This window comes from Vibrio breoganii (assembly GCF_001677275.1).
Classification (GTDB): Bacteria; Pseudomonadota; Gammaproteobacteria; order Enterobacterales; family Vibrionaceae; genus Vibrio; species Vibrio breoganii.
Genome location: NZ_CP016177.1, coordinates 1728052 through 1785722 on the forward strand (window position 1 = coordinate 1728052; position 57671 = coordinate 1785722).

55 protein-coding genes, 1 tRNA gene and 3 pseudogenes (2 of these 59 only partly in view) are annotated in these 57671 nt (G+C 45.4%); 17 read left to right on the forward strand and 42 right to left on the reverse strand.

The genetic code is table 11. The features are described from left to right. The 5 genes and pseudogenes from A6E01_RS07940 to A6E01_RS07960 form a co-directional block, all read right to left on the reverse strand. On the reverse strand, positions 1-828 hold the beginning of the coding sequence (locus A6E01_RS07940) for a hypothetical protein (RefSeq protein ID WP_065210019.1). The gene continues 1674 nt to the left of window position 1, outside the view; only the first 828 of its 2502 coding nucleotides appear in the window; the start codon lies at positions 826-828; the stop codon falls past the left edge of the window. Next, a complete protein-coding gene (locus tag A6E01_RS07945; RefSeq protein ID WP_237334463.1) occupies positions 819-1178 on the reverse strand; it encodes a hypothetical protein in 360 nt (119 codons plus the stop codon). Before A6E01_RS07945 ends, A6E01_RS07940 begins: the two co-directional genes overlap by 10 nt. Positions 1179-1264: 86 nt before the next feature. Further along, a complete protein-coding gene (locus tag A6E01_RS07950; protein WP_065209512.1) occupies positions 1265-2386 on the reverse strand; it encodes an ISAs1 family transposase in 1122 nt (373 codons plus the stop codon). A gap of 468 nt (positions 2387-2854) precedes the next feature. Then, on the reverse strand, positions 2855-3190 hold the full coding sequence (locus tag A6E01_RS07955; RefSeq protein WP_065210021.1) for a hypothetical protein: 336 nt from the start codon (positions 3188-3190) through the stop codon (positions 2855-2857). Positions 3191-3829: 639 nt separating this feature from the next. Then, a pseudogene (locus A6E01_RS07960) lies at positions 3830-4237 on the reverse strand (IS4 family transposase); the annotation flags it as partial. Between the two features lie 101 nt (positions 4238-4338). Here A6E01_RS07960 and A6E01_RS07965 point away from each other — a divergent pair. The 4 genes and pseudogenes from A6E01_RS07965 to A6E01_RS07980 form a co-directional block, all read left to right on the forward strand. Further along, positions 4339-4586, forward strand: a pseudogene (locus A6E01_RS07965) (DUF6444 domain-containing protein); the annotation flags it as partial. A gap of 163 nt (positions 4587-4749) precedes the next feature. Continuing rightward, positions 4750-5270, forward strand: a pseudogene (locus A6E01_RS21235) (hypothetical protein); the annotation flags it as partial. A gap of 807 nt (positions 5271-6077) precedes the next feature. Next, positions 6078-6314, forward strand: a complete 237-nt coding sequence (locus A6E01_RS07975; RefSeq protein WP_065210025.1) for a hypothetical protein — start codon at positions 6078-6080, stop codon at positions 6312-6314. After that, a complete protein-coding gene (locus tag A6E01_RS07980; protein ID WP_065210026.1) occupies positions 6301-7185 on the forward strand; it encodes a site-specific integrase in 885 nt (294 codons plus the stop codon). The genes A6E01_RS07975 and A6E01_RS07980 overlap by 14 nt, the downstream gene beginning before the upstream one ends. 360 nt (positions 7186-7545) lie before the next feature. Here the strand turns inward: A6E01_RS07980 and A6E01_RS07985 are convergent, their stop codons facing one another. Next, positions 7546-7977 (reverse strand): hypothetical protein, encoded by a 432-nt coding sequence (locus A6E01_RS07985; protein WP_065210027.1) that lies wholly within the window; start codon positions 7975-7977, stop codon positions 7546-7548. 555 nt (positions 7978-8532) lie between these two features. On the opposite strand from A6E01_RS07985, the gene A6E01_RS07990 reads away from it, so the two are divergent. After that, positions 8533-9285: a hypothetical protein gene (locus tag A6E01_RS07990; RefSeq protein ID WP_065210028.1), complete on the forward strand. Its 753-nt coding sequence runs from the start codon at positions 8533-8535 to the stop codon at positions 9283-9285. A gap of 95 nt (positions 9286-9380) precedes the next feature. On the opposite strand, the gene A6E01_RS07995 is transcribed toward A6E01_RS07990, so the two are convergent. From A6E01_RS07995 to A6E01_RS08005, 3 genes are all read right to left on the reverse strand, one after another. Further along, the gene (locus A6E01_RS07995; RefSeq protein ID WP_065210029.1) at positions 9381-10655 is read right to left on the reverse strand and encodes a tyrosine-type recombinase/integrase; all 1275 of its coding nucleotides are present in this window, start codon (positions 10653-10655) and stop codon (positions 9381-9383) included. Positions 10656-10777: 122 nt separating this feature from the next. Further along, positions 10778-11998 (reverse strand): tyrosine-type recombinase/integrase, encoded by a 1221-nt coding sequence (locus tag A6E01_RS08000; RefSeq protein WP_065210030.1) that lies wholly within the window; start codon positions 11996-11998, stop codon positions 10778-10780. Between the two features lie 311 nt (positions 11999-12309). Then, a tRNA-Ser gene (locus A6E01_RS08005) sits at positions 12310-12397 on the reverse strand. A 217-nt stretch (positions 12398-12614) separates the two neighbouring features. On the opposite strand from A6E01_RS08005, the gene A6E01_RS08010 reads away from it, so the two are divergent. Next, positions 12615-13184 (forward strand): UPF0149 family protein, encoded by a 570-nt coding sequence (locus tag A6E01_RS08010; RefSeq protein WP_017027632.1) that lies wholly within the window; start codon positions 12615-12617, stop codon positions 13182-13184. A gap of 93 nt (positions 13185-13277) precedes the next feature. Here the strand turns inward: A6E01_RS08010 and nadA are convergent, their stop codons facing one another. The 8 genes from nadA to ybgC form a co-directional block, all read right to left on the reverse strand. Next, positions 13278-14339 (reverse strand): quinolinate synthase NadA, encoded by a 1062-nt coding sequence (gene nadA / locus A6E01_RS08015; protein ID WP_017027633.1) that lies wholly within the window; start codon positions 14337-14339, stop codon positions 13278-13280. 116 nt (positions 14340-14455) lie between these two features. Next, a complete protein-coding gene (ybgF, locus tag A6E01_RS08020) occupies positions 14456-15235 on the reverse strand; it encodes a tol-pal system protein YbgF (protein WP_065210031.1) in 780 nt (259 codons plus the stop codon). 15 nt (positions 15236-15250) lie between these two features. Further along, positions 15251-15799: a peptidoglycan-associated lipoprotein Pal gene (gene pal, locus A6E01_RS08025; RefSeq protein ID WP_017027635.1), complete on the reverse strand. Its 549-nt coding sequence runs from the start codon at positions 15797-15799 to the stop codon at positions 15251-15253. Between the two features lie 35 nt (positions 15800-15834). After that, positions 15835-17184, reverse strand: a complete 1350-nt coding sequence (gene tolB, locus A6E01_RS08030) for a Tol-Pal system beta propeller repeat protein TolB (RefSeq protein WP_017027636.1) — start codon at positions 17182-17184, stop codon at positions 15835-15837. Between the two features lie 13 nt (positions 17185-17197). After that, positions 17198-18229, reverse strand: a complete 1032-nt coding sequence (tolA, locus tag A6E01_RS08035) for a cell envelope integrity protein TolA (RefSeq protein WP_017027637.1) — start codon at positions 18227-18229, stop codon at positions 17198-17200. A 13-nt stretch (positions 18230-18242) separates the two neighbouring features. Beyond that, complete coding sequence (locus tag A6E01_RS08040) at positions 18243-18686, reverse strand: ExbD/TolR family protein (protein WP_017243395.1); 444 nt, start codon at positions 18684-18686, stop codon at positions 18243-18245. Positions 18687-18689: 3 nt separating this feature from the next. Then, positions 18690-19373, reverse strand: a complete 684-nt coding sequence (tolQ, locus tag A6E01_RS08045; RefSeq protein ID WP_017027639.1) for a protein TolQ — start codon at positions 19371-19373, stop codon at positions 18690-18692. A 1-nt stretch (position 19374) separates the two neighbouring features. After that, positions 19375-19785, reverse strand: coding sequence for a tol-pal system-associated acyl-CoA thioesterase (gene ybgC / locus A6E01_RS08050; protein ID WP_065210032.1), 411 nt, complete (start codon positions 19783-19785; stop codon positions 19375-19377). A gap of 231 nt (positions 19786-20016) precedes the next feature. Between ybgC and A6E01_RS08055 the strand changes: the two genes are divergently transcribed. Then, positions 20017-20526 carry a hypothetical protein gene (locus A6E01_RS08055; RefSeq protein WP_156744616.1) on the forward strand — a complete coding sequence of 170 codons (510 nt, stop codon included), beginning with the start codon at positions 20017-20019 and terminating at the stop codon, positions 20524-20526. A 35-nt stretch (positions 20527-20561) separates the two neighbouring features. Here A6E01_RS08055 and cydX read toward each other — a convergent pair whose 3' ends face one another. The 7 genes from cydX to aspS all read right to left on the reverse strand — a co-directional run bounded on the left by cydX (position 20562) and on the right by aspS (position 28390). Further along, positions 20562-20672 (reverse strand): cytochrome bd-I oxidase subunit CydX, encoded by a 111-nt coding sequence (cydX, locus tag A6E01_RS08060; RefSeq protein ID WP_017032438.1) that lies wholly within the window; start codon positions 20670-20672, stop codon positions 20562-20564. Positions 20673-20685: 13 nt separating this feature from the next. Beyond that, on the reverse strand, positions 20686-21822 hold the full coding sequence (gene cydB / locus A6E01_RS08065; protein ID WP_065210034.1) for a cytochrome d ubiquinol oxidase subunit II: 1137 nt from the start codon (positions 21820-21822) through the stop codon (positions 20686-20688). 15 nt (positions 21823-21837) lie between these two features. Continuing rightward, positions 21838-23427 carry a cytochrome ubiquinol oxidase subunit I gene (gene cydA, locus A6E01_RS08070; RefSeq protein ID WP_017027643.1) on the reverse strand — a complete coding sequence of 530 codons (1590 nt, stop codon included), beginning with the start codon at positions 23425-23427 and terminating at the stop codon, positions 21838-21840. Between the two features lie 342 nt (positions 23428-23769). Continuing rightward, a complete protein-coding gene (gene ruvB, locus A6E01_RS08075; protein ID WP_017027644.1) occupies positions 23770-24780 on the reverse strand; it encodes a Holliday junction branch migration DNA helicase RuvB in 1011 nt (336 codons plus the stop codon). Between the two features lie 3 nt (positions 24781-24783). Further along, positions 24784-25398 (reverse strand): Holliday junction branch migration protein RuvA, encoded by a 615-nt coding sequence (ruvA, locus tag A6E01_RS08080; RefSeq protein ID WP_017027645.1) that lies wholly within the window; start codon positions 25396-25398, stop codon positions 24784-24786. 623 nt (positions 25399-26021) lie between these two features. After that, positions 26022-26543, reverse strand: a complete 522-nt coding sequence (gene ruvC, locus A6E01_RS08085) for a crossover junction endodeoxyribonuclease RuvC (RefSeq protein WP_017027646.1) — start codon at positions 26541-26543, stop codon at positions 26022-26024. A 71-nt stretch (positions 26544-26614) separates the two neighbouring features. Beyond that, positions 26615-28390 carry an aspartate--tRNA ligase gene (gene aspS, locus A6E01_RS08090; RefSeq protein WP_017027647.1) on the reverse strand — a complete coding sequence of 592 codons (1776 nt, stop codon included), beginning with the start codon at positions 28388-28390 and terminating at the stop codon, positions 26615-26617. A gap of 267 nt (positions 28391-28657) precedes the next feature. Between aspS and cmoA the strand changes: the two genes are divergently transcribed. Both cmoA and A6E01_RS08100 read left to right on the forward strand, forming a co-directional pair. Next, the gene (gene cmoA, locus A6E01_RS08095) at positions 28658-29383 is read left to right on the forward strand and encodes a carboxy-S-adenosyl-L-methionine synthase CmoA (RefSeq protein WP_017027648.1); all 726 of its coding nucleotides are present in this window, start codon (positions 28658-28660) and stop codon (positions 29381-29383) included. Between the two features lie 61 nt (positions 29384-29444). Beyond that, positions 29445-30440: a ligand-gated ion channel gene (locus tag A6E01_RS08100; protein WP_017027649.1), complete on the forward strand. Its 996-nt coding sequence runs from the start codon at positions 29445-29447 to the stop codon at positions 30438-30440. A gap of 432 nt (positions 30441-30872) precedes the next feature. On the opposite strand, the gene torA is transcribed toward A6E01_RS08100, so the two are convergent. Genes torA through torE form a run of 3 tightly spaced genes read right to left on the reverse strand, consistent with a single transcriptional unit; the run spans position 30873 to position 34761 of the window. Continuing rightward, positions 30873-33338, reverse strand: coding sequence for a trimethylamine-N-oxide reductase TorA (gene torA, locus A6E01_RS08105; protein WP_065210035.1), 2466 nt, complete (start codon positions 33336-33338; stop codon positions 30873-30875). A 19-nt stretch (positions 33339-33357) separates the two neighbouring features. Further along, positions 33358-34542, reverse strand: coding sequence for a pentaheme c-type cytochrome TorC (gene torC, locus A6E01_RS08110; RefSeq protein WP_026026095.1), 1185 nt, complete (start codon positions 34540-34542; stop codon positions 33358-33360). 42 nt (positions 34543-34584) lie between these two features. After that, positions 34585-34761: a trimethylamine N-oxide reductase system protein TorE gene (torE, locus tag A6E01_RS08115; protein WP_017027652.1), complete on the reverse strand. Its 177-nt coding sequence runs from the start codon at positions 34759-34761 to the stop codon at positions 34585-34587. A gap of 529 nt (positions 34762-35290) precedes the next feature. Here torE and A6E01_RS08120 point away from each other — a divergent pair. Both A6E01_RS08120 and A6E01_RS08125 read left to right on the forward strand, forming a co-directional pair. Then, positions 35291-35524, forward strand: a complete 234-nt coding sequence (locus tag A6E01_RS08120) for a TIGR02647 family protein (RefSeq protein ID WP_017027653.1) — start codon at positions 35291-35293, stop codon at positions 35522-35524. A gap of 2 nt (positions 35525-35526) precedes the next feature. Then, entirely contained in the window at positions 35527-36360 is an 834-nt protein-coding gene (locus A6E01_RS08125) for an NAD-dependent epimerase/dehydratase family protein (protein ID WP_065210036.1), read from the forward strand. A gap of 311 nt (positions 36361-36671) precedes the next feature. Here the strand turns inward: A6E01_RS08125 and mukB are convergent, their stop codons facing one another. From mukB to cmoM, 4 genes are read right to left on the reverse strand one after another with little or no spacing between them, the layout of a single operon-like run. Beyond that, the gene (mukB, locus tag A6E01_RS08130; RefSeq protein WP_065210037.1) at positions 36672-41126 is read right to left on the reverse strand and encodes a chromosome partition protein MukB; all 4455 of its coding nucleotides are present in this window, start codon (positions 41124-41126) and stop codon (positions 36672-36674) included. Then, positions 41123-41815 (reverse strand): chromosome partition protein MukE, encoded by a 693-nt coding sequence (gene mukE, locus A6E01_RS08135; RefSeq protein WP_017027656.1) that lies wholly within the window; start codon positions 41813-41815, stop codon positions 41123-41125. The genes mukB and mukE overlap by 4 nt, the downstream gene beginning before the upstream one ends. Beyond that, positions 41796-43148, reverse strand: a complete 1353-nt coding sequence (gene mukF, locus A6E01_RS08140; protein ID WP_026012632.1) for a chromosome partition protein MukF — start codon at positions 43146-43148, stop codon at positions 41796-41798. Before mukF ends, mukE begins: the two co-directional genes overlap by 20 nt. A gap of 8 nt (positions 43149-43156) precedes the next feature. Beyond that, positions 43157-43942 (reverse strand): tRNA uridine 5-oxyacetic acid(34) methyltransferase CmoM, encoded by a 786-nt coding sequence (cmoM, locus tag A6E01_RS08145; RefSeq protein ID WP_026026097.1) that lies wholly within the window; start codon positions 43940-43942, stop codon positions 43157-43159. 179 nt (positions 43943-44121) lie between these two features. On the opposite strand from cmoM, the gene elyC reads away from it, so the two are divergent. From elyC to A6E01_RS08170, 5 genes are all read left to right on the forward strand, one after another. Next, positions 44122-44889, forward strand: coding sequence for an envelope biogenesis factor ElyC (gene elyC, locus A6E01_RS08150; protein WP_017027659.1), 768 nt, complete (start codon positions 44122-44124; stop codon positions 44887-44889). An 88-nt stretch (positions 44890-44977) separates the two neighbouring features. After that, the gene (gene torD, locus A6E01_RS08155; protein WP_017027660.1) at positions 44978-45625 is read left to right on the forward strand and encodes a molecular chaperone TorD; all 648 of its coding nucleotides are present in this window, start codon (positions 44978-44980) and stop codon (positions 45623-45625) included. Between the two features lie 151 nt (positions 45626-45776). Beyond that, positions 45777-46793 (forward strand): HTH-type transcriptional repressor PurR, encoded by a 1017-nt coding sequence (gene purR, locus A6E01_RS08160; protein WP_017027661.1) that lies wholly within the window; start codon positions 45777-45779, stop codon positions 46791-46793. A 649-nt stretch (positions 46794-47442) separates the two neighbouring features. Then, positions 47443-48129 (forward strand): TVP38/TMEM64 family protein, encoded by a 687-nt coding sequence (locus tag A6E01_RS08165; protein ID WP_017027662.1) that lies wholly within the window; start codon positions 47443-47445, stop codon positions 48127-48129. 12 nt (positions 48130-48141) lie between these two features. After that, positions 48142-48456: a DUF7577 domain-containing protein gene (locus A6E01_RS08170; protein ID WP_065210038.1), complete on the forward strand. Its 315-nt coding sequence runs from the start codon at positions 48142-48144 to the stop codon at positions 48454-48456. 30 nt (positions 48457-48486) lie between these two features. Here A6E01_RS08170 and A6E01_RS08175 read toward each other — a convergent pair whose 3' ends face one another. From A6E01_RS08175 to htpX, 10 genes are all read right to left on the reverse strand, one after another. After that, positions 48487-49311 (reverse strand): alpha/beta fold hydrolase, encoded by an 825-nt coding sequence (locus A6E01_RS08175; RefSeq protein ID WP_017030400.1) that lies wholly within the window; start codon positions 49309-49311, stop codon positions 48487-48489. A gap of 115 nt (positions 49312-49426) precedes the next feature. Further along, positions 49427-49963 (reverse strand): DUF3833 domain-containing protein, encoded by a 537-nt coding sequence (locus A6E01_RS08180; protein ID WP_017027665.1) that lies wholly within the window; start codon positions 49961-49963, stop codon positions 49427-49429. Beyond that, positions 49960-50532, reverse strand: a complete 573-nt coding sequence (locus A6E01_RS08185; RefSeq protein WP_017027666.1) for a chalcone isomerase family protein — start codon at positions 50530-50532, stop codon at positions 49960-49962. The genes A6E01_RS08180 and A6E01_RS08185 overlap by 4 nt, the downstream gene beginning before the upstream one ends. Further along, entirely contained in the window at positions 50513-51046 is a 534-nt protein-coding gene (locus tag A6E01_RS08190) for a DUF2878 domain-containing protein (RefSeq protein WP_237334464.1), read from the reverse strand. The genes A6E01_RS08185 and A6E01_RS08190 overlap by 20 nt, the downstream gene beginning before the upstream one ends. Before the next feature lie 3 nt (positions 51047-51049). Next, positions 51050-52294 (reverse strand): SAM-dependent methyltransferase, encoded by a 1245-nt coding sequence (locus A6E01_RS08195; RefSeq protein ID WP_017027668.1) that lies wholly within the window; start codon positions 52292-52294, stop codon positions 51050-51052. Positions 52295-52318: 24 nt separating this feature from the next. Then, positions 52319-53053 carry a DUF1365 domain-containing protein gene (locus tag A6E01_RS08200; protein ID WP_017027669.1) on the reverse strand — a complete coding sequence of 245 codons (735 nt, stop codon included), beginning with the start codon at positions 53051-53053 and terminating at the stop codon, positions 52319-52321. Further along, positions 53050-54333: an NAD(P)/FAD-dependent oxidoreductase gene (locus tag A6E01_RS08205; protein ID WP_065210039.1), complete on the reverse strand. Its 1284-nt coding sequence runs from the start codon at positions 54331-54333 to the stop codon at positions 53050-53052. The genes A6E01_RS08200 and A6E01_RS08205 overlap by 4 nt, the downstream gene beginning before the upstream one ends. Continuing rightward, complete coding sequence (locus A6E01_RS08210; protein WP_065210040.1) at positions 54333-55064, reverse strand: SDR family NAD(P)-dependent oxidoreductase; 732 nt, start codon at positions 55062-55064, stop codon at positions 54333-54335. Before A6E01_RS08210 ends, A6E01_RS08205 begins: the two co-directional genes overlap by 1 nt. Continuing rightward, positions 55061-55483, reverse strand: a complete 423-nt coding sequence (locus A6E01_RS08215; RefSeq protein ID WP_017027672.1) for a nuclear transport factor 2 family protein — start codon at positions 55481-55483, stop codon at positions 55061-55063. The genes A6E01_RS08210 and A6E01_RS08215 overlap by 4 nt, the downstream gene beginning before the upstream one ends. 199 nt (positions 55484-55682) lie before the next feature. Further along, entirely contained in the window at positions 55683-56558 is an 876-nt protein-coding gene (htpX, locus tag A6E01_RS08220; protein WP_065210041.1) for a protease HtpX, read from the reverse strand. Between the two features lie 310 nt (positions 56559-56868). Between htpX and A6E01_RS21435 the strand changes: the two genes are divergently transcribed. Beyond that, the gene (locus A6E01_RS21435) at positions 56869-57030 is read left to right on the forward strand and encodes a hypothetical protein (RefSeq protein WP_017027674.1); all 162 of its coding nucleotides are present in this window, start codon (positions 56869-56871) and stop codon (positions 57028-57030) included. A gap of 69 nt (positions 57031-57099) precedes the next feature. Here A6E01_RS21435 and bioD read toward each other — a convergent pair whose 3' ends face one another. Continuing rightward, on the reverse strand, positions 57100-57671 hold the 3' portion of the coding sequence (gene bioD, locus A6E01_RS08225) for a dethiobiotin synthase (RefSeq protein WP_017027675.1). It continues 106 nt past the right edge of the window; only the last 572 of its 678 coding nucleotides appear in the window; its start codon lies beyond the right edge, outside the window; the stop codon is at positions 57100-57102.

Here is a 57671-nt window from a genome sequence, read left to right on the forward strand (position 1 = left end):
TACATCTTCGTCTTGTTTTAGGGATAAGAGTGTAGAGATCAGGTCTTTATGTAGCGCAGATATCCCCTGCTCTAGCGTTCTGGTATTTTGTTCTGAAAATCGCTCATATTGTTCACCTGTGAGCGCTGAAGGCTTATTGATTAGTGATTGCAATGCGTCAACAAGCTTAGAGAAGTCAGCCAGTTCATTTTTACTATCTTTTTGATGTTCAACTAGCTGGTGTAAGAGATCACTCCCCGATACTAGTTTAGAGTTCTGTTGGATTTTAAGAAGTTTCTCATTTCGACTTTTTGCTTGCGAAGCAATCAACCACGACAGTACTCCCATAAAAACAAAGCTTGCCCCCATACCTGCTATAGAAGTTTGAAAAGCAGTACCTAGGCCTTCAATTAGTCCCATAGCCTTTGATACTAATTGATCTGAACTAGCACCAATACCGTCAAGAGACCCTAAGCCAATAGTAATACCAAAGAAAGTACCCAAGATACCGATAGTCGTCAGGATAGCCGGTACTGATTTAAATGCCGCGCTACTAAAAGAAGGTACCATCATGTCTGCAGGACGCAACAATAGTACCGCAGAGCCCTCAAACGACACCTTTTTACCGTTCTTGCTAGTATGTGTGGCACATGATTGACTCGCCAATGCTTGAGCTTTTTCGCTCAATTGATTGATTGGCATGTTTCTACTGGTGCTTATTTCTTCAAAAGAATCTGAAATTTGGCCAATGGTTTCCTTATATTTAGCTTGAGCACTGTAGAGCCTAGATAAGCACCAGATCAGTAATACAACGGTAACGGCGATGAAAATAATATTAATTAAAGGCATAGTTCATTCTTTGGTTGTGTTGCGCTTCGAAACTCGGTTTCAGTCAAAAGGTTTTGTAGAAGGTATCTAGGTATGTGCTCAGCATTCCATTTAATGTCTCCATCGGAAGAGAGCACTGCTCGTTCGCCAAATCTAACGCTAAATACCTCTCCATCAGGATGGTTTTCTAAATCAGCTTTGAACCAGACTAACTTGGGGTAAGTCCGGTAAAACTCTACTTGCCAAGCTGACTTTTGTTCTTGTAACTGCTTGGCAATATGCTGATTTACATATGGATCACTATCATCCCCAGCGGTCTTCCAAGCTCGATTTATGGCTGTTATTCGTTGTACGAAATCATCTAAAGTCATCAAGATCTCTTAAAGGTTTAGGAGCTAAATTAGTTACTTCATATGCATTGAGATAGCTATTCACCCCAGGGTGACCGCATGAGTGCCTAGTTTTTCACCACTCGAGTAAAACCAGCACTTAATACTGCCTCTAGCATCGATGTATTCATCATGCAGCGCTTTTGCTTACCAACAATGCTTAGCTTGGTTGGCTCTTCTCGGAGCATGTTCAAGCTCATATGACGTAGGCATGATAGGTTCTCTGCACCGTGATCTTTGTATATCAGGCATGCATCTTCATTCATGGTGACATCAAGTACCCAGTGCATTGACTCTATGCCCCAATGTTCTCTGACAGCCATAGCAGCTTGCTCTGCACTAAGCTCTTTGGAGCTGATGTAATAACGGTACTCTAGGTCGACAGATTTATCTTTCTCAAGGCGAAAGTTTTCAACCATCACAATGCTCTTCAAGCCTTTCCAGCGAGAGAAATTACCTTCAAGTTTTGCACTGTCAAAAACATAGCATTGACGAGACTCTATACGGCCATGTCCTTGCTCAAGAGAGATGTTATCAGCCACATTGGCTCGCTGAGAAGAGAATGCCTTTTCTATTGCTTGTCGGAGTTTTCCTTGGTTGCTCTTTACGGCAAGCAGGTAGTCTCCACCTTGATCTACAATGGCTTTAGCAATCTTGGTTTGACAGGCCATAGCATCAATAGTTACTAGGGCCCCCTTGATATCGAGCATCTTTATCAATTCAGGGATCGCTGTAATTTCATTGCTTTTTTGTTCGGTTTTTAGCTGTCCCAGTACGAGCTTGTTGGACGACGCATAAGCACTAATCATATGAATGGTGCTCGTCCTGTCTTCACGATTATATGAGCCGCGAAGTGTTTTTCCATCAATCGCAATCACTTGACCTTCGGTGAGAGTATGAATTGATGACATCCAGTTAATGAAGCACTCATGGAACTGTTCGGGTTCAATGGTAGAGATGATACGAGCTATTGTGTCATCAGCAGGAATACCATTCAAAAACAAGTCATTACGCTTAAACCAATCATGATGACCGAGAATGTATTCACGAATATCGAACCAACCTTTCGCGCCTGCAATCACTGCACATAGCGAGCCAAAAAGGACTTCAAACAGGCAATATGTGACCTTTGCACCTTGGCGTTGGTCGATAATCGTTTGAAAATGTTCTTTGAAGTGGTCAATGTGCATGATGCTCTCCCTAAAAAGGGAGTATATGATCACAGCTAAATGTGATCGTCAAATCAATCGTGATTTTGATTGAAAAACGTTCACGATCTCACCCTGCTATTCACCCTGAGACAGACAACTCAAACTGCATATGATTCAACACAACACCATAAAACACCGAGTGAACAAGTAGCTTAATGACAATACCGACAAATACTGTCTCTAATATAAGTGTTTAGGCAGATGCACTTTATATACATTCACTAAAATTATGGGAATAACCAAAATTACAAATCGATATCGTCCTTAACCACCAGGGTTCAAGGCTAATGAGGTAGTTATCACTATTTGCAAAGCTTCGATATTGCCTTTAGCTAAAACCATTGGCGATTCTATATCAATGGCTATCAGTTATAATTACCAATTGGTGCCAGTGCCGTTTAAAAGTTTTAATGTTTGAATCTGGAGAAATCTTTCCAAACGCTCGAGTTAGAACTCGAATAAATAGCGGTTCAGCTCATCTAGCTCGTATTGGTTATTAATTTTCAAGCGCACGGCCGCCTCACCCTTTGCAAGACCCGGCGATGCGTATGTATTACTATGTCTGCCTTTTTCAGGGGGATAGACTGCCTTTTCAATGCTAGATATTGCATCTAAATCATCGTTATAAGGTAGCCATACAATAGCGTACTCATCATCTCTAGGCTGGTCTTGTTGAACAACAATTCCAAAGCCGGAAGTAATGTTCCAAGCAAACGCTTTCTTTGTTTCTCGCTCAGGAGCTCCTAATTTACTTGTGATAAGTTCGATCGTTCTAATTTTCATTGAAAACTCCTTTGCATCAATTCAGACAATCAGTCTAACTCTGCCTAGGAATTATGGAGTTTTGTAAGTTGGTAAACTAGTAATTAAACAGATATTTATCTAAAGATACGTGGTTTATCCATCACTAACTCTCACTAAAGTGGTGCACTGTAGTGCAAAAAAAACGTCCAAAATAATCAGACGGATATTACATTCAAATTTAATGTCGTTCTTACCAAGTCACGCCAACATTGAACGAAATTCAAGCTAATTGAATCATTATTTGCGCGCATTTTACACAAACGGTACGTAGCATGCAATGTTGATCAGGGACGAAGAATTTAAAATTTTATACTTGAGTAAGGCAAAGCTTGGAATATCTGAAATTCGCTGAAAACCCTTCTGAAAATTTTTCCAACTCAAGAACACTTTCTGGCAAAGAACAATACTCTAAAGTTCAATCATTCTGACATTTGTAAGCTTACAAAGGCTGAATTGGTACAACCGATGTGATTATTGAGTAACTGGCACAGCAGTTAATGTTTGTGTATGAAGGAATGACTCTACGCAACAGATCTGTCTTACTGACGTGGATTCGCAGTCTTGGATGTGAAAATCTAAGATGAAGTCGCTCTGACTCTGAGGGATCTCCACATCTTTTCACTGGAACTTTGCCGCACTTATCGCTTGCAGGCCTTCTACAGCTGAGGCGAGATCCTTCCCGCTAAATGAGTAAGCCTCTGTTCCTATCACCTCTTTACCAAGATAAAAGTAGGAAAGTACCGGGCGTGTTCGAATCGTATTTGCTTGAAAATCCTTGTAGTAACCTTTGATAAAAGCCAAATTACCTACTATCAACAAAGCAAATTGAGTCAACGTGCCTATCATCAATAAGATTTCAACACGCTTGGGACATTCACTACCACTGAAGTGAAGAGCCAACCCATATCGTTCATTTTTAGTATCTCGAAAGCCCTCTTCAATCGACATCCGTTGGGTATATAGGGCTACGACACGCTCTGCTAACCAAGTTTCTTCCGGTATATTAGAGACGAGGAACCATGGCTCTCTTTCACCTTTGGTATGGGATAAATGGTAATATAAAAGTAAGCGCCAATACGCTGAGTTATTGCTTACAGTAGAACTACACTATTATCTTGTAAGCGTTCATGCTTACGACATTACAAACAAAATCAAAATTCTCATCTACACCGCCTATAGCCTCAGATATCAACGAAGCGAATGCTTTGATCGTCGAGCTTTGGAAGCAATTGCGCCATTATGAAGACAAGCTAAAAACCAACAGCGCTAATTCTTCCAAATCTCCCCCATCCGATGGACCTAAAGAGCAAGCAGAACGAAAAAAGCTCAAAGCCCTAATGTTCGCAATCCGATAGGAGCTAAACAAGGTCACAAATGGCATTAACCTCACCCCCGATGAGACCTACTTCGGCAGGCAGAAATACGTAGTATGGGCTGCTGTAGCAACCACTTAAGGGATTAGCTTATGTGTCCACCCATTGGGGGCCACTTCTCCTTGTTATTCGAGCTCTGACCGCTTGCGATACTATTACTAGTGTCACAGACCATCTCTATTCAAAGCACACCTTCCAAAAAATGTTACAGGTCTAGAACTAAACTTAAGAACGGAGAGTATCGACGGTGGTTTCTACCACTATTCACATGGATTGAAAAACACGATGGGAATTGTCAGCGCATCGCACACGGGCACCGCTCACCGATTGAATTGATAGTGAATGGAGAACGCGACAGATATCGAGAAGCTGAGTTCGCATCTCGCTGGGAAGACATCTATCTGGGTTCGCAGGAAGATCAGGTGCCTGTTGCTGAATTATCGTTAAGTACTCGCTCTGATGAAATCAGTGATCAAAGCCACTATGCCTTTAAATACAATGCCCCGCAGGGTGAATTTGAGCTAGCTATTCCTAAAGTTGAGACTGAGGTACTTCAGTCAGACACCACCATAGAACTTTTGGTGAACTTTTTTGCTGATGAGGTAAATAAGGATTTGTCTACGGCGCAAACTCTTAAAGTTGTTGCCTATGAAGGTGTTGGTAAAGGAGCAGTTGCATTTCGCTGATTCTTAGTCTGTGTTAGCGCAGATATGTCCTCAACGCTGAACCGTTCATTAAGATTATCGCCTTACAATACGACGGCCGACTAGAGTAACTTCAATCACACCCCCTACCTGCTATTCCGGCATTTACGTTTTAATGCGATATGCATTTCGTCATCGCCGGAATTCGGTCTCTCTTAAAATCTCCTCGCCCATACACACTAGCGTGTGCATGGGCTCAAAAATTTTCTCGGCCTATCGGCCTCGCTGTGTCGAACAGTTCCGACACAGCGAGGCCTTAATTGAGCTTACGCATCACAGCGCCTGCGCGCACAAAACCTCAGTGACAATAGCGCGCACACTAAATACTCCACTTCTGAAACATAACCCTGCCTCACTCCCCGTCTACTGGGCATACCTAAAGTGACAGTGCAAAGCACTTGAAAGTCCGGATTCCCGAACCGGAGCCTGCATTGGTAGGTATTGGGGCTCTTAATCGAGCACGAAGAGATATTGCTCATCACAGTGTGAATTACATATCGCCAGTCGATGAGACCCACTGACCTCGAACAGATGAAATCGAGTCTAGCCACAGAGCAGTGCCGGAACCCTGCCGATATAGGGCGCTAAAAAGCATGTATTCCTGAGTTGAACAGATAAAACAAGGGCGCTTGACCCCATCAAGACGAGAAGAAACCGCTCGCATAAAGGTTAAAAGTGGTCAAACACGCTGAAGTCATTCGCAGACCGAAAGGCGGTAAGTCGAAGGCTCAGGCCGGTACCTAAAGAGGTATTACTGACGAGGCCCAGCAATCAATAAGTGAGTAAACAATGGAAGAATTTAATGCCGAGAAAGAGCTACAAAGTCTGCGAGAAAAACGAAAAATTCAACGCAAAGCCAAGCCATACCTGGCATCAAAACTTGATAGAGTGGGCTTTGAAATTTTGTCACTCTATTGCAATGGGGCCAACCCCACAGAGATTCATGCTTGGCTGTTGTCAAACACCAACATCAAAGTGGCTCGTACCACAGTCTATCGATGGATTCAAAAACATGGCCAAGAATAAAGATCCACTTAAAGTAGCGAAAAAACAAACCTCGAATGTCATGAAAAAACTGAATGTTCGCAGTCTTGGTACTCAGCGAAATTACGCCCGCTCGCTTACCCTATTCACTCAACACCTCAATCTGGAAAAGAGCACCAGTTTACGCAATGCCACCCAGTCTCAAGCGCTGCAGTTTCTGACTGACCGCGCAGCCAGTGTGGGACAAAAGCAACTCGACATGGACAGGCAAGCAATACAGGCGCTGCTTCAACACAATGGTGAGCTTGAGGCTAGCCAAACCTTAGAGGTAATAAAAACCGAGAAGGATGAGATATTGCAGTCCCGTGCCTATACTCGCAATCAGGTTGAACTGATCCAAGAAAGCCAAAGTGACAAGCACTCTCTCGCCACTCGCTTGGCCGAAACGGCAGGTTTGAGAGCACATGAAATGGGTACCTTGCTGCCCATTGAAGAGCGGGCTCCTGACTTTCGAGAAGAGCACTCTCCATTTCGATTCCGTGAACAGGAAAAGTGGATTGCTTATACAGTGGTAGGCAAAGGCGGATTGTGCCGAGAGGTCAGATTCCCTCAAGCACTGGCCGATGAACTAGAAGAGCGAAGACTCGAGACACCTCTGTGGCAAACCGACCGAGACATCCCCTATAAAACCCGTTACGACATCGGTTTTGGCAAGCAATGGTCTGACTCTTTTTCAAAAGCCTCAAATCGAGCTCTTGGTTGGAGCAATGGAGGGCACGGACTGCGGCATACTTACGCCCAACAACGTATCGACGTCCTCATGCATCATTGTCCCTATAAAGAAGCATTGAAAGCAGCCTCTCAAGAACTTGGCCATCTTAGGCCTGAGATCACCCTGGTCTATTTACGGTAGCGATGTTCTATATTTTTGCCTTGTTCATAACGTGTATGAGATTGATAAGCAAAAAAGAAACGCAACTCAAAAATTGATTGGTGACCCTTACTCCAATTTGGTGATGTAAAGGAATAATGAATTTTGCCACGCTAATTGGACAAAGAAGTAATATGCGTGCGCCCTCTCAGACGCACACTCCTGAGTGCCAACATTTCTCTACGCTCAGTTTCTTTCTAACACCTAGGTTTAAGCCATGTCGTTTCTAGCATAGTGTTATCCTAAGGTCTCGTTTGAGTCTCGTCGTATAGTGCTGTGCAATGACAGTCACAAATGTGTTTCACTTTTTTGTATCAACAACGCCTCTCATGGCTGCAACCCTTAAAATTCACGCGTTACCTTTATTTCTTTCTTTGCTTCGCCCAGCAGCGAATCTAATTGGGATTGCGTTGTCTCTAAACGAACTTTCAACGCTTTATAATCATTCTGATGCTTGATTCCAGTGTACAAAATATAAAGTAACCAGAGGAGCGACAATACTGTATACCACCGAAACTCCCAAAAACGATGACCATACGCTTTTCGCTCTAGTAACTCGGCCTTTATGTGTTTCTTAGAGTCAAAATCAACAAACCAATCTCCGACCGATGTGCCAATATACTCCTCTTGCGCCGTTTCAATAGAGCTTGGGCAGTGGATATTCGAACACTCAAATACCTCCAACTCATGATGTGAAATAGGTGTGTAAACGCCAAACATAAGCACTATATGCAATAGCACCACCAGAATAAATGCGCCATATAATCTTAACATGCTGCTCTCCTTTACTCATTAGTTTTAACACACCTCTAAGCTAGCATGGTGCTTATCCAGCGAAAGTCCCCTATCCATGGATGTAAAAAAGCCCCAGCGAACTCTCATTCAAAGGGGCTAAATCGGTATCCTTTACTGTGTTTCCACTCACTCCTAATCGATTTTTTAAATCTTGATATTTCTGACTTCTCTTTATTCGCTGCACGCTTTTGTGCTGTTCGCACGACAAATTACTCCTTATTCACTTTACTCACTCACGTTAAAAAGGGTGCCGACGAGAAGGGGGCTTGAATACACTTGCCTAGGGCAAGTTGTGAGTGACCCTCGTCTCCTCCTCATCGGCATTGATACTCAATACTCCAAACCTGTAACGAGTATTATCAAGTTGTGCTTCATTTTTGATGCTTCTCCCCTATTGTTTACCTAAGCCCCGCTATGCTTGCGTTCATAAGCAAAATTTATTTTAAAATCTTTTTATTTTGTCTCTCTCAGCACCACTTTTGCTGGATTTGACACTTGATATTCTGGGAAAAATTCCACAACAAGGACTACGCCATGCGTGTACTGATATCCATCCTTTTTTTTGTTTCAGGCTGTCAAACGGAGTCTACCACCACAGTGCCTTCTGATTTTATTTGCGACAACGCTGAGAATCGTTTAATTGATGGAAGTGAGGGTTTTCGGGAGGTGATATCTACCGAATATGGAGGCGCGATTTACATTGGATACAGCCACCAGGGCGAGTTGGTACCTCACTCGGAATGCGTGCCAGCAGTCACCATCATTAGTGGCACAGAGACTCACTTTCAATGGTTCGAATACGGGCAACCGGCGGCAAAAGATGGTGTTGTGAGCTTAGCGTTTTCAATCAAGAATGAACGCCAACGTATAGTCGCAACCCGTATTCATCAAAAAGGTGTCGCCAATGAAGAGTATGTAGAAAGCGATATCCACACACCAGACATCGCACGCATCACCAAACGGGTATGGACTGAAGAATTCAACAACCTTGTTATCACAGCAGAAGACCGATTTGATGGCAGTTCAAAACGCTCCTCTGAGGCAACATTAGGATTTACCAGTAAAACCAGGTATTGGAACGAAAATACACTTCAGTGGAATTGCTATTATGTCAGTAACATCGGCAATATTTTTTCATTGAATTGTGCGAGTGAAACCGAATTGGATATCGAGTATTTTGGTTTCACTATCCCTCTATCCATATATTTTGAATCGCTGACTGAGGAAGTACACTACGAGACTAATCCCGATGTGATAAATAGAGATTTAGAACGGCACACACAATAATTGCTTGTTTTAAATGTATGGGTAACCCACACCCACTTTGCTAGCTTAGAAAGGAGCACTTCTGAGGTACGAAGTGCCCTGTTATTACAAGTAAACTAAACAAATATTTCAATCTCTTGAGACAAAATCTCATTAACTATTTCAAGGAGAGGTAATTCACGCCCCGCTAGCTCTTTCACAGCAGCACGCAACTCATCATCGATGAAATCACTCCAAAGTTGCATAACAGCTACACGCTGACTAAGAAATCTTTCTCGATAATAAGCTGAACGGATTAGGTTCTTATCAATATGTGATAAGCAAGCTTCGACGACTTCAGATGAAATCAATTCATCGTATAGCTTTGTACTACCAACACTTCGGGTCCCGTGAGAAGTCATTACTCCTTTGTAACCCAAGGATCGAATGGCATTACCGACAGAGCCTGGGCTAGCGTGATCTGCACCTGTTTGACTAGGAAATATATACTGATCATTGAGCTTATATTGACTCAAATACGATAACAGTTTCATCACGCTAGTGCTTAATGGAATCGCAAAATTTTCATCTGTTTTTACTTTAGGAAAAACAATCACTCTCGCTTCGAGATCAATATATCTCCACTGACTGGTTGCCGCATTTTTCGGTCTTAGCAGTAGATGAAGTTGCCAGAGGAACAAACAGAATATAATTGGTGACGTATTTGATTCCACAAAGTGTTGAATGAGACTTCTCAACTCATCTGGATTTACTGCAGCAAAGTGTTTTGATTTCGGCTTCTTGAAATACTTTTGAAGCTGGTCAAATGAGATACTGCACAGTGGCAGGCCTAACACTTCTGCATAAGCCAGAATATTTCGGATAAGCACAAACGATTTATTTGCCATATGCTTTGACGTTATGTCTTTCAAGGAATCAAGCAATAAACCACTAGTGATCTCTTTCACTGTCACGCAACCAATGCGAGAAGATATGTGGTTTGTGATTATTTGAGACTTCTGTTTCAAAGTCTCTTCTTTCCACTCAAGTGGATTAGCCTCAATAAATACACGTGCAAATTCAGTGAATGTAATTTCAAGTGAGATTTTGTTGTTTAATGCGGCACCGTTTTTAGCCAATTGTGGATCTATACCTTTATTCAAATAGTCACGAAACCGAATTTTCTCTTCCCGAGCTTTCGATAGGCTAGTGGATGGATAGGCTCCTAAACGCATATACGTATCCCTGCCATCCGAAGGCTTTTTGTACCTAAACTCCCAATGACCTTTCCCGCTTGATTCCGCGCAAAAATACAAGCCTTCACCGTCATTTCTACGAAGGGTCCGTTTCTCTTGCACTGCTATCGATATCAATCGCTTTAATTCAGTTACAGTCAACTTGTTAGCTGCCATCTGTGCTCCAAAACTAGGTTGTTGAAAACCACTTCAACACAAAGTTTTGGAGCATTCTATAGCCCTACCCATTGCTATTTTCTGTAGACACTATTACAAACTTAAACGTCTAACATTTAATCTCACATATTCCTATCGGAGAGATGAACCAAAGAATTCCGGGAAATATAATCACTCCACCATGTCATTAATTTTTCTCTTTCGTTAAAAAAGCTAGCTCGATTGTAGGCTGCTCGCACTTGGTTTTTATCACAGTGGGACAGTGCCGCTTCGATCACGTGAGTATCAAAGCCATGTTCATGCAGGGTTGTGCTGGCTAGTGATCTTAACCCGTGTGCTGTTGTTCGATTTTTAAAACCAATACGACCTAGCGCTCTATTTACTGATTCCGGGTGCACGTGAGTTTTGCGATTTACTCCAGAAGGGAAGACATACTCACTCCAAACCGCATAAGGACGCTGTCGTTCCAATATTGCTAATACCTGATCAGTCAAAGGGACTTTATGCAACCGTCCATTCTTCATATTCGCTTTTGGAATCGCCCATACTTGGGATTGCAAATCGATATCTTCCCAGCGAGCTGTCGCCGCTTCCGATGAGCGCACCATGGTATGTAGCTGCAATTCAAATAAGGATTTAGTTAGTGGTCGCATGGTCGACATTGCTACTTCCCGTAATAACTCGGGCAGCTCTTCAATGTCTAATGCTGGGACGTGGCAGACTCGCGGCTTTTGGAATACATCATTGATACCGTGCAAGTTGTGTCCATCGATAATGCCTAGATTAACAGCATGGGTCATCAACGCTTTCAATAATTGGCTACAGCGACTGATCGTTTCCAGCTTACCCTTCGACGCTAAGGGCTTGAAAACCCCTATCGCTACCGGAGCTGTGATCGATTCAACTTTCATGTTGCCTAACTTAGGCAGCACATGCAGCTCTAACTTTCTCTTAATATCGTGGAGGGTTTTCGGCTTAAGTTGTCCCGATTTAGTTTCTAACCAAGATTCAAAAACTAAGCCTAAAGTGTTCACTCTTTCTGCTTCACGCTCCAGCCTAAGTCTTTCACGTTCTATTCCGGGATCGAGTCCCTTATTCAAAAAATCTAGGTAAGTATCCCTTACTTTGCGCGCTTCTTGGAGAGAGACACCGGGGTACTTGCCAATGACAATGTACGTGTCTTGGCCATGAAGCGGCTTTTTATAACGAAACTCCCAAGCGTCTGCTCCTTGCAATTTAGAGTGAAAGTATAAACCTTGCCCATCGTTGAAGCGTTGACTTTGTTTGTTACCGAGTGGTTTTAAGTGACGTAATTGCGTCGAAGTTAGCTTACTTTTGTACATATCACACCTCAAAACTGTATAAGAATATTCAGTAAAATGAGATCGATCTCGCTCTATACAGTAATGCCTATAACACATTGAAATAGCGCTATTAATAGCGATTAAAATGTTGGTTATAGCAAGCATTCATGGGTAGAAAAATCCCACAAGCTTTGTATCAAACTGTATAAAGTTACCGGCAAGGTGATTAAACTATACACTTTTCTATACATCAAGCGTCAGACTTCGCTGGCTTGCATGGACATAGGTAAAAGTTAAGGCATTGATTAGAAACGAAAAAAGACGCCCATGGACGTCTTTAATCTATTAACTGGCGGTGAGTGAGAGATTCGAACTCTCGATACGTTGCCGTATACACACTTTCCAGGCGTGCGCCTTCAGCCACTCGGCCAACTCACCGTATTTGATTGGTTGACTGCGTCAGTCAACGAGGCGCTAATTTAATGATTTGTTGTCGGTTGGTCAAGTAGAATTCGGGGCTTTTTCTTTAGTTTGCGGTTGTTTGGACAATTATTGTGTAGTTCGATGAAAATTGAGGCATTTAGGGCAATTTAGCAGTGCAGTTGGATTTAAAGGCTTGCTACACTATGCAAAACCTTTTTTACGGATAGCCATTTTGGATTTAGCACAAATTATTGCTCAGCCTGAGCTGGAAGATCGTCTTCTTCCTTATCATCAAACCCTTGGATTTATAACTGCAATGGCGGCTGCACCGAACGTGCTTGATCCAGCTGAATGGATTGCCTACCTATGGGGTGGCGAAGAGAGCGCTCCGTTTACCGATGGTGAGCAGCTAGAGTCATACCTGGAGTCAGTCATCAATGCTTGGAATGCGGCGCGTCCTGCTCTGTTTGAAGGCACTTGGCAGTGGCCGGTGGAATGTGACCTTAGCGATAAAGAGATCGTGACTGAAGCGACTAAAGAGTTCTGTGAAGGCTTGCTACAAGGTTGGCAATTGGCTCAGGATGATTGGCAGACGCTGATGCCTCAAGATAGCCAAGATAACGCCCTACTAGGCGGTGTACTGCTGTCAATTAGCATGCTTTATGATCCAGAGACCTCACTTGCTACGCTTTCTGAAGAAGGCATGAATGGTCTTGACCAGTTTGCTGAGATCTTTAACGCTATGCCTGCGATGCTGTGCGGATTGACGCAGCGCGGTGCTAGTTTGGCACAAGAGCAGTAAGATATTAGCTGTCAGCTGGAAGCTATCAGCTGTCAGAAATAAAAAACCTCGGCAATTGCCGAGGTTTTTTTGTTTTTGAGCGTCACATTTTGGTTAGGCGTTGCCTTTTACCTTGATGTTTAACTGCTCTGCAAAATCTAGCATGCGATTTAGTGGGATAAGAGACTTCACACGCACGGCTTCGTCTACGAAGATTTCGTGCTCTGCACCGCCCTCTTTTAGTGCTGATTCAACCGCTTTTAGGCCGTTCATTGCCATCCAAGGGCAATGGGCACAGCTGCGGCAGGTTGCGCCTGCACCTGCTGTGGGGGCTTCGATAAGCTCTTTCTCAGGTACTAGTTGTTGCATCTTGAAGAAGATGCCTTTGTCGGTTGCGACAATCAGTTGCTTGTTCGGTAGCTCTTTGGCAGCCTTAATCAATTGGCTGGTAGAACCAACGGCATCTGCTAGCTCTACAACGCTCGCTGGAGACTCAGGGTGCACAAGAATCGCGGCGTCTGAATAGACCGCCTTCATGTCTCTTAGTGCTTTTGCTGAGAACTCATCGTGAACAACACATTCGCCATTCCACAGTAGCATTTCTGCGCCTGTTTGGTTGGCGATGTAAGAACCAAGGTGACGATCTGGGCCCCAGATGATTGGCGTACCTTCAGCGTCTAGGTGCTCAACGATCTCTAGTGCAATACTTGATGTTACTACCCAGTCAGCGCGTGCTTTAACCGCTGCAGACGTGTTAGCGTACACGACTACTGTATGGTCAGGGTGCTCATCACAGAACTTCGAGAATGCGTCTTCTGGGCAACCTAAATCTAGAGAACACTCTGCTTCTAGTGTTGGCATCAGGATGGTTTTCTCTGGGGTCAGAATTTTCGCTGACTCACCCATAAAGCGCACACCCGCAATGATCAAAGTCTTTGCTGAATGACGGTTACCAAACTTGGCCATCTCTAGAGAATCGCCTACAAAACCGCCGGTTTCTTCGGCTAGGGCTTGGATCTCAGGATCGGTGTAGTAATGGGCAATCAATACCGCATCTTTCTCTTGAAGAAGGGTTTTGATGCTCTCCTTGTACGCCTGCTTCTGATCTTCGTTCAGAGGTACTGGTTTAGGAGGAAATGGGTAAATTGTTGGTGCTGTTTCTAATATTTGGCTCATTGCAATGCTCGGGCAACTTCCTTTAACTTCGGGCATTGTACACTGCTTTGAGTGTGCTTGCCAAAAGCAAAAAAGCTCAGCAAATAAATGCTGAGCTTAACGATTATTAATTGAGGTTATTTCAAGTTAGACAGTTTCTTCTTAGCCGAATTAGCCGACGAGGTATTCGGGTATTCATCAACCGCTTGCTGGTAGTATTTTTTCGCTGCGCTAGTGCTGTTATTTCGGCTCGCAATATCCCCTAACTTAACCAATGCATCGGCACGTTTGTTAGAGTCTTTATAGGCAACGACAGCAGCAAATGCTTTCGCAGAATCTACGTCTTTCTTCTTCGAAAAGTAGAGTTGTCCTAACCAGTAGTTCGCGTTAGGCGAGTACACTGATTCAGGGAAATCTTTCTTAAACTGCTCCAATGCAACGGTCGCTGCGTCATAGTCTTTGTTCTTCAAGATCAGGTCAACGGCGCTTTGATACGCTTTTTGTTCGTCTTGGTTTGAAGAGTATTTACCGGCTGGGGCTGACTCGGCATGCTGTGCTGGGGCTTGTTTGGCTTTGGCTAGTTCAGAACGAACCTTGTCTAGCTCTATAAACAACTCTCGCTGTCTATCAATAAGCTGACGCATTTCGTGGTTGTTACGTTCTAATTCACCACGCAACTCACTCATATCAAGTGACATCTCGTCTACTTGCTGCTGTAAGTTGGCTTGTACTCGGTTGCTGTTTCGTAGCAGACGCTCCAAGCGCTCTGTCTCGGTTTCTTTAGCGCTGGATGACGACTTAGATGTCGACGCACTGCTAGAGTTGAGATCAGAAACGGGAGCCGGTGCGGCGAATGAAACACTCGCCGCACTTGCTAGTAACGTAAGCGCAACTGCTCGCTTGTAGTTACTGATCATGTTTACTTCCTAAGATTAGTAAACTAGAACCGCACGACGGTTTTTCGCGTACGCTTCTTCAGATTGACCAAGCTCTAGAGGCTTCTCTTCACCGTAGCTTACGATAGAAAGTTGGTCTGCTTGAACGCCTGATGCTTGAAGGTAATTAGAAACTGCGTTAGCACGACGCTCGCCTAGTGCGATGTTGTACTCAGGAGTACCGCGCTCATCAGCGTGACCTTCGATAGTTACTTTAACGTCTGGGTTTTCGCTTAGGAAAAGAGCGTGCGCAGATAGCATCTCTTCGTACTCAGAGCTGATAGTAGAGTTATCGTATGGGAAGTAAAGAGTAGTGTTTTCGCGTAGTGCTTTTTCAGCCATTTCGCGCTCTTCAGCTAGCTTCTCTTCTTCAGTCATTGGAGAAACAACAGTTGTGTCTGTAGTTTCAGTTGCGTTCGCTTGAGCTTCTTGGTTAGTAGTTTGTGCATCAGAAGCGTCAGTTGCTTCGTCAGTAGAACTACAAGCTGTAACAGCTAGAACAGGTAGTGCGATTAGCAGCCCTTTAAAAACCTTGTTAAGTTGCATGTTAAGTTTTCCTTATTGTATAAAAAGTAACGTCGTTACAAAAACGGTGACCAGGCGGGTGCTCTTACACGCCCATTGGTTGCTGGTAGTCTGGCTTTAAACCGTCCATCAATTGAAACCATCGATAGCACATTGTTTTTATTATACATTGAGCTGTATATCACCATTCCTCCATTTGGAGCTATGCTCGGAGACTCGTCGAGTAGTGTTTTTGTTAACACTTGAACGGCTCCGGTCTCCAAATCCTGTTTTGCCAAATTGAAACCTGAAGAAGACTGATTCACCATAATCATGAAACGTCCATCAGGAGTAATCTGGCCTCCCAAATTTTGGCTACCCTGCCAAGTCAATCTCTTCGATGCCCCGTTATCTAAATTTACTTGATAAATCTGAGGCTTACCACCTCTATCAGAGGTGAATATAAGAGATTGACCATCTGGATGCCAAAATGGTTCTGTATTATTTGATCTACCACGAGTTATCTGCTTCAACTTACGTGATTTCAAGTCCATGGTGTAAACCTGAAGAGCGCCGGTCTTTGACAATACCAGTGCGATTGACTTTCCATCAGGAGAGAATCGAGGTGCACCATTGTGACGAGGGAACGAGGTCAGTTTCTCTCGTTTGCCCGTGTAGATGTTCATTAAGAAAATTTCAGCTTGGCCATTTTGGAAGCTTACATAAGCAAGCTCTCTTCCGTCTGGCGACCATGCTGGAGACATTAACGGCTGCTTAGAACGCAATACTAGGCGCTCGTTATAGCCATCGTAGTCTGCAATGCGCAGCTGATACGGGTATTTGTCTTTATCGTTAACCACAACATAAGCAATACGCGTCAGGAATGCGCCGCGATCGCCAGTGAGCTGCTCGTACACTAAGTCTGAGATACGGTGAGCGTATTCGCGTAAACGAGGGCCTGGAACGGTCGCTTGCTTGTTGAACAGGATATGGTCTTTAGACAGTACCAAGGTACCGTCTTGTAGCGATTTAGCCTGACCATCTGTTAATGCGCCGCGCACTACGTCAATAAGCTTGTACTGTACCTTGTACTTACCGTCACCTGCATCAGTAATAGTACCGGTTAACAGCGCATCGACACCCATTGATGTCCATGCCGAATAGTTTACGTCCTTATCTTCATAAGGCGTCTGTGGCATTTGATTGGTCGCAACAGGGCTGAACTTGCCACTGCGCTGAAGATCCGAGGCAATCACCGCAGACACGTCGTGTGGCAGCTTACCTGGACCGTCCCATTTAAATGGCACAATCCCAATTGGGCGTGCAGAGTTGACGCCTTCTGTAATAACTAACTCAAGTGAGGCATGGGCAACAGATAGCCCCATACTGCACATCATCAATAGACTTACAAATAATCGTTTAATCACCAGGTTTTCCTTCTTAAGGTGCAACGGTTAAGTTAATGCTCTTCAATTTATCTATAGCAGCCTTGTCGCTTGGCAGTGGGAAGCTCCCTACTTTTGAAACTGCTACTTGTGCGGCGCGACACAGGCCTGAATCTCCAGACAAAGTTCTTAGGTCGCTTACAATGAAGTTAGAGCCTGTGTTAAGCAATCGCAAATTCACTCGGCACTCTTTTCCTCTAAAGGAATCATCTAGCAATAATTCTCGCTGAATCATTTGCTTATAGATCTCACCCATTCGGGTGACTTCATCGGTTATGGCTCTGCTACGAGCGGTTGAATTCGTTTGCTGTTCCGCTTCAAGGCCTGAGAAAATATCGCTCAGTGCCGCTTCTTGTTCTTTACGTTCACGCTCAAGTTGCGCTAAACGAGCTTGTTCTTTCTTGGCTTTCTCAGCGGCTTCTTTAGCAGCCTTCTCTTGAGCCAGCTTTTCTTGTTCCGCTTTACGTGCTTTTTCAGTGGCTTCTTTGGCTGCCTTTTCTTTCGCTACCCTATCCGCCTCTGCCTTCGCCGCTTTCTTACTTGCTTCTGCCGCCGCTTTTACTTTAGCTACTCGTTCTGCTTCCGCTTTTTTGGTGGCTTGTTCTTTTTTCTTACGCTCAGCTTCGGCAACCTTAGTGCGCTGCTCTTCTTCCTTGCGCTGTTTCTCTTTTAACTGACGCTGCTTTTCAGCTTCACGTGTTTTTTTCTCTGATTCTGCTTTCTCTTGGGCTAGACGACGAATGCGCTCTTCTTCGGCTTTGCGATTCTTCTCAAGTTGCTTGCTTTGCTCTTTCAACTTGCGAATACGCTCTTGCTCAGCCTTTGAGGCAGCCTCACGCTGTTGGCGAATCTGCTGAGCCTGCTTTTGAATAGCATTGGGGTCAATAACCACCGCCTCCACCATATTGGGTGTAGGTTCTGGTTTCGACATATTGAAGTTAGTTCCCCAGATCAAGGCTATCACCAGAAGCAAGTGTACTGCTGCTGAAATGATGAGCGATCTGGTGAACTTTTTATCTTGTTTCATCGTTTACTGGAATCTATCCCTTGATGTCCGTCAGCAAGCCAACCTTGGCTATACCTGCTTGGCCTAATTCGTCGAGAACCAGAACTACCTCAGCGTATGGTGTTGAAGCGTCACCACCCACCGCTACCGGTGCGTCAGGTGAAATGGCGCGCTCTGCTTTGACTCGAACAATCACCTCGTCAAGGCTCATACCACGCTGTACTTCTTCATCATTAACACTAAGGCCTAATTCGCCGTCAGCGGTGATCTCGATGATGATAAAGCTAGCTTCGCTGTCTCCAGCAAGTTCTGATGCAGGTGTCGCGCTGTGCGTTTTAGGCAGCTCAACATCCACGCCCTGTGTGACAAACGGCGAGGTCACCATAAAGATAATCAGCAACACCAGCATGACATCAATGTAAGGAACTACGTTGATTTCTGCGGTGAGTTTGCGTTTTTTAGGTTGATAACCCGCCATTGATTAGTTCCTTTCGCTCATCGCTTGACGGTGCAAGATAGCGTGGAACTCTTCAGAGAAGGTGGCGTATGAGTGCTCAAGCTTGCCAACGCGGTTACTAAGGCGGTTGTAGAACATCACCGCTGGAATCGCAGCAAATAGACCCATAGCCGTTGCAATCAAGGCCTCTGCAATACCAGGGGCTACCATAGCTAGCGTAGCTTGCTTTACCTGACCTAGTGCGATAAATGCATGCATAATGCCCCATACCGTACCAAACAGACCGATGTATGGGCTAATAGAGCCTACCGTTGCCAAAAATGGCAGGTTGGTTTCTAGGTTGTCGACTTCTCTTGCCACTGATACACGCATCGCTCTTCCAGTACCTTCCATAATGAAGTCTGGTGAGCCTGCGTTAGTGCGGCGAAGACGAGCAAACTCGGTAAAGCCTGAGTAAAAGATTTCTTCAATGCCTGATAAGCTGTCTTTACGCGCTTTCACTTCTTGGTATAGCTTGCCAAGATCTTTACCTGACCAAAATTTGTCTTCGAAACGGTCTGTACGAGCATAAGCCTCGGAGATAACCTTACTGCGACTGATGATCATTGCCCATGAGGCCACCGACATGCCAACCAAAGTGAGCATCACCAGCTGAACTAATAGGCTTGCTTCTAGGATAAGATCAATAAAATTGATTTCTGCGGACACTTTACGATAACTCCGTGATCATGAAACTGGGTATGGCCTGAGGCCTCATATTGGCGGTATTGATACATGCTACCTTAACCATAGCTTTGCACAATACTCTGCCTTCTAGATTGACTATCTCCTGACAAAAATCGAGAGATGCGCGTTTTAATTGAGCAATGTGTGTTTGGACCGTCAATTCTTGGTCGAGTTTCGCACCTTGCAAAAAATCGATATCCATATGTCGAACCACAAAACCTAGATTCTCTTGTAACAACACCTCTTGCGACACGCCAATGCTTCTTAACATTTCAGTGCGTGCGCGCTCGAAGTACTTCAAATAATTGGAGTGATACACAATACCACCCGCATCCGTATCTTCGTAGTAGATTCGTATCGGCCAAGTGAACGGCGCTTTATCGGTAGACGACATGCCCTAGGTCCCTGATTTCTTTGCCTGTAATATACACAATGTAACTTTTTATTTTTTAGGCAACACGTTTTTTTTGATGGATGCACGGCTTTCGTGAGCTAAGTGGCCAAAATTTGACTAATGTCGCAATATTTAGACACATTCTAAGGGGGAATTAGGGGTAGCTGCTAGCTATCAGCCGTCAGCCGTCAGCCGTCAGCCGTCAGGGTCATCCTAGAACGTTCGGAGAACTTGTCTAGGATCTTGGGTCGTACATTGCTGGCTTTAGCACCCTCTAAGATCCTGAATCGAGTTCAGGATGACTTGGGGGAATCAGCTCTCAGGGTCATCCTAGAAAGCTCGGAGAGCTTATCTAGGATCTTCGGGCGTACATTGCTGGCTATGGCACCCTCTAAGGTCCTGAATCGAGTTCAGGATGACTTGGGGGAATCAGCTCTCAGGGTCATCCTAGAAAGCTCGGAGAGCTTATCTAGGATCTTGGCGCCTACATTGTCGGCTATGGCACTCTCTAAGATCCTGAATCGAGTTCAGGATGACTTGGGGGAGCTAGCTGTCAGCTATCAGCTATCAGCTATCAGGGTCATCCTAGAAAGCTCGGAGAGCTTATCTAGGATCTTGGGACATACATTGCTTGCTATGGCACTCTCTAAGGTCCTGAATCGAGTTCAGGATGACATTTGCCCTATTTCACGTATTGCATACTTTGCCATTTGCACAGAACGTAAAAAAGGCCAGAGCTGAATATCAACTCTGGCCTTTTAGGATGTCAGTTAAGCTTAGTCTTGCTTATCTTTGTCCATCATTTCTGTGTGCTCTAGCCATAGAGCATTGATGATGCCGAAAGCACAAGCTAGCAACACACCCAAAATCCAAGCGAAATACCACATATCTTGTCCCTTCTTAGTAGAGTGAATTCTTGTTTTCTTCGATGAACTTCTCATCTAGACGACCAAACATCTTGTAGTAGGTCCAACTGGTGTAAGCCAGGATTACTGGAACCATAACAAAGGCTACGGCCGTCATAAGGTTAAGAGTCAGTTCACTAGAGGTTGAATCCCACATCGTTAAGCTGTGTGCCGGGTTAAGGCTTGATGGCATAACGAATGGGAACATCGCAAGGCCTGCAGTAAAGATAACGCCAGCATTGCCCAAGCTTGAGAACAAGAATGCAAAACCGCCCTTCTCAGCGCGAGACGCAAGTAGCGCAAGCAGTGGCATCGCCACGCCTAGTGCAGGTGCTATCCAAAACGCAGGATACTCAGCAAAGTTCTTCATCCAAGCACCTGCTTCTACGACTACGTCTTTTGCAAGAGGGTTCGATGCGCCGTTGTGGTCCATTTGACTTGTGATCACATAGCCGTCCATACCTTGAACCCAGAAACCGCCAACAACAAACAGCAATGCTGTAGCAATACCAGCAAGTTGAGCTAGGTTGCGAGCACGTACATGCACGTCAGCTGTGGTTTTCATCTGCAGCCATGTTGCGCCTTGCAGCAGTATCATCGACAAGCTGACTAGACCGCATAGCAATGCAAATGGATTCAGTAGCCCGAAGAAGCTGCCGTGGTAGGTGGACATCATGAACTCATTCAGTTGGAACGGTACACCCTGCAGCAGGTTACCAAAGGCAACACCGAAGATAACCGGTGGAACAAAGCCACTGATAGAAATACAGATATCCCAAGTCTTACGCCATTTTGGCTCTTCTATTTTAGAGCGGTAATCCAAACCAATTGGGCGAAGCCACAATGCAGCGAGAGTTACGATCATCGCAAAATAAAAGCCTGAGAACGACGTTGCGTACACTAGAGGCCATGCTGCAAATAGAGCACCACCGGCTGTAATTAACCAAACTTGGTTGCCATCCCAGTGGGGAGCAATTGAGTTGATCATTACACGGCGTTCGGTGTCAGTTTTACCTAGGATAGGTACAACCGCACATACACCCATATCAAAGCCGTCAGTGACCGCAAACCCGACGAATAGCACGCCGATCAGCACCCACCATATAAATCTTAAAACTTCGTAATCAAACATAATTACACTCCCTTATTATGCTTCAACTTGACGACCGATTTTCGCTTTCGCTTCATCGTCGTTGTCTTGTTCAAAGTGGTAGCGACCTGTTTTCAGGCTGCTCGGTCCTTTACGTGCAAATTTCACCATCAAGTAAACTTCTGCAATCAAGAACACAGTGTAAAGAGCCAAAATAGCGGCCAGTGATGCCCATAGTTGACCCATGGTCAATGCAGAGGCAGCAACATGGGTTGGAAGTATTTCACCTACCGCCCATGGCTGACGACCAAACTCGGCAACGAACCAACCTGCTTCAATCGCAATCCACGGAAGCGGAATGCTGAACAGCGCAGCTTTCAGTAACCAAGGTTTTTGTTCGATCTTCTGACGACAGGTCTGGTAGAACGCCATACCAAAGACAAACAGCATGATGAAACCACACGCAACCATGATGCGGAACGACCAGAATAGAGGCCAAACCGTAGGGATTGAATCATCAGCCGCCGCTTGGATTTGTGTTTCTGTTGCGTCTACTACGTTGTCGGTGTAACGCTTAAGCAGCAAACCATAACCCAAGTCGTCTTTCACCTCATCAAAGGCTGCCATGTTCGCGTCAGATTTGTCACCTGCGCGCAGCTTTTCAAGAAGGTCATAAGCGAACATACCGTTGCGGATGCGATCGACGTGCTCTTCACGAAGGTCGCGAAGGCCTGTCACTTGCTTATCAACTGAACGTGTTGCGATGATACCCATGACATAAGGGATCTTAATCGCGTAGTCGGTTTCCATTGTCTCTTGATTTGGAATACCAAATGCGGTGAAGGCTGCAGGTGCTGGCTCGGTATGCCATTCAGCTTCAATAGCGGCAAGCTTCACTTTCTGTACGTCACCAAGCTCATAGCCTGACTCATCGCCAAGAACGATTACAGATAGAATGGCTGCCATACCAAAAGAGGCGGCAATAGCAAATGAACGACGAGCAAAAGCAACATCACGTCCCTTCAATAGATAGTAGGAACTGATACCAAGAACGAACATTGCGCCAGTGGTATAACCGGATGCTACGGTGTGAACGAATTTCACCTGAGCAACTGGGTTAAACACTACTTCAGAGAAGCTCACCATCTCCATTCGCATGGTTTCAAAGTTGAACTCCGCGCCCACTGGGTGTTGCATCCAGCCGTTTGCGATAAGAATCCACAGTGCAGAGAAGTTTGAGCCCAATGCAACTAGCCAAGTTACCGCCAAGTGCTGACGCTTAGACAGTCTGTCCCAACCAAAGAAGAATAAACCAACAAACGTGGATTCTAAGAAGAAGGCTACCAAGGCTTCAATGGCAAGAGGAGCACCAAAGATATCGCCTACATAGTGAGAATAGTAAGACCAGTTTGTTCCGAACTGGAACTCCATGGTAAGGCCTGTAGCGACACCTAGAGCAAAGTTAATACCGAATAACTTACCCCAGAACTTGGTCATATCTTTATAAATCTGCTTGCCTGTCATCACGTAAACGGATTCCATAATCGCAAGCAAGAAAGCAAGACCTAAAGTTAATGGTACAAACAGGAAGTGGTACATTGCTGTCAACGCGAATTGCAATCGCGACAGATCAACGACATCTATCATAAGAACTCCTTGGGTGTCTTCCTAGACACTGGTTCAACCTAAAGCACAAAGTTAAAAATTAACAGGAGCTGTTAAATAACTGTATCAATCATTAATTCCCTGAAAACTAACGGTTAAACAGTTGTTAGGCATCCTCTAATATATCTGTGGGTTATATTATCGGTTTAGTTTGTTGGTTTCAAAGGCTTTATTTCAGAAAGTTTCCTTGATTTGAATCAAGAATAATGAATTGAGATGGGTGACTTATTGTGCAGTAAGAGGTTGATATGTGACCAAGGTTAAGAGTTTGGTAGGGTTATTGTCGGACAAATAAAAGGGGCATTACACCCCTATAACGATTCATCAATCTTTTAGATCAAATCCAAAATGTAAGTAGGCACGGTCTGTAACAATTCGACCTCGAGGGGTTCTTTGTAGATAACCCTGCTGAATCAAATACGGCTCTAATACATCTTCAATGGTATCTTTTTCTTCACCGATGGCAGCGGCCATATTATCGAGCCCAACAGGACCACCATTAAACTTCTCAATAATGGCCAGCAATAATTTGCGGTCCATGTAATCAAAGCCAAGGCTATCGACGTCTAACATGTCCAAGGCTTTGTCTGCGATACCCGAATCGATATGTCCATCACCCTTAACTTCGGCATAATCTCGTACACGCCTCAGTAAACGGTTAGCGATACGCGGAGTACCACGAGCACGCCTTGCAACTTCAAGAGCACCCTCTTCTTCCATCGACAAATTCAAGCAATCGGCACTGCGTTGAACAATGTGCTGCAGATCTTCAATCTTGTAGTATTCAAGACGCTGAGTAATACCGAATCGATCGCGCAGTGGCGAGGTTAACGAACCTGCTCGTGTGGTTGCGCCAATCAAGGTGAAGGGCGGAAGATCAATCTTGATAGAACGTGCCGCTGGGCCCTCACCTATCATGATGTCTAACTGATAATCTTCCATCGCAGGATAGAGAACCTCTTCGACCATAGGGCTCAAACGGTGTATTTCATCAATAAACAACACATCGTTTTCTTCTAGATTAGTTAGAAGCGCCGCCAGATCACCGGCTTTTTCTAACACAGGGCCTGAAGTGGTGCGGATGTTAACGCCCATCTCATTGGCCACAATGTTAGCAAGCGTGGTTTTACCCAAGCCAGGAGGTCCGAAGATAAGCAGGTGATCCAAAGCTTCATTGCGCATTTGAGCCGCTTTGATGAAAATCTCCATCTGACCACGCACGTGGTCTTGGCCTCGATAATCTTCAAGCTTTTTAGGGCGAATGGCGCGATCTATCGCTTCTTCGTCTCTAAAGGTAGGATTTTCCGGTGCAATGAGTCGGTCAGCTTCAATCATCTATTATACCATCGCTCGCAGAGCTTCTTTGATCAGGGATTCGCTGGTCATATCAGGCTTGGCAATCTGAGAAATCGCTTTGGATGCCAATTGCGGTTTGTAACCCAATGCCAGTAGTGCACTCACTGCTTCATCAATGGCGCTTTCGTCGCTAGACAGACCTTTATCCATTGGCGCAGCGTCAGTGGCCGGCGTAAATAGGTCGCCCGCACCCCAGCCTTTAAGACGGTCTTTCATTTCTACGACCAAACGCTCGGCTGTTTTCTTACCCACACCCGGCAGTTTAACCAGAGTAGAGATATCTTCGTTCTCAACACAGCTAACAAACTGTCCCGCCGTCATACCCGATAAGATACCCAAGCCCAGTTTAGGGCCCACGCCATTGGCTTTAATCACTTCACGGAATAGAGCACGCTCATTCACGCTGTTGAAACCATACAAAAGCTGCGCGTCTTCTCGGACCACGAAGTGAGTATAAATAATCGCTTCTTGGCCAATTTCCGGCAGCTCATAAAAACAGCTCATCGGCATCTGTACTTCATAGCCAATCCCACCCACTTCAATTAAAAGTTCTGGGGGCTGTTTTTCGATAAGGGTTCCACGTAAGCGTCCAATCACTGTCTATTTCCAATCACTGTTTACAATGTTATTGATGATAATAAATAACTGGACGGATAGCCAGTATTACGAACAGCGATCAGTTGTATGAAAGCTGCGAGCCATGAGCTACTAGCTGCAAGAAGTGTTGTACTCGCATAGCACCCGCTCTTGATTTTCATCTTCATCTTGAAGCTTGTAGCTAGCAACTAGCAGCTATATAAAAACGTCATTCTCGGGCTAGTTAGCGGGGAACGCTAAACCTTTAGGTCCCCGATAAAAGCACTCGGGGACGACGGGGATAGATCGAGCTTCGAGCTGCCAGCTACTAGCCGCAAGAAAAGTTATTTCTGCATTGTAACCGCTGTTACTCTTGAAGCTTGTAGCTGGCAACTAGAAGTTATAAAAACGTCATTCCCGCATGTCTTTAGCGGGAATCAGGGAACGCAATGACTTTCAGATTGCCGATAAAAGACCTCGGCAATGACGGAGGTAGATCAAGCTTCGAGCTTCGAGCTTCGAGCTTCAAGCTTCAAGCTTCTAGCTACTAGCTACTAGCTACTAGTTGGAAAGTAGCATGATTACTACGCTGTACCTGCTCTTAATCTTGAAGCTTGAAGCTTGCAGCTGACAGCTAATAACTTTTACCGATACCTTCCACGCCTAGCCGAGGTCGCTTTCCCCGCCAATGCCACCAGCGTTTTGTTGGTGTTGGCGTGGCATATTGCGACGCCTAATGCATCGGCGGCGTCGGCCTGTGGTTTGGCTGGAAGTTTCAGCATTTGTTGAACCATGTGCTGCACTTGGGCTTTGTCAGCACCACCATTACCTACTACCGCTTGTTTGATCAGTCTCGCGGCATACTCATGGACTTCTAGGTCAGCATTTACTGCAGCAACAATGGCACTGCCCCTCGCCTGTCCTAGCTTTAAGGCAGAGTCGGCGTTTTTCGACATGAAGACTTGTTCGATAGCAAACACGTCTGGCTGAAACTGAGTGATGATTTCGCTCACCCCTGCATAGATTTGCTTTAGCCTACCCGGCAGTTCTTTTTCCGACATGCGGATACAGCCACTGCCAAGGTAATATAAATGCCTGCCGTTTTGACGAATAACCCCATACCCGGTAATTCTAGAGCCTGGGTCTATTCCTAAAATAATCGTCATTGATGTTTTCTATCCCTAAAACAAAAACTCCCGCGATATAAGCGGGAGTTTAGACTAGTTAGACGCGAATGTTATTCGCTTTCTTTTTTCGCAATCTTCACTGCAATAGAAAGCTCTTCTAGCGCTGCTGGGTTTGCAAGGCTAGGTGCGTCTGTCAGTAGACAAGATGCATTGGTCGTTTTCGGGAATGCAATCACGTCACGGATGTTCTCTGTGCCACACAGCAGCATCACAAGACGGTCAAGACCGAATGCTAGGCCTGCGTGTGGAGGCGTGCCATACTTAAGGGCTTCTAGTAGGAAACCAAACTTAAGTTGTTGCTCTTGTGCATCAATGCCTAGGATGTCAAACACTGCTGCTTGCATCTCTGCATTGTGAATACGTACAGAACCACCGCCCACTTCGTAGCCGTTGATAACCATGTCGTATGCATTAGAGTTTGCAGCCGCAGGGTTCGCTTTTAGCTCTTCTGCTGTTACGCCAAGAGGAGAAGTGAATGGGTGGTGCATTGCGTGCAGGTTGCCTTCACCGTCTTCTTCAAACATTGGGAAATCAACAACCCAAAGAGGTTTCCATGCGGCTAGGTCTGTTAGCTCTAGATCAGTACCGACTTTAAGACGCAGTGCGCCCATCGCTTCTGAAACAACGTTCGCTTTATCAGCACCAAATAGGATGATATCGCCACTCTCAGCGCCAGTGCGCTCAAGAATACCGTTGATCACTTCCTCATTTAGGAATTTAGCCACTGGAGATTGGATACCTTCCATGCCTGCAGCACGGTCGTTCACCTTCATCCATGCCAAGCCTTTCGCACCGTAGATACCAACGAACTCAGCGTAGCCATCGATTTGCTTACGAGTCAGCTTAGCGCCACCTGGTACTCGAAGTACTGCTACACGACCTTTCTCGTCGTTTGCAGGGCCAGCGAATACCTTGAATTCAACATCTTTAAGAATGTCAGCAACATCAACAAGCTCAAGTGGGTTACGTAGATCTGGCTTATCAGAACCAAAGCGACGAATAGCTTCAGCAAATGGCATTACTGGGAATTCACCAAGGTCAACGTTCAGTAGCTCTTGCCACATGTCGTGAACCATTTTCTCTGTGGTTGCACGCACTTGGTCTGCAGACATGAATGAGGTTTCAATATCAATCTGAGTAAATTCAGGTTGACGGTCCGCACGCAAATCTTCATCACGGAAACACTTAACGATTTGGTAGTAACGATCAAAGCCAGACATCATCAGCAGCTGTTTGAACAACTGAGGAGACTGTGGAAGCGCATAGAAGTTGCCTTTGTGAACACGGCTTGGTACCAAGTAATCACGTGCACCTTCTGGCGTTGCTTTAGTCAGAACAGGTGTTTCGATATCTAGGAAGTCGTTGTCATCCAGGAAACGACGCACAAAGCTTGACGCTTTAGCACGCAGCTTAATACGGTCACTCATCTCAGGGCGACGTAGATCGATGTAACGATACTTAAGACGCTGCTCTTCAGAGTTGTTTTGGTTGAAATCCAGTGGCAACACGTCTGAACGGTTGATGATTTCTAGGCCTTTAGCGATGATTTCAACTTCACCGGTCGCCATGTCTTTGTTTACTTGGCTGTCAGGACGAACGCGAACTTCACCGGTTAGCTTAATGCAGAATTCGTTACGTAATTCGTTTGCTACAGCAGTAGCTTCTGCCATATCTGGGTCAACAACTACTTGAACGATACCTTCACGATCTCGCATATCGATAAAAATAAGGCCGCCTAGATCACGGCGACGGTTTACCCAACCGCAAAGTTCTACAGTTTGTCCTGCTAGGGACTTGTTCAGTTGACCACAATAATGGCTACGCATATTGAATTTCCCGACTCTTTTCTAATAACTAATAAGTTTCTATCGAGACAATAAGATCTCGACGCAATTAACCGATATTTATACTCGGAAATAGCCCTAAAATCGACAGGCAAAGCAACTTTTTCTGCATGAAAGGTGGGCTTTGCTCTGTTTTTGAGCAAACAAAGGCAAAAACAACAAGCTTTAACGCAATTGAGCTAGATTAATGACAGCTCGGTACCTTTTCTCTAAACTTACGCTTGTTATTACTTACACACCAAGATCCCGATGAGCACAGATAAGATTTTTTCCGCTCCAATCGAAAAGATTGGCGACTTTACCTTCGATGAACGCGTAGCAGAAGTGTTCCCAGATATGATTCAGCGTTCTGTACCTGGATACAGCAATATCATATCGGCGATTGGCATGTTAGCTGAGCGTTTTGCCACAGAAGGGTCAAATCTCTATGACCTTGGCTGCTCTCTTGGCGCCGCTACCTTATCTATGCGTCGTAACATCACCACAGATAACTGCAATATCATCGCAGTAGATAACTCTTCGGCAATGGTGGAGCGCTGTAAGCTACACATCAATGCCTATAAAGCTAAAACTCCGGTTGATGTTCGCGAAGCTGATATCCGCGAAATTGTCATTGAAAATGCCTCTGTAGTGGTTTTGAACTTCACACTGCAGTTTTTATCTCCAGATGACCGTCAGGCGCTGCTTGAAAAGATCTATAAAGGCTTGCTGCCGGGCGGCATCTTAATCCTTTCTGAGAAGTTCATCTTTGAGGATCAAACCTCCCATGAGCTGCTGATCGATTTACATCACGATTTTAAACGCGCCAATGGATACAGCGAGCTGGAAATTAGCCAGAAACGCAGTGCTATTGAGAACGTAATGCTTCCTGACAAGATTGAGACTCACAAGCAGAGATTTGCTGACATTGGCTTTAGCAGCAGTGAGGTTTGGTTCCAGTGCTTTAACTTTGGCTCCATGTTCGCTATTAAGTAAATCCGACGTTACACGGTAATCGCTCTATAATTTGAAGATCAAGTTGATGGAGCGACTGCCGATGCGAACGATTGGAATTTTTATATTAGCGCTATTTTGTATAGTTCCTACTACCCTCGCCTCAAAGGGCTTACCGCCCGGTGATCTGCCCCTAAAAATAAACACTGCGCTATTTGTTGCTGACGTAGATGGTATTGATACCTCGTCACAAAGTTTTGATATTCGCCTTTTTTATCGCTTAAGTTGGCTAGACAGCCGCGAAGCTCACCCCGGCCCAGAGCCCATTACAAAAGACTTAGATGAGGTTTGGCACCCTCAGTTTCAGATCGTCAGTCAGCAAAAGATCTTCTTTCACAATAAAGACAGCGTCACTATTACCCCTGAGGGTCAAGTATCCTTCTTGGTGGCCAGCTGGGGCAGTTATTCGCAAGCCATGCGCCTAAACCGTTTCCCTTTTGATATACAAGATTTCAATTTCCATCTGGTTGCCCCTGGATACAATCCAACTGAAATTGAGATGATTGATATTGAAGAGTTCTCAGGGATCGCTAGCAGCTTGTCCCTTGCGGACTGGCGTATTCTGGACTGGTTTGCTGAAACAAAAGCCTATCGCCCTTATCAAAATGACACCATCAATGTCGCGGGCATCAATTATGGCTTTGTTGCAGAACGACTCAGCAGTTATTACATCCTGAAAATGATCCTACCCTTAGCTTTGATTGTGGCCATGTCTTGGGCAGTGTTTTGGATGGATCCACTCAATGTCGCCAGTAACGTAGGTATTGCGATAACCTCAATGTTAACCTTGATAGCTTATCGTTTTTCAGCGGACACCATCTTGCCTCGTCTGCCTTATTTAACCAGCTTAGATTATTTCATCTTGGCATCGACTATTTTGGTGTTCGCCAGTCTGCTGCAATGCATTGCAACGTCTGCCTTAGCCAAGGAAGGCAAGTTAGCGCTAGCCCACAGGTTAGATATCATTTCTAGAATTACCTTCCCTGCTCTATTCGGGATTGTCGCACTTGAAACCTTAGTCTTTAGGTTCTTTGTTTAATATCTGTATATGATTGCGGGTGCATCCAAACTATATGCCTAAAATATGCACAAACACACATATGCAAAAATCTAAAATTCGTTGCATTTTGAAAATGCAATTTGCAAAACAAGTTAAATTTTTAAGTTTAATCCTTATATAACAAAGGTTTAATAAATAATTTTAAAAGTTGGCACGCATAGTGCATTAGTGACAGTGATCCTTTTAAGCCAAGGATCACCTAGCCAACTGACGTTGTTAGTGAACGTAGTTTTTTGTTCACAAGAATACAAGCCGATCGCACGTTTTTTCGTGGTCGGCTTTTTTTTTGCCCGCAGTTTGGCCTCGTATCAATCACGCTAGTACCAACATACCAAGTCAGTGTTCAGAATCATCAGATACAAAAAAACCACCGAGTGTCATCGGTGGTTTTCGTTTCAATCATAAAAGAGGTTAAGAAACCTCTAGTGGTCCCCCAAAGGCGGTAACCGGTGGTACCTCACCCTTGAATTTCTCAATATTCACCAAACAGGTATTGGCGGATGTTGCTTGTGCCAGCTCTGATGATGGGATGTCTTGAGTTAGGGTATTGGGATCGCCATAGGTATCTATTGCGCCTATTTTCTCATTGAGAGGTCCGTACCACGCGCCCTCTTCAATTCGAATCACACCTTCAGGGTAGTGATCACTCACTACCGCGCCGGCAACAAGCTGTCCGCGATCGTTAAATACGCGAATCAAATCCCCATCTTTAATGCCTTTTGCTTTGGCATCTTTAGGGTTTAGATAACACGGCTCGCGTCCCTGAACGGCATAAGTTGCTCGGAACTCTTCAGATTCACACATTTGTGAGTGAAGACGTTTATCTGGGTGACAAGACTGTAGCCAGAACGGATGTTTATCTGAACCAGGCCCACCATGAGAGCGCTCTGATTTCTCAAACCACATTGGGTGCTCTTGGCAGTGCTCATAACCGTAACGTCCGATAGTACGGCTGGTGATCTCGATAAAGCCAGATGGAGTACCTAGGGCACTGATCTCTGGATCTTCACGGAAATCTGCGTGACGCGTCCAAGGTTGACCCTTGCCAAAGTCTAGGAAGCCTTTCTCCCAGAATTCTTCAAATTCAGGCAGGTTAAACTTAGGGTTAGATGCCTTACAGCCATCGTATAGGCTCTTCACCCATTCCATTTCAGACATGCCGCGAGTGTAGTCTTTTTCACGTCCCCAGCGAGCGGTAAGCTCAGTCATGATGTCAAAGTCAGTTTTAGACTGGAACAGCGGGTCGACTAGCTTATGCATCGCCACCAGACCGCGACCTGAGTATGCGCCATAGCCATCAATATCGTTACGCTCAAACTGAGTACACGCTGGCAAAACGATATCTGAGAAACGGCACGTAGCAGTCCAAGCAAAATCGATAGTCACCATGGTTTGAAGGTTTTTGAACGCCTTCTTCATGTTGTTGCGATCTTGGTGATGATGCCAAGGGTTGTTGCCACTGATCACCATCATTTTGTAGGCAGGAAGGGTGACTTCACTGCCATTCGCCTGAATTTTCTTACCCGGCTCTAGGAGACAATCAATCCAACGAGCCACAGGAATAACGCTGCTGTAGCCGTTGTAGTCCTTGTTAGTGTACTTAGGCTCTTGACCGGTATCGATATTCAGCGGATATGAACCTGGCGCACCGAAGCCTGTAGAGGAGACGCCGATACCAGAGTAATGGTGACCATAAGAGACACCACCGCCCGGCAAGCCAATTTGCCCAATCATAGAGGCGAGTACAGCACCCATCCAGTACGGCTGCTCACCGTGCTCTTGACGCTGTATACACCAACCAAACAAGATCTGAGTGCGACCACTCACTAGCATGCGCGCAAATTCACGAATCTTATCCGCTGGAACGCCACAGATTTCCGCAGCCCATTCCGGCGTTTTTTCTACCTTATCTTTGGTTTCACCCATCATATAAGGAACGAATTCTTTGAAGCCAAGACAGTACAGCTCGATAAATTTCTTATCGTACAGATCTTCTGTATACAGGGTATGCGCCATGCCTAGCATGAAGGCCACGTCAGTTTGTGGATTCACATACAAGTGATCATTGCCAAGGTATTGCTGTGTATTGTTCTTAACCGGATCCACTGAGATCACATTGATCTCTTTCTTAGCGACTTTCTCTTTCAGTTGCTCAAGATACTCAAACGACTCATGAGTTTCACACGTCCAACCTACCTGAAGGTTCTTAACCGGGTCGTTTGCCCAGATAATGATGTTGTCACTGTTCTCTAGGATAAGCTCCCAAGACGTACCTTGCGCGTACACCTCGGTAGAGCCCAGCACATATGGCAATATGGTTTGACCGGCACCGGTAGAGTAATCCCCTACCTTCTTCACTGAGTAACCGTGCAAGCCGATAGCGCGCTGCATATGGTTATTACAGCTGTGCATTTGGCCGGTTTGACGCCAGCCTGTTTGCCCCGCATGCAGTGCCCAAGGACCGTAGTCTTTTTGAACACGCTCAAGCTCTCGATAGAAGAGATCAAGCGCCTCATCCCAAGTAACACGAACAAAGCGGTTGTTACCACGGGTATCTGTGGCGTACTTGTGCTTCTTCAACCAATCCAAACGAACCATAGGGTAGCGGATACGTGATGGGCTGTAGATAATCCCCTTGATGCCGTTCAGCATCTCGGTGGGGTATTTATCCACTTCTAACGGTTTTATCTCTTGAACCTTACCGGCCCACACTCGAGCGCGAAACGCGCCCCAGTGAGAACCCGAAGTCTTCCACACACCTTCTGTTTCTGAAGCGGCGCTAGCTGAGCTTGATACTAATAAGCTTGGCCCGATCACCGATGCTGCAGCGCCTGATGCACCTAAACCTTTCAGAAAGCTTCTTCTTGATAATGACATTATTTCTCTCCGTCCAGAATTAGTGATGCTCATCTGAGAAGTCAGATGAATGTTTCTGTAGGTATTTCAATACCAAGGCTTCACTATCAGTATCTAGGTTTACGAATGCTGACATACCATTGAACATGCCCGGCCATGCATTGGCACTGAAGTGTGCGGGTGCAGGCTGTGTATGACAGGTTGAGCAGTTTACGGTATATGACTCACCCGCACGCTCCCAAATTGGATCGTAACTTTCTATTAGTGCTTCTGGTTTCATCCAAACTGTTGCGATAACTCGGCTCCATGGCAAACCGGTTAGCTCATCTTCTTTCTCTTCAAAGCTTTGCACGATAGCATCGCTTTGTGCCGCTTCTTTAAGTAGAGAGCCCACCGCGATATTCATACCAAAGTCTTCTTGAATCACTCGCCCAAAGCCTTTGTCTTTACGCCAGCCACTAATTTCAACTTGTAGCGCTTTGTCAGTGACTTGAAGAACCTTAATTTGCGACGCTGGGTTCAATAGACCGGCTTCAACAGAAAGGTCTTTGTCTTCGTATAAAGGAAGGTGACGAACAGACACATAAGAGGAGTCTTTAGAGTAAGAGGTTGAATGTGCAATCTGTTCTAGCTCACCGACCATACCACCTGAGGTATCCATATTTTCAGGCAGTTTGTGAGCAATACCTTTGTGACAATCCAAACAGCTTTGGTCTCGCTCAGCCGCTTGCTTCATTTGAATTCGAGCCGTTGGAGACATCAACTCGTAATCCATTGATTCGTAATTGTGACAGTTTTTACATTCCAAAGACTTGTTGGCTGAAAAACGGTCCCACTCATGACGAGCCAGTTCAAAGCGACGCGCTTCAAATTTTTCTGGGGTATCTAAGTCCCCAAAGATCTGCGCATACACTTCTTTAGACGCTTGTATCTTACGCGCTATCTTAGCGGTCCACTCGTGAGGAACGTGACAATCTGGGCAGGTTGCACGAACTCCCGAATGGTTTTTCCAGTGAACCGTTGTTTGAAGCTCTTCGTATACGTTATCACGCATGGTGTGACAGCTTATACAAAACTCCTCTGTGTTGGTGGCTTCTAGTGCGGTATTAAATCCGCCCCAAAAGATAACCCCGGCCAAAAAGCCGCCTAGGGTGAGTACGCCTAAACTTATGTGTTTAGCAGGGCGCCCCATCGTTTTCCATAGTTTAACGATTAGTGACTTCATCTTACTCTCGCTCTTAAATCAGTTTTCTTAGTTGCATCTTGCTTAACCATGAATGCCAGGTGGGCCCCATACAAAAACTTGAAGCATCCAGACCACAAAACCGTACCCGCCTACTAACACCACACTTAGAACCGGGAACAGAACGACTGCGATGAAAAGAAAGGCTTTCCACTCAAGTGAGCTTTTCTCTTCTTCTTGGATATTATTCATATCACTCATACACACTGCCTTGATTGTTGTTATTCATTCACCACAGCAATGCCGCGGCGAGCCAATACTAAAAATTTAGACCATATCCTTGATCTATCCAGTTGTTGCGATTGATATTTCCTATCAACAAGAGTTATTCACAGCTTGAATAAGCAACAGGATCAATAATCAAATTTTTAAAGCGCGCAATTTGACGCAACTTAAATTGAAAGTAAATGTAAATAACTAATTTAATTTACTTTACTCTGCTGTTTGATGCTTTTTTGCACATCGCTCTTTTTTGATTTCTAGAGCGGTTATCCACAATAATTGTGGATAAAAAATGTAAAGTCTTGTCCGGTCTGGGCTGACAGAGAGTCAATGTTAAATTTGACTTTTTTTACGCGACAATGACAAATCTTTTAAATTTCCTTCAGAAACCCCTTTAGTGATGAACAATTGAGCGGGCGTAGGATATAGATAACGTTTTTTACTGTTTGTTGTTGATTCACTGCTGTTCCAGTCCTACTGTGGAAGAAAGTATCAAAAAGGAATAAGCATGAAATTCAACCAACTATTGACCGATGAACTAAATCTACTTCTTCAATTCGATTTAAGCAGTGCTGCAACCGGTATCAAAGTACACAGCGACGCAGAAGAACATGTGCAACTGGCAGTCAAAAGACTTTTCGATAAGGGTTTATGCACTCTAAATGATGGTGGTTATCTAACGGATGAAGGCATCGAAATCGCAGAGCACGCCGAAAAAGTATTGAGAGCACTTAGTCACTAAATATGACTGCAGTCTTAATTATAGGCGCAGGTTGGCTTGGCCGCCCATTAGCCAAACAACTTAGCGCCTCAAACCACGCCGTTCACGTGACAAATTCGAGTCATGAAAGCACAGAAGAAAGCCTTGAACTCGGTTTATCTGCTCACCAATTACAACTTCCCCTACCCTCCATACAATCCCTCGCATCACTCATTGAGCAATTGAAAATAGAGGTGGTTATTGGGTGTATTACCCCTGGTTTTAGGCGCAGTGCAACTCCCAATTGGGACAGTTATGCCAATAACTGGCAGCAAATCTGTGAAGCAGCAAAACAAGGTGGCGCCCGCAAAGTCATCATGATTAGCTCTACCGCGGTTTACCCGTCTGTATCGAAAGATATGAAAGAGGAAGATGCGAGCCTAGAGTTAGCCCTTGGTAATAATGATTTTTCCGACAAAAGCCTCGCCCTGTTGCAAGCCGAGCAAAGAGTCATAGACAGTGAAATGGATCATGTGGTGATCCGTTGCAGTGGATTAGTTGATGAGATTCGCCATCCCTCACGCTTTGCCACGCGATTACGTTCAGTGAGTCGCCATGCTCCTGCAAACATGCTGCATCGGGTGGATGCGGTTAGTGTGGTTGAGTTTGCGATGAATCATATTGGGCATGACATCATTAATGCCTCCACGCCCAACACCTGTGATAAAGCGCAGTTTTATCAGGCCGCCATTGAATCAAAGGGGCTTGATATTACCTTACCTGAAGTTGTGGATACGCCGGATAAGCGAATAGATAGCTCTAAATCGGTAGGTCTTGGGTATCAGTACCAGTATCAGCATACGTTGGATTTACTGTAGGTGATTTGAAGATCTATTAGGCTGGGCATTTTCTAAGATACTGGATAACCACGTTGTGGTTTCCAGTATGACGAGTTTTTACGCTTTGTTGAGATGAGTTGTTTCTAAGGTACTGGATAGCGACTGTGTGGCTTCCAGTATGACGGGTTTTTGCGCTTTGCTGAGATGGATTGTCTCTAAGGTACTGGATAGCCACAGTGTGGCTTCCAGTATGACGGTTGTTAGGCAGTGTGTATCCACTTAAACTAGCGTCATCCTGGAAAGTTCGCAGAACTTATTCAGGATCTTAGAACGCACATTCTCCGCAATAGCTAAACCACCTCAGCCTCATCAATAGGCTCAGAACCCACAGATTGCTGACCAAAGCCACGCAGGCCAACCACATGCACATGCTCGTGGTCTTTGAAGACCTTACGCACTAGCTTATAGGTCGTACCCTTCTCAGGACTGATGTTTTCAGGAGCGGCAATCAACAATTGCATATTCAAGCGATCACACAGCTCAAACAGGGTCGCAATGGATTTTGCATCAAGACGGGCTGCCTCATCCAAGAACAACAAGCGACAAGGAACAATATCCTTACTGCGTAAGCGGCGTGATTCTTCTTCCCAACTCTGAACCACCATCAACAAGATAGATTGACCAGTACCGATCGCCTCACCGGTAGACAGTGCGCCAGACTCGGCCTGTAGCCAACCCTCTGAACCACGGTTTACCTCAACACCCATTTCTAGGTAGTTACGGTAATCCAGCAACTCTTCACCCATCACCTGCGGCGAGCGTTGTCCCATGTCGATGTGAGGATTCACACGTTGGAATAACTTAGCCATGGCTTCGGAGAAGGTCAGTCTAGAGTTATCAAATAATTGCTGATGCGTCTTGTCTGGACAAGCCAAGCTATCCAACAAGATTTGATGGCTCTCACGGATCTGCACATTCAATCGCACACCCTTAACCTGGCCAAAGTGAATGTTGGACAAGCCTTGGTTCAAGATACGAATACGGTTTTGCTCACGCTGTATGGTTTTCTTGATAATGCTCGATACCGACTCTGAACTGATTGCCAAGCGGTGTTCACGCTGATTCAGCTCTTCAGTCAAACGGGCAAGCTCTACCTCCATCTCTTCGATAGCTTCTACAGGATCATCAGTGTGTATGATGTCCTGACGAATACGCTCTCTTAGGTATTGGTAGACCGCGATGTAGAACAGCACCTTGCGCTCAGGGTAAGCAGTATCTTCCGATGCACGCAGTGAATCACGCAAATCATCTTCATTGGCGACAGCCAAGCGAAGCGCACCCAAAGACTTATCCGACATAGAGCGAAGCTCGCCCTCCGAAAGATACGCCAGTTCACGCTTGTGCAGTCTACGTTCTACATCATGCTCTCTTGCAAGCTTAAGCACTGAACACCAGCCAGCTTTTGCCGTGACAACAAAGGTACGCAGCTCTGAGTACTCTTTCTGTTGCTTCTTAAGCGCTTTGGTAGAAGTACGAAGCTCCATCTCAGTGGCTGTCAGTGTTTTTTGCATCTGCGCTTGAGCGATGCGAGAGGTTTCAATGCGTTGATGTAGGCTTTCTTTGCGCGTTTGTGCACGCTCTAGAATGCCGTCATCCAGCGTAATGCCCGCATCCGTCAACTCTTGGCGGAACTCTTGAACGGTTTCTGATTTCGCCTGGTGCGAGCTCTTCAGTGTTGCCAGTAGCTGATTGTACTGCTGGAACTGTTGCTGAGCTTGTTTGAAGCCTTCACGAGCGCGATCTTTCTCTTGCTCTGCAGTCGCAAGTTTGAGCTTCAGCTGCTCGCTTAGCTCACTGCTTTTATCAAGAAGCTTCACTGAATCTGCATAAGCAAAGTGCGCTTTGCGCCCTAATACATTCGACAGTGCAAAGGTCTTTTGCTTGTTGAGCTGCAATGCTTGGTCTAAAGCTTCATATTCTGCCTGAATAGCATCAAACTGCTCAGGATCCGCCTCAAGCGAACTAGCAATCGGCTCAAGCTTTTGTAGCGTCTGACCGAACTGGTCTAGATAGCGCTTGCTCTCAGACAATAGTTCTAGTTTTTGCTCAACTTCTTCTAAACGCTCGCTCAAAGACTCGTCTTCAAGCAAGTGCAGAGACGGCGCAATCTTATCCAGCGCTGACAACGCCTTCTTCGCTTTCGCTAATGCCGCTTTGTGCTCCGCTTCTGCAGATTGCAGCACTGATAGTTTTTCGATTAGAGCACTGCGCTGGCTACGCAATGTACTAATGCTTTGCTCTGGATCGTTCTCGAATGCCACTTGAGCGTGGTGTGCCACAAAGTCATTGTACGCTTGGTACAGACGCTGTGCTTTTTGCGCATCAAAAGAGGCTTTCGCATAGTCTTCGATTAATTGGTCGCGCTCTTCACGAAGTGTCTCTAAACGAGATTCACGTGCCGCTCGGCCAAACAGAGGCACTTTAGGGAAGCGTGAGAAACGCAGCTGCTGTTCGCTCACTTGAACACACACTGCACCTTCAAACTCTTCCACCTCAAACTGACTATCATCGAAGGCATCGACATCACCCTCTAGGATATACACGTCATCAGGGCAGTCATCAAACTCCACTAGACGCTCTTTCACACCGCTCATGTCCGACACCACGATAGCGTGACGAGCCGGACCATACATGGCGCTAAAGTACGGAGCATCTTCTAGGGTGATGTCGTCATAGATTTCAGAAAGAAGCACACCGCCTACGCTGTCGGCTAGAGCCTTAAGGCGAGCGTCATTGGCACCGCCTGGTGCGCCTAATGCTTCAATCTCTTTCTCAACTTGAGTGCGGCGAATCGCCAGCGCATCCTTACTTGATAGTAAGGCTTTCTCAGATTCCAATACTGACTGCATTGACGCCATCACAGACTGTGCACTGTTCAGCTCAGCATCGGTTTGGTCACTTAGCTGAGTGAGTGCATCGCTCGCCTTGATCCAGCGAGGCGCTATGGATTCAAAGCGTTGGATCTCAGAATTGATTTGCTGTTCATTACGGCGCATCTCTATCAGGTTTTCACGACCCGATTCAATGCTCATCTCTGAGGTCTCAATAGCCCCAGATTGGCGCTCGTATTCCACTTCAAGGTCGGCTTCATCAACCAGCAAGGAGGCGAATTGCTGCTGATATTCACTCACCAATGCGCGAGCGGCTTGCTGCTTCGCGACGGCTTTGGTCAAGTCTTGCTTTTGTGACTGCCAGTGAGAAAGCTGCTGCACATCATTATTCGCGCTCACCGCTTTTGCCAATGCATTCTTCGCAAAGCTGGCAGCGTCACTGCGCTCGCAGTTGGCATCAAGGCGCTTAACCAACTCAAAGGCTTTATTAAACTGCTCAACGCCCGCTGAATTGATATCTAGCTTATGTTTTAGCGATAGGATCTGCTGCGTTTGTGCTTGCTGCTGTGCCGTTAGCTCTGCAATTAATGCCGGGATCTGCTCAACCGACTCAATGTCTAATTCACAAAGCGTGCGTGTTTCTTCAAGAGCTTTTATGGCTTGTTGATATTGCAATGCGCGTGTCTGCTGAATATCAAGGGCTTGTTGATAATCAGCAAGTTGAGACTTAAGGCTATCCACCTCTTGCTCTGTCAGTTCGCTTTGCTCTTCGGCGGTGATAAGGGCTTCTTGAGCCTCTTCCACGACCATGATTTGCTCTTCAAGACGCTCACTAAGCTCAATCAAGTCTTCTTCATAGCGCGCTATTTTTTGCTGTTGCTGAAGGGCGTTTTGAACCAGTTGCAGGTAATCAATAGCCGACTGATGGTCTTGCTCTAATGCTGAGTGCTCTTCTAGCACTGCCTCAAGTTGCTGTTGAGTGCTATTCAGTAGCGCATTGTTATCAATGATCTGCTGACGGTTGCTAAACAGTTCCGAGCGTAAACCTAAAGTGGCTTCTAGCTTTGAACGACGCTGATTGGCATGGCGCATGTAATCTGCTGCCACGTAGTTGGTCGACTCAGTGAGTAGATGCTTAAACAGGTCACGATCCGCTTGAGTGTTTTTGATCGCTTCAAGGGTGATGCGGTTTTCACGCAGCGCCGATTCCATATCTTGGAATGCTTTCTTAACGCCGCCATTTTGTGGCAATAAGTAGTCACGCAAAGAGCGGGTAATGGTGCTTGAGATACCACCGTATAGTGATGCTTCAATTAAACGATAGAACTTCGAACGGTCGCTGGAGTTACGCAGTTTCTTTGGCACAACGCCAAAATCAAACATCTGCGCATGGTAGTCAGTAATAGAGTTGAAGGCCTTAAATTGAGCACCCTCTATTTGAGCGACACGCTCTTTCACCTCATTTAACTGACACACCTTTGCCTGAGTCTCATTGACTGTCTCGATAAACAGCTGTGCTGCTTTAATTGAGCTTGGCAGTCCTTGAATCACAAATGGCTTGATATCCACTTTCTTGTCACGGCCCGCTATCTGCTGCAACTTAACTGCAAATACCAGGCGCTGATTACGAGAGTTGACAACCTCTAGAGCGGAGTAACACACACCCGGCTGCAACTTACCGTATAAGCCTTTGTCTCGAGAGGCTTGCGAGCTGCCCGCTTCCGTGGTGTTTCTAAAGTGCAGCAGGCTTTGATCTGGGATCAAGGTGGTAATAAACGCCGCCATAGTGGTGGACTTACCCGCACCGTTACCGCCAGAAAGTGTGGTCACAAGACCATCGATGTCAAAGGTACGCGCAAAGAAGCCGTTCCAGTTCACCATCGTCAGTGATTGATATTTTCCTCTTTCAATCATGCTTGTTCCTCACTCTCAGACTCATCTAGCAGGGTTCCTTGCTGTACTTCTTCTGAAGGTACGGCCTCACCATCTCTAATTAAACGCATTTGTGCTTGCTGAACATCGTCACCAACACGAACATCAGCGCCAAAGCGGAATACCGCTTCACTGATGCGGAATTTATCACCCTCGCCAATCGGCAGAAGCATCCCAAGACGCTTCAAACGACGCAGTGACGTACGAACCTTGTCGTACAGCTTTTCTTTATCCAGATCGGTACCTGTTGCCTTGTTGGTCACAAACTTCATGAGTGTCTTGTGATCGGCAATAGACAGCAGTTCTTCGAACATCTCTTGGTTGCTAAAGATGCCTTCTTGAGCCAAGCGCTCAGGACTTAGGTATAAGAAACACAACACCTTGCCCACCAGCATATCCAATTCAGATAGCACGCTGCGGTTAATCAATGTTGTTGAGCGAGGACGCAAGTAGAAAAAGCCTTCTGGGGCGCGCACCAGTTCTGTGTTGTAGCGTTGATAGAACAGCATCAGATCCGTTTCGAAGTCGCACAAAAGCGCGTGGTTATCCATATCGTCTTGAGTAATGTGACGACCAGAGCGAAGCAGGCTATCCAATACAGGAAACAGCGGATTTGCAATCGCTCGTACCAGGTTCTCTGGCATATACATATCAGAATTTGTTGATGACATTTGCTTGTACCTTTGCACCATATTCGTTAATCGACTGCCAATCTGGCTGAATGGCCGCGTAGTCTTGTTCTGAGTAACCCAAGCGTACGGCTTGGTCGACTACCATTCGGGCCAAATCAAAATGGCTCGCTTGTGGGTGAGTGGCAAGATAGTTGCGCAGTACCTCACCGAGGTCGATTCTCGCTCCCTGGTTTTTATGATTTTTGAGCATACCTTTAACCTGCTCAGCTAACTCATTGGTTACCTGTAGCATCTCTTGGTACTCCACCTCTGGTGGCAATTCGCCTAACGCTTCATCGTTCTTAAGCACCATAGATTCATCTCTTAGGTCTCGTAAACGCTCAGCATCCGCAAAGGTCAGCAGCCATGCGTTCGCTCCAAAGTCTTGAATAGACTGGCGAAGTCGTTGGCTAAAGGCGCGGTTTTTATCCATATCGATAGCGGTACGAATAAATTTATGTACGTGGCGGTCATACCCAATCCATAGATCAATGGATTGCTGACCCCAACTAATAATTCGGTCAAGTTTGACCTGCAAGCTAAACAATACCGCATCGATATAGTCCAGCTCTTCATTGCCATACACAATTTGTTGCAGGGTCAATAGCTGAGACTGCAGCTCATCGCCAGCGGCCTGCAAGGATGATTGCAGCTCGGTTAAGGTATTTGAGGTTGCCGATAGTAAGTTCTCACATTGACTGATGGCCTCGCGCCAATCTTGATTCAACAGCTCGGCTATTTGCGTTTTTACTTGGCCTTGCTCTTCATCCATAACCCTTTGGTTAAGGTCAATCTGATCAAAGATTTCAGCTACCGAAAACTTAAGCGTGCCATAGATATCTCGGCGCCAGCCTTCGGAGCTCGGCTCTTCTTCTGCAATGGTGACGGCATTTGTGAGCTCTTTACCGGCTAAAGTCAGCTGAATGGATAACTTAAGCTTAGAAAATTGGCGATGCCTCAAGTAATACTCAGAAATACCCACAGCCAAAGGAGACAGACGATAGATACTGCTGCCTTCTTGTCCTTCGCTGGTAAATCGACTGAGTAGTCGTTGTGCCACCAAGCTGTTGATCGCGTTATTGGCCTTGAATGCTGCGTTGCCTGAGCTTTCAGTGCCATTAAATTCGCGCTGAACAATGGCAAATGCGTCGTGCAATTCGCCTTCACCCAACTCTTCATCAAAACGTTCTTGACTTAACAGGGCGATACCGACCAAAAAGCTCAAGTGCTCACTACTTAGATTAAGGGAGAAATCGTGTTGTTTAACCCACCCGACCAACTCATCTACTGTGACTTGGTCGCTTTGTTGCCCTTCTTGGGAGAGTTGACTCATCCAGTTCCCTACTGTTGTTCCTTCTGAACCCATACATGAATGTATCTTCCTAACGAAAGGTAGGGTTCAGTTCTGCATAATTGCTGTTCAAGTTGCATCAGATCTTCTTGACTGTAATCACCCACATACTGAGTAAATCCAATATAGTCATGAAAAGATCGGATTCCAGATTTACCACAAATGCGCAAATCGCACTGTTGTAGCCATTGGTACACGTCTTCTGGTAACAACCCTTTCTGAGGTTGCAACTTAAACCGTTTACGATGGGGCATTCCCTGCAATACATGAGGTATGTTGCCGCAAATTACGTTTTTCATCACCAATCCGTGGTGGTTATAAAACATAATCGAAGCCATGCCGCCTGGGGCTACATGACTCATTAATTTTTGAAGCGCTTGTTTAGGCTCTGCTAGCCATTCCATTACCGCATGAAACAGTATTAAATCCACTGGCTGTTCGAGATGTTGATCCAACTCTTGAACCGGCGCATGAATAAACTGATACTGCTCTAGCAAGCCCTTTTGCGCAATATCTTGCTTAGCTAACGAAAGCATTTCGTTAGACACATCACACAAAATAATGTTGTGGCCTTGCTGCGCCAACTTTTGTGACATTTGAGCTAACCCACCGCCCGCATCAAGTACGGTAAGGGGTTTCGAGTCGCCACCAATCTGGGTTATGATTTGCTGCAAATCTTCCCAGACGATAGTCTGACGTATATTGCCTTTGTCCGAGCCATAAATATTTTCGGCAAATTTGTGGGCAATATCGTCGAAATTACGATCTTGTGTCACTTTTAATTGAGGTATGATGTTATTTAAGAGTGTTTCGTATTGTGTCACAAGGACGTCAAGAATAAAGCGCTGTCGTTGATTTGACTCTTCGATCGACTAAAAAAACGACCAAATGCGGGGCATTTATTCCCGTGACACATTTTTTGCCCCACCTAACCTAGGAATTGGTTTATCCCAACATGTTTGAACTGAAAAAAATCATCACTGCTTTTCTTATGCCTCTGCCTGCAATGTTGCTACTTGGCTTCATAGGATTGGCACTCGTTATGTTTACCCGAAGGCATAAAGCTGGCTGTATTTTCATCTTTATCTCACTGATATCGATCTTTACTATTTCATTCCAGCCAGTCTCAACCTCTCTTCTTAAGCCTTTAGAACGAAAATACACCGCCTTTTTACCACCGTCAGAGAGCCTAGACTATGTCATGGTCCTTGGCAGTGGGCATGTGGTTGACGCTGAAATTCCTCCTACCTCAGAGTTAAGCCGAACGGCGTTGATGCGCCTAAGCGAAGGCATTCGTATTTTGCGTATGTACCCTGGATCGAAACTTATTTTGTCTGGATACGACGGAGGCTCAGAAATGAGCCAAGCGCGCATGATGGCAACGGTCGCTTTAGCATTGGGCGTAGCAAAATCTGACATCATTCTATTAGAGACCGCTCAAGATACCTGGGAAGAAGCAAGGCAAGCCGCAGGATTTGTGGGTCAAAAGAGCCTAGCCCTTGTGACTTCGGCTAGCCACATGCACCGAGCATTAGGAGAGTTCCATAGCGCAGGTCTTGAGCCGCTGCCTGCACCTACTAATTACCTGGCACAGTCGAATATCAATCAAGCCTGGGTCAAATACACCCCACAGGCTCGATATCTCGAGCAAACTGAGCGCTATTGGCATGAAACCATGGGAATTTGGTGGCAGAAGATACGAGATCTTGTCAGCTCCAATTAACTGATTCATAATTTAAGTTACTATTTAACACGAAAAGGCTATCTATACAGATAGCCTTTTCATTTGTGTCAAAGAAACGGATTTATCTATGCAAGAACTAAAACAGTTCAACGAACAACGCGCTGAAATCTACTGGTGGTTTTCAAGCCTGTTCTCTAAAGAACTGACAGAAGAAGACTTGAAGGCCTATCAATCTGCTGAAGTACGTGGATTTCTAGGTGGGCTGGCCGAAAATGAAGAACTGGTTAAGTCTGTAGAACGCGTTGTAGACGCGCTCAACCGCCTTCAAGATAGAGAAGATGCTCAGCTGGAACTCGCTGCAGATTTTTGTGACTTATTCTTAACGTCAGACAAGTATGCTGCACTGCCTTACGCCTCTATCTATCTGGATGACAGTAAACTGCTCAATGGCAAGCCTGCTCAAGCTATGGCGCAGCTAATGCTGGATAAAGGCATTGAAGTGGATAAGAACTTCAACGAACCTGCCGATCATCTCGCCTTAGAATTGGACTTCCTTGGTAACCTGATTATTCGCTCCAATGAGCTAGAGCAAGAGTCTCACCTTGAGCAAGCACTAGCTGAACAAAAGGTGTTAATAGAAGAGCATATCCTTTCTTGGATACCGCAATTTTCTGAAAACTGCACTCAATATGATGAGTTTGGTTTTTATTCTTCCGTCGCCGAATTGCTCGTTAACTTCTGTGAATTAGATTGCCGCTATCTGGGCAATGAGTAATAGATTCACATTATGGCCATAAATGCATTGTCAGCACTTGCATTTATGGCTAGACTGCCCGGCGCAATCGTTTGCAGTATAGGCCAAGAGTGCTAACCTCTTCCTAACATTCCATTTTCAATAACCCTCGGTTTTATTTACAAGGTATAGCATGGCAACCATTAAAGACGTCGCAAAGCTAGCTGGTGTGTCCACTACCACTGTTTCCCACGTGATTAACAAAACTCGTTTTGTTGCAGAAGCAACGCAAGAACGTGTGATGGACGCAGTAAAAGAGCTTAACTATGCACCAAGTGCTGTAGCTCGTAGTCTTAAATGTAACACCACTCGCACCATTGGTATGTTGGTAACTCAGTCGACGAACCCATTCTTTGCAGAAGTGGTCGACGGCGTAGAAAGCTACTGCTACCGCCAAGGCTATACCCTTATCCTATGTAACACTGGTGGGTTATATGAGAAGCAGCGTGACTACATCCGCATGCTTGCAGAGAAGCGTGTCGACGGTATTTTGGTTATGTGTTCAGACCTGACTGAAGAGCTGCGTGGCATGTTAGATTCTCACCCTGGTATTCCGAAAGTAGTTATGGACTGGGGTCCTGAGTCTTCATCTGCAGATAAGATCATCGATAACTCAGAAGAAGGTGGCTATCTAGCGACTAAATACCTTGTTGAAAATGGTCATAAGCGAATTGCTTGCCTAACAGGTCAAGCTGAAAAACTGGCGTGCATCGAGCGTATTTCCGGTTATAAGCGTGCTCTAAAAGAAGCGAACATCGATTTTGACGAGAAACGTATTTTCGAAGGCAACTTCGAGTGTGATACAGCCGTTGAAACTGCCGACAAGCTGTTTGCTATTCCAGAAGAGCAGCGCCCTACTGCTGTGTTCTGTTTTAACGACATCATGGCACTAGGCTTGATCAGTCGCCTAAGACAGCATGGTCTATTGGTTCCTGAAGATATTTCGATCATTGGATACGATAATATCGACCTTGCAGCCTACTTTGCACCTCCACTGACTACGGTTCACCAACCTAAGCGTCGTGTGGGCAAGACTGCATTTGAGATCCTTCTTGAGCGTATCAAGGATAAAGATCACGACCGCCGTGTCTTTGAGATGCACCCAGAGCTGATTGAACGCGCGAGTGTGCGTAATCTTAATGCTGGATAAGTTGTAGAATATTTAAGAACGGCAGCCCTAGGGCTGCCGTTTTTGTTTGCTAAGTTAAATCCTTACCAATAACAAAAGTCATCCTTGAACTTCCAAACCCGTCACCCTCGAGTGCTTCTATCGAGAGTCTACTACCTCCGGAACTCTTCAGGTTCCCGATAAAAGCATTCGGGAACGACGAGCCGGGTTTGAGGTTGTATTTTTACTCTGTAATTTGAGTCAGCTCAGTATTAAACTGCTCGCCCAAAGCCCCAAAACACGTCACCCTCGAGCGCTTCTATCGAGGGTCTACTACATCGGTAGTTCTTCAGGTTCCCGATAAAAGCGCTCGGGAACGACGGTGTGTTTTGGATGGTGCGTTTGTACTGTCATTTGAGTCCGCTCAGTATCAAAACAAAGCACTCAGAACCCCCAAACACGTCACCCTCGAGTGCTTCTATCGAGGGTCTGCTTCCTCGCATCTAGTCAGGTTCCTAATAAAAGCACTCGGGAACGACGGGAAGATCGATGGTCAAATTCACTCGCGAGCAACGAGCATGCGCACACGACTTAATACAAGCACCACCTTCTCACCTTAAAATAATTAATTTGAAAGTTTTTTATTGCTCGTCGTGTCTCTATACTTACTCAGGATGATAAGGGCAGAATCATGAATAAGAAATTGATAATCGGGCTAATTTTAGTGGTTGCTATCGTGTTACTCGGTGCGAATTTTGGTCAGTATCTGACCCTAGAAAATGCCAAAGCACAGCAACTGGCACTGAACGCTCAAATCGAAGAAAACTTCGTGCTTTCTGCTGCTCTGTATTTTATTGGTTATGTGTTCATTACCGCCTTTTCTATTCCTGGCGCTGCCGTGGTGACGCTGTTAGGTGCCGCCCTGTTTGGCTTTTGGAGTAGCTTATTGTTGGTATCTTTTGCTAGCACCATTGGCGCTACCTTGGCGTTTTTGAGTAGTCGTTACTTACTGCGCGATTGGGTTCAAGCGAAGTTTGGCTCGAAATTAGAGACCATCAACAAAGGGGTCGAAAAAGACGGTGCGTTCTATCTATTCTCTTTGCGTCTTATCCCTGTGTTCCCATTCTTCTTGATCAACTTGCTTATGGGACTCACTCCCATTTCTATCGCTAAGTTTTATGTATTCAGCCAGTTAGGCATGCTTGCAGGGACTATGGTGTATCTGAATGCGGGTACACAATTAGCAGAGATAGATAGCTTGTCAGGCATCGTTTCACCAACCGTATTGGCTTCGTTTGCACTGCTAGGACTGTTCCCGCTGATTGCTAAATGGGTAATGGGCAAAATCCGTCCGCAGAACGGCTCAAGCACGGCATAACTGAGGATCACAATGAAACTATTTGTCGCGCAAAATCCCCCACAAGCTCACATACTTTGTGAGCTTTTGCATAGTCACAACATTCAGGTTGAAGTGCGTGGTGAGGGTATGTTTGGCCTGCAGGGCGAGCTTCCAATGGACGATTCTAGCCTGCCCTATCTTTGGCTAATTGACCATCATAAGCAAGAACAAGCGAAAGAAGTGATTGCCGAGTTTGAGCGTAAGGGAAGTCATTCAAAAAATAGCGAGTGGCGCTGCGCTGAATGTGGAGAAGTCAACGAAGGGCAATTTGCCTTGTGTTGGCAGTGTGGCAGTTCTATGAGTTAGCTAGGTAATAACTAACTCAAATCAACACACCTATGCTGGTTTGGTGTTAACCATAGATTGGATAAAGGCAATAGACTTCTGATTGAACTCTTGAGGACGCTCCACATTACACACATGGCCGCAGTCCTCAATCTCAACCAATTGGCTGTTTTGATGAACAGACACCATCTCTTTAACTGGCTTAATGAACATGTAGTCCTTATCGCCCATCAAATAGAGTGTTGGAATATCGAGTTCTTTGTCTTTGAAATAGCGCATAACCGGATTAACGTCAGCCGCTAGCTTAAACCAACGTTTAAACTCTTTTTGGCATAACTTTCTCGCTTCACGAACGAACATTAAACGAGACTCAACCTGACCTTTCTGTGGCATCACGATCCAGGCAAACAGGCTATATAGCCACATATAAGGGATGATGTTCTTAAACAAGCCCCCTAGTTTTACCAAAATCTGTGAACGAGTATCAAAGCGTGTTACCGCGCCCCCCAACACCATAGACTTAACGCGTTCTGACGCCATCTCCGCCAAGGTACGCACAATAATGGTCCCGAGTGACATACCAACAAAGTGTGCTGACTTAATTTTCAAATGATCCAAGACATTCACAATGTCTTTAGTCACGGTCTCGAAGGTGTAGCGTTTGCTAATGATGTCTTGAAATAGGGTATTGGATTTGCCATGACCACGAAGGTCAATAAGCAGAATGTTGAAGTGCTCTTTGTAGGCTTTGATTTGCTTAAACCAAATAGAAGAACTGCCACCTGCGCCATGCACAAACACCACCCATTCCTTAGAGTCAGGATGATGGTAAGTTTTATGAAATAAGAGTGGGTTAGATTCAGCTATTGCAGTCATTAATCACTTTGTAAATAAAGCCTATAGTGGCTCAATAGTATCATAATCAGTCGCAACACTGGCGCATCAGCCGGTGCAATTTGTAACAAACGGTGATCTGCTGCACAAGTTAGGCCTAATCATTACGTTGGAAAAAGAGCGTTAACGTGCCGAACTCAATACCGAATTTCCTGATGGAAGTTAAATTAAACAGATGCTTCTCGTCTTGGCGGTAAAGCCAATCATCAAAACCCACCACAACCGTTGAGTCACCGCGAGGCAGCTCAAAATCATAGGTCCAGCGAAGCGCATTACCCACCTCTTCACCGCTGGCAACGCCTATGATGTCGTCAGCCCTGCCCTCGTAGGTTCCATCCTCTAGACGAGTAATGACCCAAATACGTGTCGATTCTTCACCATCATCAAACACAAAATCCTCGTTCAGGGTTAGCACGTTTCCCTCAACGCTTCCGTTCAAATCAACTTCAAAACGACGGGTTTGCTTGCCACTGCGGTCTTGCACCATTCCCCAGGCAGTAACGCTGCCTTCAAAGTAGCCAAACAGATCGAATTTAGGGCCATCCTGTTGGTAATCACTAAGGTCAGCGCTACAGCCCATGACATGAAGAACGCCTATAAGTGCTAAAAACGCTTTAACCTTTCGAGAGATCATCGTTGATTCATCCCTATCAGTTGCTGACGATGCTTAGGATATTCGGTATTTGGAGAAAGCCAGATAGCAAGAAAGGCATCATTTAAAGCCTCATTGGTAATGGTGCCGCGAAGCTGAGTGGCACCGTCTTGCGTAATGTACAGAAACGAACCTGTTTGCCCGTCTGTGATATACACCAGTTGTTCTCCTGTAGCTACATCTGGATAGATAGCATCTAGCCTCTCGGTCCATTGTTCAGAATCCGTCGGAGAGTAGCCAAGATGAAGCCATTGTTTCTTGGTTTCTTTAAGAAGATGCTTCTTGGAAATGTTTCGCTCGTAGGTGATAGCCAACGCAATAGGGTGAGGCGTGATGTCATTGTCTACAGTATAAACACCGTCTGGTGCTCGAAGCTCCGAGGTATACACATCAAAGAACATAAAGTTAAGATCAGCTGAGCCCACCGTCGGCCAATGAGTCCATCCATTAACTACGTCGATGTTGTTGGAATTGTCTTGTACCTCTGAGGCTACTGCTCCAAATGACGTTAAGCTGACTAGCAACAAGGCTTTAAGTGTGATGAGTCTCATGATGGTTATGTCCCTTTCCTCGTTTATCCAACGCTTTAAGGGAGTAGATGATCAGTGCAAAAAGTAAGAACCATTCTATGGTCAGAACAACGAAAGTCAGTCCGTCAGAATATGGCCATTGCACCGCACCTAGTTTCAACCCTGCAAAATAACTGCCGGCTGCTCCGAGCGCTCCTACCATACTTACGATAGAGAGAGGGAAACGGGTCAAAACTGTTTTCATTTGGTAGGCATACCATATAAAAATCACCCACAACAACATCAGCCAGGCTGGAATCCATGCCTGTGGAAACAAGAACAAGCCGATAAGGCCATGAAAGGTATCCAAGATGATGCCGGATATAACAAACGCCGATAACCAAGCAAGGTTGATCTCTTGTTTCTTCACCGAATAAACAAGCGTTGCTCCCACAGTAAGGAGCAATAGAAAAAAGGTGTTCTCTCTGCCAATGACAGCAAGGAACCACAGGCTTTGAAACCATATGGATTTAACCAGAAGCCCCTTATCCATCATCAGTTACTTTGGGTTGCGAAATGTTAGGTGAACGGTACTGATGCGTTGGGCGAGAAAACCGCCTTCGCAGTAGCACAGGTAATAACGCCACATACGCATGAAGCGTTCATCATAACCAAAGCTTGCTAACTCTTTTTCAGACAGGTTAAAACGATGCAGCCACTCGCGAAGGGTCTTGGCGTAATCCATCCCTATGTCATGGAGATCATGCAAAACCAACTGGCTATGTTTAGTGGTTTGTTGCAATAAGTGGGTAACTGAAGGGAGGAAGCCGCCAGGGAATATGTATTTTTGGATAAAATCAACGCCCTTGCTGTACGATTCAAAACGTTGATCGGCAATGGTGATCGCCTGAATCGCCATAAGCCCGCCAGGTTTAAGAAGGCTCTGACACTTGTCGATGTAAGAAGGCAAGAACTCTCTCCCCACCGCTTCGATCATCTCAATGGACACCAGTTTATCGAACTGACCCTCAAGGTCTCGGTAATCCTGCTTCAAAAGAGTAACTTGATCAGACAGCCCTTGCTCCTGCACTTTTTGTGCTGCGTAGGCAAACTGCTCTTCTGAAATAGTGGTGGTCGTGACATGACAGCCATAGGTTTTGGCCATGTATATCGCCATACCACCCCAACCCGTACCAATTTCAATGACCGAATCACCCGACTGCAACTTCAATTGCTGACAAAGCCTGTCCATTTTATTGATTTGAGCTTGCTCTAAGGTGTCTGAGCTGTTGTTGTAGACTGCCGCAGAGTAGAGCATGTTATTGTCTAGAAAACGCGTGTAGAGCTCATTCCCCAAGTCGTAATGTGCCCCAATATTTTTCTTAGAATTGATGTGAGTATTTCTGTTTAGCCAGTGACCCACCTTATATGCCGCTCTTTTGAAAAGGCTTTGCTTGCTGTTCATGTTATCGAGAGAGTTGAGATTTAATGCCATCAATTTCATCACTGCGGTAAGGTCGCTACTGTCCCACCATCCATCCATATACGCTTCTGCCGCAGCAATACTGCCACCGCTTAGCATTCGAGAATAAAAATCCGGATGGGATATTTCAATAGAGGCGTGAAAGCTCTCAGTTGCACAACCAAACTCTAAAGACTCTGAAACCGATTTCGATTCAAAGCGTTCGATGATGGTTAATCTGCCATGTTGCAACTTTTGTAGGTGGTTAAGAAGAAGCGCGCGAGCGGACCGCTGTAGAGGCGAAAGATCCTTTTCGATAACCAAAGATTGTGAATCGTACATTGTGAAAAGCCTCCTGCTTTCTCATTATTTATTTTTTGCTGGATGCGGGTAGATGGGTACTTTCTTAATCCACAACTTCAATGCGTGCCAGTAAATGCCTGTGAGTACTTTTACTGTCAAAATCGGGGTACAGATCAACTGTTTAAGAAGATTTCTACTATTGAAGGCTCTCGCCTTCATTGACAGAGTCGCGTCAAACTCTTTGTTCTCTCTGTGGCACTCTAGATGAACCATCAACTTTTCTGAAAGTGGTTTGAGTCGCCACACATATTGCTGCTCTACAGGATTAAAAGGCGATACATGAAACGCCTTATCATGTTTCCAGTTTTCTCCGTTTTCTCCCTCATCGGCATCAATGGCATAGTAGTGTCGCTCGTTCCATGGCGTGTTACTCACCTCAGCCAACAGCATCTGCCATTGCCCTTTACTATCATAAACATAGTAGAAATTGACGGGACTGAAGTAGAGGCCGAGATAACGAAGGTGGACAACAGCGACCACCTTACCGCTAAAGCGTTTTCCTGTTAGCTCAAATACCTTATCTTGAACGGCTGATTTTAGGCATCCCTTTCCGACGTAATCACTACGATTAAAGCGAGCCCAGTGCCACCACTTTTCTCCAAATCCCCATACTGAATTTTTCAGAGACTGGAATTCATCCACATCTATGCTGGGCATAAACAGGGGGTAATTAAGGGCATGTTCTGTGGGAGAGAAACGTCTATGCCTCACGGTGCCCACTAAGATTGCGCTATTCATGCTGCGCCTTTCTCTTGAGCATTTTCTTGCATCGCTTCAATACCTTTCACTACCTGGAGTGCACTATAAACGCCATCTTCATGAAAGCCATTGCGCCAATATGCGCCGCAGAACCAAGTAGCATTATGGCCTTGAAGCTCTTCGCTACGCCCCTGCGCGGCAATGGACTCTCGAGTAAATACTGGGTGGTGATAGATGAAGCTACGTAAGATTTTGTCCTTATCAATATTCGGGCTGTTGTTCAGAGATACGCAGAATGTGTGGTCTGACTGAATGTGCTGCAGGATATTCATATCATAGGTTAAGGTCGGTAATCGGTTCTCTTGATCTTGGTCGCCGGACAAATAATAGTTCCACGAAGCCCAAGCTTTACTACGTTTCGGTAGTAGGTTGGTATCAGTATGCAACACCACTTCATTGGCTTGATATCGCATGTCCCCCAGCACATCAGTCTCTAGCTGAGTTTGTTCCTCTCCGAGGATCTTCAGCGCCTGATCGCTGTGGCAAGCAAAGATCACCTGATCAAATTGCAGCCATTCACCGTTTACTAATAATCGAACACCCACTGGCGTTCTCTGCACTTTTTCAACGGGCGATTTGAGTAAGATCTTATCGGAAAAACCCTGAATTAACGGCTCAATATAGGCTCTAGAGCCCTCGTCTATCACGTACCACTGCGGTCTATTTTTGATATCAAGTAGGCCGTGATTGAGGAAAAAACGCAAGAAGAAAGAAAGAGGAAACACACGCATATCTGCAAGGGTGGATGACCAAATTGCGGCGCCCATTGGTAAGATGTAGTTTTCACTGAAATAGCCACTAAAATCATGTTCTTCAAGAAAAGAGCCGAGCGTTTGCTCTTCTAGTGAATCATCACCTGCCAAGGACTTTGCAAGCTTATTGAAGCGAAGGATCTCAGAAATGAACAAATAAAACTTGGGATTAAACCAGTTACGCTTTTGAGCAAACAGGGTCGACAGAGCATGACCGTTGTATTCCAGCCCATTACCGTCGTTGCGCACGCTAAAGCTCATCTCGGTTGGGTTTCCACGCACACCAATCTCGTTCATCATTTCGATGAAATTGGGGTAGGTGCGGTCGTTGTAAACGATGAATCCGGTGTCTACAGTGTAGGGCTTTCCTTCAACCTCAACATCCACCGTCGCCGTATGACCACCAATATAGTCATTCGCTTCAAACAAGGTTACGTCGTGGTTTTTATGTAGGCGGTATCCACAAGTGAGTCCGGATATCCCTGTGCCTATGATCGCTATCTTCATTACTGTTTGTCCTTAATCAGTTTCTTAGCAAGATGGTGCTGCACTGAGTACGGCAAGCTTCCTAAAATTCTCAATATCCATGTAAAACGCTTAGGAAAATAGATGTTGGTTTTTCCCGACTCTATGCCCTCTCGTATCGCTCTAGCCGCTTCGTCTACTTCAATCATCATCGGCATTGGAAAGTCGTTTTTGTCGGTAAGTGGCGTTTTCACAAATCCCGGAAATACTGTGCTTACCTTGATGCCCTTGGGCGCGAGGTCAACGCCCAGCGTGCGAGACAAATAGCTCACCGCCGCTTTTGACGCTCCGTAGGCTTCGGCGCGAGGTAGTGCCATCTCGCTTGCGATAGAGCCCACAATTACCAGATGATGCCCTGCTACAAAATGGTGCTGGGCGCCTTCGATGGCATTGGCTAGTCCAATAACATTTATCGTGAACACACGCTTTATTAGGGCCGCATCCATAACCCCTTCGTCAATGTATTCGCAGTCCCCAGCATTAAGCACCCAGGTAAGTGGAATCGGGTCCAAATCATAAAGGGCTTCTTTGCACGAACTTAGGTCGGTAAGATCAAATTGAAGTGGTTTTACGTGACTACCTAGGGAGGCGAGTTCCTGCAGTTTTTCAGCGTTTCGTCCGCAGACATAAACGATCTGCCCAGACTCAGCATAATCTTTGGCAAGCTGCAGCCCTATTCCAGAGGTGGCTCCGGTAATCAAGATTGGGTTCATGATTGCCCCAACCTTTTTTTGATGGTCTTAATCACGGAACCCAGCACAGGAAGATTCTCATAGAGCATCTCCCCCATATCAAAATAGTCTCGATGATGGATCACCTTGCCATCACGAAACTCTAAATGACTGATACCTTGCACTGCGACCTCACTGCCTCCCTTTAATTTGGGGTGGCGCAAACGCATAGTCCAAATAATGAACCCTGCATCGCCCGCTTGATGCTTACTCAAAATATCGAATCGGCAATCAATTACGTTCTGGTACAAGTTATCAAAATAAGACGAGAGCTCATCCCAGCCGTTTAGCTTATGGGCGGAGTCCTCAAAAATCACATCTTGATGATAGATTCGAGTAAGACTGTGTAGGGTGTCTTTACTCAGGCTTTGATATACATCTGCAACAGTATCAATGTTCATCATCCATTTCCTAGTGGCTATGACAGGGCGTCCCTCCCCGTCTGGTTTATTCAACCTTTGTGACCTGATATTCGTTGGGTCTAGTTAAAGGTAGTGTATTTTGCGAAAACTTACCTTAACTACGTGTTTTACAAAGCATTAGATCAAAAAAAAGCTTGGTTTTTACACCAAGCTTTTTAATCAATATTCTTCAAGCAAATTAGAACTGCTGAGTGTTTCTCAACGCTTCAATTCGCTTGTCTAACGGTGGGTGAGACATAAGCAACTCTGTTAGAGAGCTTTTACCGTTAATACCAAAGGCCATCATAGAGCCCTCAAGCTGAGGTTCATGGCTTGTTTTAAGACGCTCAAGAGCGGCGATCATCTTATGCTTACCCACTAAGTGCGCTGCACCTGCATCCGCATGGAACTCACGCTTACGGCTGTACCACATGGTGATGAAGCTTGCCAAGAAACCAAACACTAACTCCAAAACCATAGACACACCGAAGTACACCATCATGTTAGTGCCGCCTTCTCCCTCATCGCTGTTGTTATTGGCAACCATGTTGGCAATAAAGCGAGATAGGAAGATAACAAAGGTATTCACTACGCCTTGCATTAGCGTCATGGTGACCATGTCACCGTTAGCAATATGGCTTACTTCGTGCGCCAGTACCGCTTCAGCTTCGTCTTGAGTCATGCTATTGAGCAGTCCCGTGGACACCGCAACTAATGAATCGTCACGCTTCGCACCGGTCGCAAATGCATTAATGTCTGCAGAATCATAAACGGCAACGGTAGGCATGCCGATACCTGCCTGCTGTGCTTGACGAGAAACTGTCTCTAATAGCCAGTGCTCTGTTTGGTTGCGCGGGCTTTCTATCACCTGTCCACCCACCGAACGCAGCGCCATACTCTTTGACATCATCAATGAAATGAAAGAGCCACCAAAACCAAAGACTGCGGCCAACACTAGTAGACCAGACAGGCTACCGGATTGTATGCCAGTAAAAGCATAAACAAGGTTTAACACCACACTCAATACTGCAATTACAGCAAGGTTGGTCAGTAAAAATAACGCTACGCGCTTCATTCATTTTCTCCAAAGTAAGAAGCTAGAACAGTGTAATTATGGTTCCAATCCGAGACAGTAGACAAAGAAAGATAATCTTTGTTCCCAGAGGGGTATCTCAATTGGATTTGCAAGTTTCTGTTACCACATTCTATATATGTGGACGCGAAGCGAAAACTCAATAGCAGTAACAATTTGCGACAAAATGAGAGTTCTGTTCGCAATTGACGATTTTTTTAGCAAAGTGTCTTGCGTTAAATCAATGAATGGGTATAAATGTTAGCCAAGATATTTATTTTTTAACCAAGCATTAACAAAAAAGGAGTGAGTTATGGCTGATGGTACTAATCATGAAATGGCGTTGGACATACTTCGTTGTCACCTTGGAATGAGCAAAGAAGAAGCCCTCGAAGAGCTTGGGATTTCCGATGCTGAATCTGTAGAACAACAAGTGTTAAACGCGCAATCGCAACTGGCTCGCGACACTAAATAGCTTGATACGAATAGAAAAAACGCGCTCTTTTTAAGAGGGCGTTTTGGTATTCAGTGATCGCAAATACGTTTATATGATCGAATCAAGATTGATGTATTTGCTGAGATCTTTTTTCTTAACCCCACGCATGTATGGGATTTCACCAATCTTAGGCGCGCCAATCTGCGACTCTAAAAACGTAATAATGTCACGGTAGTGCTCTTCACAAGGGTTCACTCGGTTAGCCACCCAGCCCACAACCTCTAAACCGTCGTTTTTGATTGCCTCTGCGGTCAAAATAGCATGACTTAGACAGCCTAGCTTCACGCCAACCACTAAGATTACTGGCAACTTCTCATCGGCAACCCATTCAGATAAATAACCATCGTCTGCGATAGGCACTCGCCAACCACCGGCACCCTCAACCAATACAAAATCAGCATTTTTCTGATGCTGATGCAATTTTTCAGAAAGGGACGCGGTGTCGATTGGTTTATCGTCGATTTTCGCCGCTATATGCGGAGATGCCGGTGTCATTAACGCAACTGGGTTCACTTCATCGTAAGCAAGCTCAATACTAGCCGCCGATTGTAGATACAAGGCATCAGAATTGCGAGCACCCTCAGCGGTCATCTCACAGCCTGCAGCAACAGGCTTAAAGC

Bases quoted from the DNA above. Each gene is read 5' to 3' on its own strand.
- mukF (WP_026012632.1), bottom strand. From the start codon at position 43,148: ATGAGTCAACTCTCCCAAGAAGGGCAACAAAGCGACCAAGTCACAGTA.
- A6E01_RS07985 (WP_065210027.1), bottom strand. From the start codon at position 7,977: ATGTTAAGATTATATGGCGCATTTATTCTGGTGGTGCTATTGCATATA.
- mukB (WP_065210037.1), bottom strand. From the start codon at position 41,126: ATGATTGAAAGAGGAAAATATCAATCACTGACGATGGTGAACTGGAAC.
- elyC (WP_017027659.1), top strand. From the start codon at position 44,122: ATGTTTGAACTGAAAAAAATCATCACTGCTTTTCTTATGCCTCTGCCT.
- A6E01_RS08185 (WP_017027666.1), bottom strand. From the start codon at position 50,532: ATGAGACTCATCACACTTAAAGCCTTGTTGCTAGTCAGCTTAACGTCA.
- A6E01_RS08200 (WP_017027669.1), bottom strand. From the start codon at position 53,053: ATGAATAGCGCAATCTTAGTGGGCACCGTGAGGCATAGACGTTTCTCT.
- tolA (WP_017027637.1), bottom strand. From the start codon at position 18,229: ATGAAACAAGATAAAAAGTTCACCAGATCGCTCATCATTTCAGCAGCA.
- cydA (WP_017027643.1), bottom strand. From the start codon at position 23,427: ATGATAGATGTCGTTGATCTGTCGCGATTGCAATTCGCGTTGACAGCA.
- ybgC (WP_065210032.1), bottom strand. From the start codon at position 19,785: ATGTCGTCTACCGATAAAGCGCCGTTCACTTGGCCGATACGAATCTAC.
- torE (WP_017027652.1), bottom strand. From the start codon at position 34,761: ATGAGTGATATGAATAATATCCAAGAAGAAGAGAAAAGCTCACTTGAG.
- aspS (WP_017027647.1), bottom strand. From the start codon at position 28,390: ATGCGTAGCCATTATTGTGGTCAACTGAACAAGTCCCTAGCAGGACAA.
- ruvC (WP_017027646.1), bottom strand. From the start codon at position 26,543: ATGACGATTATTTTAGGAATAGACCCAGGCTCTAGAATTACCGGGTAT.
- cmoA (WP_017027648.1), top strand. From the start codon at position 28,658: ATGAGCACAGATAAGATTTTTTCCGCTCCAATCGAAAAGATTGGCGAC.
- torA (WP_065210035.1), bottom strand. From the start codon at position 33,338: ATGTCATTATCAAGAAGAAGCTTTCTGAAAGGTTTAGGTGCATCAGGC.
- A6E01_RS07975 (WP_065210025.1), top strand. From the start codon at position 6,078: ATGGAAGAATTTAATGCCGAGAAAGAGCTACAAAGTCTGCGAGAAAAA.
- nadA (WP_017027633.1), bottom strand. From the start codon at position 14,339: ATGAGCCAAATATTAGAAACAGCACCAACAATTTACCCATTTCCTCCT.
- A6E01_RS07990 (WP_065210028.1), top strand. From the start codon at position 8,533: ATGCGTGTACTGATATCCATCCTTTTTTTTGTTTCAGGCTGTCAAACG.
- A6E01_RS08000 (WP_065210030.1), bottom strand. From the start codon at position 11,998: ATGTACAAAAGTAAGCTAACTTCGACGCAATTACGTCACTTAAAACCA.
- A6E01_RS08195 (WP_017027668.1), bottom strand. From the start codon at position 52,294: ATGTACGATTCACAATCTTTGGTTATCGAAAAGGATCTTTCGCCTCTA.
- pal (WP_017027635.1), bottom strand. From the start codon at position 15,799: ATGCAACTTAACAAGGTTTTTAAAGGGCTGCTAATCGCACTACCTGTT.
- A6E01_RS08205 (WP_065210039.1), bottom strand. From the start codon at position 54,333: ATGAAGATAGCGATCATAGGCACAGGGATATCCGGACTCACTTGTGGA.
- A6E01_RS08165 (WP_017027662.1), top strand. From the start codon at position 47,443: ATGAATAAGAAATTGATAATCGGGCTAATTTTAGTGGTTGCTATCGTG.
- cydX (WP_017032438.1), bottom strand. From the start codon at position 20,672: ATGTGGTATTTCGCTTGGATTTTGGGTGTGTTGCTAGCTTGTGCTTTC.
- htpX (WP_065210041.1), bottom strand. From the start codon at position 56,558: ATGAAGCGCGTAGCGTTATTTTTACTGACCAACCTTGCTGTAATTGCA.
- torD (WP_017027660.1), top strand. From the start codon at position 44,978: ATGCAAGAACTAAAACAGTTCAACGAACAACGCGCTGAAATCTACTGG.
- torC (WP_026026095.1), bottom strand. From the start codon at position 34,542: ATGAAGTCACTAATCGTTAAACTATGGAAAACGATGGGGCGCCCTGCT.
- A6E01_RS08180 (WP_017027665.1), bottom strand. From the start codon at position 49,963: ATGATCTCTCGAAAGGTTAAAGCGTTTTTAGCACTTATAGGCGTTCTT.
- A6E01_RS08170 (WP_065210038.1), top strand. From the start codon at position 48,142: ATGAAACTATTTGTCGCGCAAAATCCCCCACAAGCTCACATACTTTGT.
- A6E01_RS08100 (WP_017027649.1), top strand. From the start codon at position 29,445: ATGCGAACGATTGGAATTTTTATATTAGCGCTATTTTGTATAGTTCCT.
- A6E01_RS07955 (WP_065210021.1), bottom strand. From the start codon at position 3,190: ATGAAAATTAGAACGATCGAACTTATCACAAGTAAATTAGGAGCTCCT.
- ybgF (WP_065210031.1), bottom strand. From the start codon at position 15,235: ATGATCAGTAACTACAAGCGAGCAGTTGCGCTTACGTTACTAGCAAGT.
- ruvB (WP_017027644.1), bottom strand. From the start codon at position 24,780: ATGATTGAAGCTGACCGACTCATTGCACCGGAAAATCCTACCTTTAGA.
- A6E01_RS08175 (WP_017030400.1), bottom strand. From the start codon at position 49,311: ATGACTGCAATAGCTGAATCTAACCCACTCTTATTTCATAAAACTTAC.
- A6E01_RS08125 (WP_065210036.1), top strand. From the start codon at position 35,527: ATGACTGCAGTCTTAATTATAGGCGCAGGTTGGCTTGGCCGCCCATTA.
- A6E01_RS08210 (WP_065210040.1), bottom strand. From the start codon at position 55,064: ATGAACCCAATCTTGATTACCGGAGCCACCTCTGGAATAGGGCTGCAG.
- A6E01_RS07945 (WP_237334463.1), bottom strand. From the start codon at position 1,178: ATGACTTTAGATGATTTCGTACAACGAATAACAGCCATAAATCGAGCT.
- A6E01_RS08215 (WP_017027672.1), bottom strand. From the start codon at position 55,483: ATGAACATTGATACTGTTGCAGATGTATATCAAAGCCTGAGTAAAGAC.
- A6E01_RS07995 (WP_065210029.1), bottom strand. From the start codon at position 10,655: ATGGCAGCTAACAAGTTGACTGTAACTGAATTAAAGCGATTGATATCG.
- cydB (WP_065210034.1), bottom strand. From the start codon at position 21,822: ATGTTTGATTACGAAGTTTTAAGATTTATATGGTGGGTGCTGATCGGC.
- A6E01_RS08120 (WP_017027653.1), top strand. From the start codon at position 35,291: ATGAAATTCAACCAACTATTGACCGATGAACTAAATCTACTTCTTCAA.
- A6E01_RS07980 (WP_065210026.1), top strand. From the start codon at position 6,301: ATGGCCAAGAATAAAGATCCACTTAAAGTAGCGAAAAAACAAACCTCG.
- purR (WP_017027661.1), top strand. From the start codon at position 45,777: ATGGCAACCATTAAAGACGTCGCAAAGCTAGCTGGTGTGTCCACTACC.
- A6E01_RS08040 (WP_017243395.1), bottom strand. From the start codon at position 18,686: ATGGCGGGTTATCAACCTAAAAAACGCAAACTCACCGCAGAAATCAAC.
- A6E01_RS08190 (WP_237334464.1), bottom strand. From the start codon at position 51,046: ATGATGGATAAGGGGCTTCTGGTTAAATCCATATGGTTTCAAAGCCTG.
- A6E01_RS21435 (WP_017027674.1), top strand. From the start codon at position 56,869: ATGGCTGATGGTACTAATCATGAAATGGCGTTGGACATACTTCGTTGT.
- mukE (WP_017027656.1), bottom strand. From the start codon at position 41,815: ATGTCATCAACAAATTCTGATATGTATATGCCAGAGAACCTGGTACGA.
- A6E01_RS07950 (WP_065209512.1), bottom strand. From the start codon at position 2,386: ATGCACATTGACCACTTCAAAGAACATTTTCAAACGATTATCGACCAA.